Below are 47,879 nucleotides of genomic sequence, written 5' to 3'. Positions count from 1 at the left end.
TCCTCCGCCCCGGGCTGCCCCCCCCCCTGGCTCACCACAAAAAAAACCCCCCCCCCCCCCCCCCCGCGGGGGGGGGGGGGGGGGGGGCGCGGGCCGCCGCCCCCCACCACCAGTGACGCACACCTGGGAAGATGTCGTGGAGACTTCACTTCACGCGCCACAGGGCGAACTGCGGGTGGCCGGACTGATGCGGGAGCCCTCACCCGAACTCCGGACTCCTATTCGGATGGAGAGCACGCTGTGCCGCGTCCGGGTGCACGCCAGCGGACGCGATACAGCTTTCGATCTCGCCGTCTCGGATGCCGTGGAGGACTATCTCCTGCAGCTGTGGGAAACCGAGACCGACGAGCCCGCTGTCGCTCTTGGAAGTGACCGGTAAGGCCGGGAGCTGTTGCGCCGATCCCACCCGCTGTTACGGAGTTCCTTCCCTGCCGACGAGCACACACACCCGATCCCGCGCACGCCTCAGCCTGCACATCGCCGCGACCGGCCTGCTCATCAACCTCGCCGGAGTCCATCTCCCCCGCACGATCTCCACCGCCAGCCGCCTGTTCCTCGGAGTGGACCCGATACCCGCCACCGCCACCTGGACCACCCCGGTCCTTGCCGTCGGCATCACCACGTTCTTCCTCGGCATCGGCTACCCCGGAGCACGCACCGCCCTGATCAAAATCCACCTCTGGTTCGAAGCCCGCCGCACCTACCGCCGACTCCGCCCCCTCTGGGAAGCCCTCGTCGAACGATTCCCCACCATCGCCCTGTTCCCCATGGCCACACCCCGGCGCGAACGCCTCCACCTCCGCGCGATGCGCCTGCGGACCTACCGCCGCATCGTCGAAATCCGCGACGGCCTCGTCTGTCTCAGCCCATACCTGCCGGAGCCCACCGACACCGCGCACACCGCCGCCGAGCAAGCCAAGCTGATCCACAGCGCACTCCACGGCAGCACCAGCTCCGCCATACCCCGACGCGCACCCAGCATCATCGCGCCACCCACATCCACCGAAGCAGCCGCCGATACTCGGCAACTTCTCTCCATCGCCGACGCATTCGTCGAGCTGAGATCAAAGACCGGTTCACGCTCTTAGCCAGCATCCCGCTCCAACGGGAGAAACAGGAATTGATCAGGCGGGGCCGCCACAACCAGACAGAAAGCGAGAATCACCATGTAAAACGCTCATAAACCCGCGATGGTCTTCATCGAGCGCCCAGGACCGGTATTCTCGCCCGACTCATCCTTCACCGCTGCGAACTTCCAGTACGCGCGATCCTCATCGGCCCTGGCAGGCCGATGCCACAGTCCATTCTGTGTGAAAGCGTCGGTTGTAACGCCGTTGCGATCCTCATCGGCCCTGGCGGGCCGATGCCACCGATGACCTGTCCGCGCTGGTCCCGTCCGAGCTGGCGTTGCGATCCTCATCGGCCCTGGCGGGCCGATGCCACCCTGCTTACGCAGGACAATCCATCTTCCATTGAGGTTGCTGTTCTCCGGCCGTCATCGACACGCCCGGGAATCGCTTCGGAACCAAACGGTGTGTCCCAGGACGCTACCCACTCCGAAGCTTCGATCAGAAGATGAGCGGGGTGTCGTAGCCTGCCGGCGGTGAATGGCCGAGATGTTGAGCTTCGTTGAAGGCCCGGCCGGGGAGGCGGTAGACCCGGATGCTGTCGAGTTCCGGATCGATGATGTCGAGCAGGCGTTGGCGCAAGAGCAACAGCTGCACTTCGCTCATGACGATCTCGAACACGGACTTTTGCACCCTGACTCCGTACGCTTCGCAAGCTTTCGCGACTCGCCGGAGCCTGCGACGTCCGGCTGATGTAGTGGTGTCGACGTCGTACGTGATCAGAAGTTCCACGTCAGCTCGCGATCCACGGTTCGTAGGCGGGCTGATCCCCGCGGAGGTGCCGCGCGAGCAGCGCGCCTGCACGTTCGGAAGGAGGCCTGCGGGCATCTCACGCTTGAGGGCGGAGTGCCGCCACGTTCGTTCGCGTGCTTTCGACCATCGGTCTAGCACAAACGCCCTACCATCCTCGGTGAGCGCGACACCACCGGCTGGATCTTGGGTGGTGTGCTTGGCGGTGATCTCCTTCCGGTTGAACAACGACAAGACGAACCGATCGACCAGCAGCGGCCGGAACTCCTCCATCAGATCGAGCGCCAGCGAAGGCTTTCCCGAACGAACTCCGTGCAAGTACCCGATGTAGGGATCCAACCCGACTTGTTCGAGGGCACCGGTCAACGCCACGCGGAGCATGCCGTAGCCGACGGACAGCACGCAGCCGAGATCACACTCGAGTACGGCAACATTTCGCTTGCCTGGCGCACTTTACTCCCGACGAGAGCTGCAGCACGCGTCCGCTGAAGAGCGCTCGAACGGCGGTACCGAGGCCACTCCGGGCGCGGTCGAATAGCGTTTGATCAACGGGATCGGCAGGGGGAGATATCTGCATGCCCGGCTGGGGCGAGCACGAGCATGCCGACGGAACGACCAATGCCGTGGCAGGTCGCGCCGGTATGGTGATCCAGGCGGGCCGCATCGACGGTGCCGTTCACGTGCACCAGATCGCGTTGGACCCTCATACCCCGAGGCAGCTCCCCTCCGCCCCGCACTCCTTCATGGGCCGCGATGCGCAACTCGGCACGCTGCACGCAGGTCTTCGTGCTGAAGAAGCCCAGGACGGCTCGCCGCCGATCGTCCTCTTGTGCGGAACTGCGGGCGTCGGCAAGACAGCCCTGGCAGTGCAGTGGGGCCACCAGGTTCGGGACCGATTCCCGGACGGGCAGTTGTACGCGAACCTGCAAGGGTTCGGCCCGGTCGAGCCGGTCGAACCAGCCGAGATCTTGGGAAGGTTCCTACGCGCGCTGGGCATTCCTGCCGGGAACGTTCCAGGAGATCCCGACGAACGGGCGGCGCTGTACCGAACCACGCTCTCCCCGCTCCGGGTGCTCGTCGTGCTGGACAACGCCGCATCGGAACGACAGGTCCGCCCGCTGGTCCCGGGCTCCTCCCGATCCCACGTGGTCGTGACCAGCCGGCGAGTTCTGTCCGGGCTCATCAGCACGGATGGCGCCGAACTTCTGCAACTCGACGCGCTGAGCGGAGAGAGCAGTACCGCCTTGTTGCGGATGTTGGTGGGCAACCGCGTCGACGACGAGTCGGGGGCGGCCGGTGAGCTCGTGCGGTTCTGCTGCGGCCTACCGCTCGCGCTGCGCGTCGTGGGGCAGCTCGCGAGCACCCGACCGTTGACGCCGTTGGCCGAGCTCGCGGCAGAGCTCGCTGACGAGCGCAGCCAGTTGGACGTGCTGGAAGCCGAGGACGACCCTGCGACCGATGCACGAGCGGTCTTCTCCTGGTCCTACGACAAGTTGTCCGACGAGGCCGCACGGGCCTTCCGGATGTTCGGCGTGCATCCGGGGCGCGAACTGGATCGCTACGCCGCGGCCGCGTTGCTCGACACGAGCCCCAGGGACGCCAACCGGGCGCTGGATGCTCTCGTACGCGCGCATCTCCTCACCCAGCCGATCTCCGGGCGCTTCAGCATGCACGACCTGCTCCGGGTGTACGCCATGGAAAAGGCCCAGGAGCACGACACGGGGCCTGCACGCGAGGCCGCGCTGCGGCGCATGTTCGAGTACTACCTGCACGCCGCCGAGCGCGCCGACAAGATCCTCACGCCAGGCCGATACCGCATTTCCCTGGCAGGCGAGACACGGGAATCGCCCGAGCTACCGGACCACGAATCAGCACTCCGGTGGTTCGAATCCGAGTTGCCCAACGTGTCGGCGCTCCTGCCCACCGAACGCATCGCGCGGGACCCTGACCTGTGGCAGATGGCGTACACGCTGCGCGGGTACTTCTTCATCTCCAAGCACTGGGAGGAATGGGTTCGCACCCACGAACTCGCGCTCGCGGCCGCCCAACAGGCTTCGGACCGGCACGCGGAAGCCCACACCCGAAACAACCTCGGGCTGGCGCTGTTGGAACAAGGACTGCTGCGCGAGGCATCCGAGCACTACGAGGTGGCCCGGGAGCTGTTCAGGAACGTCGGGGACGAACACGGCGTCAGCAACGCGATGGCCAACCTCGCAACGGTGCTGCACCACCGGAACGTGCTCGAAGCAGCACTGCGGGAGAACGAGGAGGTTCTCGCCCGCTACGAGGATGTGGGCAACGACCGCAACGTGGCGATCACGTTGCGGAGCGCGGCGCTCGTCGAGATCGACCTCGGACGCTTCGGCGCCGCGATCAGCCGCCTCCGCCGAGCGCTTTCCATCTTCCAAGACCGAGAATTGCACGTCGACGCCGCGATGGCGCTCAACGGGCTCGGCGAGGCCCACCTCCCCGCCGGCAACCCGGACGAAGCACGACGAGCCCACGAGCAGGCCCTGACCCTCGGAGCGGAGTGCGGCAGCGGCTTCGAGCAAGCACGAGCTCTCGAAGGACTCGGTCGCGTGGCGCTGGGCGAGGGTGACGGCGCCTCGGCTCGCGAGTTCTGGGAAGACGCGCTCGGCCGCTATCGGCGGCTCGGTGCGCCCGAGGCGCAGCAGCTCGTCCACGAGCTGGAGCAGCTCCAGCGCGGGGCGGAATCTGCGGCGACACAAGCCCCCGAGCAGTCCGGCGCTGATCCGCCCGAGAACCGCGGAACCAACGACCACTGCTGATCCACGAGCACGGGCACAAATGCCGACCTGGGGGCAACCATGGCCGCACGTCCGGAGGGGGACGACTCCGCCCTCGTCGTCTTCATCTCCTACTTGCACGAGTCAGACGAGCACAAATCGGCCGTCCGACAGCTCGCAGACCTCCTTATCGACGAGGGATTTGATGTCCGAATAGACGCCTACACTTTGATCGATAGAGTGAACCTTCAGAATTGGATGCAGCAAGAGATCGAGAAAGCCGACTACACTCTCGTCATCGTCTCACCAAACTACGAGAAGGTAGCTCTTGGCGAAGTGAACTGGAACCAGAGCAGAGGCCTCCGTGCAGAAGTAGAGATCATGCAGTCTAAACTCAACTTCGATCGCACCACCTGGACCCCGAGGTTCCTACCGGTGCTCATTCCCGGACACACCGTTGACGAAATCCCAGAGTTCCTCGGTCGCTCAGTATGCACTCACTACGAAATCGACGGCTTCACGGCAGACGAAGCAGGAGACCTACTCGACGTACTATACAAATTTCCAAGTTCTATTCCACCCAAGCGGGGAAACCTGCAAGAAAATAGACAGCGCCACCTGGAACGCAAGAAGTCCCGAGCACGAGGTGGACACCAAGCTTCAACGATTCCTCCCGCCAAGAGCGCAACGAAACCAGCGGAGCCACCACACCCGCTCATCGCCGCCCACAGCCCGAACGAACGCGGCGACTGGCACTCGCTCGGTGACCACAGCCGTTCCACCGCCACCCTCGCTCGGGGCTTCGCGGAACACTGGGGCGCGGGACCACTGGCCGAGGCGTTCGGACTGTTCCACGACGCGGGCAAAGCTTCCTCGACCTGGCAGCGCCGCCTTCGCGAGGTACAGGGGTCACGAAGCAGTGTGGGTAGGCACGACGAGCTCGGGACCCGCATGGTGAAGGACGTGGCGCACCTCGGCGCGATGGCAGTGCTGGGACACCACAGCGGGCTCAGCGGTGTCAGCGAACTCAAGCGAGTGCTGCGTGCCTCCGCTCCGGAAGGGGAAGCCGAGGCGAAGGCACGGTTCCTCGCGGAAGTGCCCGAGGCCCAGGAGATACTCGATGGTGGTTCCTTGATCCCGCAAACGTGGATCGAGGACCCGCTGCTGTACGAGATGGGCCTCCGGATGACCTTCTCCGCCTTGGTCGACGCGGACCGACTCGACACCATCGCGCACAAGAACGGCACCCGGCCGACCGGTGAATCCGCTGCGGACATGGACGTCTTGGTCAAGCGTTTCGAGGATCGCCGCGCCGAAATGCTGAAGGAACTCCCCCCGCGACCGATGGACGCCGTACGCCAAGACGTCTACGACAGCGTCCTCGCGAAGGCGACGCTGCCACCGGGGATCTACCGCCTACCCGCGCCGACCGGAGCCGGCAAGACCCTGGCACAAGGCGGTTTCGCGCTGCACCACGCGAAGAAGTGGGGCAAGCGGCGGATCGTGGTCACGATGCCGCTGATCACCGTGACCGAGCAGAACGCCCAGATCTACCGGCGTCTGCTCGACCAGACCGGCGCACCCGTCGTCCTCGAACACCACTCCCAGGTGCACATCGACGAGTCGAACGAGCGTGAACGCGCCGAGTGGGTGAAGGCCGCCTCGGAGAACTGGGATGCGGCGTTCGTGGTGACCACCACGGTCCAGCTGTTCGAGTCGATGTTCGGCAGGCACCCGTCGCAGGTGCGCAAGCTGCACCGGTTGGCGAACTCGGTGCTGGTGCTCGACGAGGTGCAATCGCTGCCGCCTCGACTGCTGCTGCCGATCCTGGATTCGCTGCGCCTGCTGGTCCAGCACTTCGGCACGACGGTGCTGTTGACCTCGGCGACCCAGCCCGAGTTCCAGAGCCTGTCGGTGTGGCGCGAGATCCAGCTCGAACCGACGAGCCTGATCGACGACGTGGCCGACCTGTTCGAGCGGGCCCGACGCGTGGAGTACGAGTGGCGACTCGATCCTCGCCCGACCTTCATCGAGGTGGCGGAAGAGCTGGTCGAGCAGGAACAAGCCTTGGTGATGGTGAACAGCACCAAGGACTCCCGGCGGCTGTACCGGTTGCTGAAGGAGCAGCGCGACGACGTCTGGCACCTGTCGAGCAGGATGTACCCGCGCCACCGAAGTCGTGTGCTCGAAGAGGTCAATCGGCGGTTGCAGGAAGCGCAGCCCGTCATCCTCGTCGCGACCCAGCTCGTGGAAGCCGGGGTGGACATCAGCTTCCCCCTCCTCTGGCGTGCCATCGCTCCCGCTGACTCGCTCCAGCAGTCAGCCGGACGAGCCGGCAGGCATGGCGAATCCACCGCTCGTGTCGTGATTTTCGACCCCTCGGACGGACATGCCCCTCCGGAGTACAAGACGCGCATCGCGGTGACACGTTCACACTTCGGTCCGGGCAAGGCGGATCCGGACGACCCGACGGCCTTGCGCGAGTACTACCTGGAGCTGTACCGCAAGCTCGGGCTGGAGGGCTCCAACATGCGCAACGCTCGCCACCTCAATGCAGGGCGCACGATCCAGGAGAGCCGCAAGAGGCTGGAGTATCGGGACGTGGTCGACGGGCCTTCGCGTGACGCCGGCTTCGAAGGAGGCCGACGCGATCGCGACAAAGCGTTCCGCATGATCAGCCAGAACTCGGTCCCGGTGGTGATCCACGACGGATCTCCCGAACAGCAGGCACATCTCACCGCGTTGACCGAGGACAAAGCCGACGCCGCGGCCGCCGTTCGTGCATTGCAGGGGTGGATGGTCCAGCTGCCGATCTGGACGGTGGACAAGCTCCGCGACGGGCACCTGGAGCACGTCGTCGGCGATCTCAACATCTGGCGCGGGCCCTATGACGAGGGAGTCGGCATCGACGAGGAGCCGCTGGTCGCGGAGAGCACCGGCTGAACGCTGCCACCACGTGCTCTATCCGGGTGAAGATCGGCGAAAGCGGAGACCATGACCGGACAACTCCCCGAACATCGTTGTGTGGCAACGACATCGAGTCCGGACGTGCAACGCGGCAAGGTCACTCCCGTGTCCGTCGAGGTCTGGGGGGATGGGGCGCTGTTCACCAATCCCGCGTTGAAGGCCGAGCGGGTCACTTATCCCGTCATGACGCCATCAGCAGCCGTGGGCGTGCTGGAGTCGATCTTCTGGAAGCCGGAGATGCATTGGCGCATCGAGGCCATCGAGGTGCTCGAACCGATCCAGCAGTTCACCATGCGCCGCAACGAAACCGACGACCTGGCCTCGCTCACCGACGCGGCCTACGGCAACCGCCGAGTCGACACCGCCGGCAACCGCGTGCAGCGCAACGCCGTCTGCCTGCGCAAGGTCCGATACCGGATCCACGCCCAGGTCGATCTCGCAGCAAGGGCGAACAAGAGCGCTGCAGCGTACCGCGACCAGTTCCGCCGACGGGTCGAGAAGGGACGCTGCTTCACGCAGCCCTACCTGGGGACGCGCGAGTTCACCGCGTACTTCAGCGAAGTCACCGAACGCCCACCGCTCCAGTTCTCCTCATACCTCGGATGGATGCTGCACACCGTGCACCACGGTGATAACGGCGAGCCGCTGAGCTTCTCCTGGTTCGAAGCCGAACTGCGCCATGGTGTCCTGCACGTTCCCCGGTCGGGCACCAGCGGTCGGGACGGGGCACCGAGCTGATGCTGCATCACATCGTGGAATACGCCCGCGAGCACTGCGACCTCGACCGTCCTTTCCACCGCGTCCGCGAATGCCAGTGGGAACTGGACATCCGCACCGACCGGGGCGAGATCACCGAGGCTCGCCTGACGCCGTTGGCCGACGAGACGGACGAGGGCAAAGGACCCGGGTACCCAGTGCCGACCTTGTACCGATCCAGCAAGGTCGACCCGCTGCTCGCAGCCGACACGGTGCAGTACGTCCTCGGCTGGGCCGACGAGAAGGCCAACGTCGCGCGCACCGCGCAGTATCACAGCGCCTTCGCGGACCTCATCCAGCGTTGGAGCGAAAGCTCCCACGCCACGGACGACCCCATCGCGCAGGCTCTCGGCCGCTTCTACCGCGAGCACCGAGTGGCCACAGTCGAACGACCCGACGAGTTCACGTCGAACCAACGGGTTCTGCTAGCGGTCGACGGCCAAGCCGCGCACGAGGCGGACTCGGTCCCGCCGTTCTGGTTCGACGAGGTGCTGCGCAGAAAGGGCACCGGCACATCCGGGACGTGCCTCGTGTGCGGGCAGATCAGCCCGCTGCTGAGCAGGATCCCGCTGCCGATCTCCGGAAAGCTCGTCCCGGGCGCGTCCAATGAAGCGGTCCTGGTCAGCATCAACGAGCGTGTGTTCGGCTACGACCTGAGCGAGGCGCTCCACCACGTACCCGTGTGCGCGACCTGTGGTGACGCGCTCTCCGCCGGGCTCGAAGACCTCCTCGAGCGGGACTCCATCACGTTGCGCGGCCAGGACAGCAGGACCGCGTGGTGGCTCGTGAATCCGAAGATCCCCACCCATATCGACGCACTCGACAAGCCCGACCAAGAGCAGATCCGCCATCTGCTGTACAGCGTGTGGAAGCCCGATGAAACCGACGGCGCGGGCCGCCTCGACGAGGAATCCCTAGGAATGTTCTATGCCTTGTCCGTCGGCGGCAACCGGTCCCGGATCATGATCCGGGACTGGATCGAGATGCCCCTGATCCAGCTCGAATCCAACATCCGCAACTGGTTCCTCGATCACGAGACCGAACCCGCCTGGCCGGACGGGCACCGCATGCACGGCATCAAGGATCTGGCTCGCTGCCTCGGGAGATGGGAAGCACGGCGGGGCCGGTACGTCGACTTCACCGACCGCAGCTCCGATCGGCCTCGCTACATCATGCGGGAACTGCACCGCTGCGCGCTGCGCAAGAAGCCACTACCACCCGCGTTGCGCGCCCACCTCGTGCACCGGATCTCGTCCGACGGTCACGTCGACGATCGCCGTGCCGCGCTCATCCGGCTGGCACTGAACCGCAGCGCGTCCACCAAGGAGAACCGCTCCATGCCACCAGGACTCGACCCGGACCACCGGGACCCCGCCTACCTCGCCGGCAGGCTCTTCGCCGTTCTCGCCCAGCTGCAAGCGGCCGCGAACAACAACCGGGAAGCGAACCAGGACGATTCCGACGCCGAACAGCAGCAAGAGCTCAACACCACCTACACCGACCGCTTCTTCGCCGGAGCGGCGCGCAACCCGCGTACCGCCCTCGTCACCGGGCGCCTCGATGCGAAGGCGTGGTTCAGCAAGCTCCGCCGCACCGGCCGAGGCGGACTGTCCACCCACTTCGAGAAGCAGCTCCACGCCATCTACGGCCTGATCGACGCGACCGACGGTCTCCCCGCCACGAACAACCTCCAGCAGCAGGAGCAGTTCATCCTCGGCTACCACCACGAACGCGCCGCCCGCCCCACGAAAACAGAGCCAGGCGCCGAGGAAGAGCACACCGACCAGCCCACCGATGACTGAGGAGCACGAATCCATGACCACCGCGGTACACCTCGATCCTGCCGTGCGGCACGACATCGTGCTCCTCTTCGACATCACCGACGGCAACCCGAATGGTGATCCGGACGCCGGCAACCGGCCTCGCATGGACAGCGAGACCGGGCACGGACTGATGACCGACGTCGCGATCAAGCGGAAGATCCGCGACACGCTCCCCCTCGCGTGCGGCGACGACATCGAGCGGTACGGAATCTTCGTCGAAGCCGGGTACGCCCTCAACACCCGCCTGGAAGAGGCCTACGAGACCCACGGCTGGGAACTCGAAGAGCAGGGCAAGAAGCGCCAACGCACGATCACGCCGGAGCAGGCCGAGCAGGCCCGCGCATGGCTGTGCCACCGCTACGCCGACATCCGCCTGTTCGGCGCCGTGCTCTCAGTGGGCAAGACCAACGCACTCGGACAGATCCGCGGCCCGTTCCAGGTGACCATGGCCCGCAGCATGGAACCGATCGTGCCGATGGACCACGCCATCACCCGGGTCACGCAGACGAGGCAAGCGGACATCGACAGGGGCGAGAGCACGGAGATGGGCGGCAAGTGGACCGTGCCCTACGGCCTCTACCGAGCCGAGATCTCCTACTCCGCCGCACGCGGTACCAAGACCGGCGTCGACACCCGGGACTTCGAACTGCTCTACCGAACCCTCGAGATGATGTTCGACCACGACCGCACCGCCAGCAGGGGCGCGATGTGCACCCGCGGCCTCTACGCCTTCAGCCACGACAACGCCTTCGGCAACGCGCCGGCCCACACACTCACGGAACGCATCCAGGTCACCCGGGCCACGGATCAAGCAGAGCCAGCACGGCGCTTCGGGGACTACACCGTTGCTGTGAACGATGCCGAGCTCCCCCACGGCGTCGCGCTCACCAAGTTGGTCAGCTGATCGACGCGATCTCATCACAGGAGTAGCACCGCGATCCGCCGAATCGCTGCTCGCCGGCGAGCGGGAATTCGCCACGACACCAGAAGTGACAACACCGGAAAACCCAAGGCGTGCACGAAGAGCGGACGCGGTGCGCCATAATTTCAACGTGGAGAACACCTACGACTACGACGTCGCCGTCACCTTCGCAGGCGAAGATCGTCAGTTCGTGCAGCAAGTGGTCCGGGAAGTCACCGGCGCCGGTTACAAGGTCTTCTACGACCAGGACGAACAGGTCATGCTCTGGGGCGAGGACCTCACCGAGTACCTCCCGAAGGTCTACGAGGAACGCGCTCGTTACGCCGTCATGTTCGTATCGTGCCACTACGCGGCGAAAGCGTGGACCAGGTTCGAACGACGAAGTGTTCTGCTCCGCGCATTAGAACAACCCACGCCCTACCTGCTGCCGGTGAGCCTCGACGGCACCCCGCTCCCGGGCGTGAGGTCATCCATCAGCTTCCTCGACGGGGCGACGATGGGTGCCAGCGGCATCGCCGAGGCGATCCTGCAGAAGCTCAGCGGCGCGACGGCGGATCGAGGCGGCAGCTTCAACGGTTGCGTCCCTCGCGATGAACACCAGGCTACGATCCTGGTCGGCGAGCGCCCTGCGGGCTGGGAGTACCTGTTGTTCGCCTACTCGCTGGTGCGCGGTGTAGCCGAACTTCACGAACGATACCTCGACCATCGCATGGGCTACGCTCCGACGTCCGACTTCGTTCCTGAACACGAGGTCCAGCGCTTGGTGCAGCGCGAACTGGCGACCGTGCACAGCATCTCCAGAAATTTCAGGACCGTCCTCGACGCTGCCGCACAGCGATCCGCATTCGGCGAACCGGGCGAACCGGGCAACGTCGACGAGATCGTCCACTTGGCGAGCCGTTACGTGTCGGTCTATCAGTCGTTCATCGATTGGGCTTCCCATCTGCGGAGCTACGCGACGGTGTCCGATGAAGCCCATGACGTACTGCACGCACTCGCCCGGTATGCCGGGCAGCCTGTGGAACGGCTCCGGGACTTCGTCTACGAGTTCCGCGCCGAAGTCGACACGATGCACGCAAAACTCATCGCCGGTGAGGACGTCACCCTCGAAATAACCCTCCCCCTCGAGATTTCACCGGAAGACTCGGCGAACTTCGACCAGGCCCTAGAACGCTTCGAGCAAGCCCGTTCAGGATGAAGTCCGCCTGTTCGTCGAGGAAGGCGCGAAGGTCGTGATCGCCGACATCCTCGATGAGGAGGGCAAGGCGCTCGCCGACGAGCTCGGTGAGGCCGCGCTCTACGTGCGTCACGACGTCACCAGTGAGAGCGACTGGGCGGCCCTGGTGCCGGCCACCGTCCTTCGGTTTCTTTGGTACGGGCCTGGCCCCGGAAACCCAGTCCGGACTTCTTTCCGCCGTGTGGCGGGGATCAGACATCCGCGGTGTACCTCGCGGAGACGGTGCGGCCGGCGAGTATCACGACCCCGGAGACGAAGCAGGCACCGGCACCGACGAAGAGCGCGGCCGAGCCGTAGCCCCAGCCGAGCCCGGTGCAGACCGACATCAGCAGGCCACCGAGGATCGCGCCGGGCTGGCTCATCGCGAAGGCGAACGCACCACCGGTGGCGCGGCACTCGGTCGGGTAGCACTCCGATTGGAAGACCAGGATGGTCGCGTACGGCCCGAGCAGGAAGAACAACCCGATCATGTAAGTGACGAGCACGAACGCGACGCGGTTGGGGCCGAGCAGCATCAACGCGAACATGACCGCGGCCACGAGCCAGCCGAACGAGATCACCCGGTGCCGCGGGAAGCGGTCACCGAGCCAACCGTGGGCGAGATACCCGAGCGCGGCGACCACGTTCGACGCGACGACCAGGAGCAGGCTGTCGGAGGCGCTGAAGCCCTTCCCCACCTCGAGAACGGTCGTACCGAGCACGCTGAACGTCTGGATCGCCATCCAGTTGGTGAGCCAGCCGATCGCCAGCACGAGGGTGTTGCGCAGCTGGGCACGACGGAAGATCATCGACAACGGCGCAGCGGAGCGCTGTTCCTCCACCGCTCCCTGACCCTTCTGAGCCAGGAACTGCGGGCTCTCCCGCAGCTGACGGCACCACACGGCGACGATCAACGCCGGGATCGTGGCGAGCACGAAGACCCAGCGCCACTGGCTCGGGGCGAGGAACAGGGAGACGAGGGCGACGAATCCGGCCGCGGCGAGGGCGCCCAGCGGCCAGGCAGTCTGGACCATCGAGAACACGAATCCGCGGTGGCGGGTGATCCGTTCGTCCTCGGCGGCGGTGTAGAGCTCGTTGAGGTACCTCGCGTTGACGGACTGCTCTGACAGGCTCAGCCCGCTGATCGACCGGACTCCGACCAGACTGGCCGCCCCGCTCGCCGCAGCGCTGGCCGCGGACGCCAGAGCGGTGCCGGTGACCGTGGCGATCATGCCGCGACGGCGGCCGATGCGGTCCACGACCGGGCCGATCGCGAACATCACCACCGCTGTGCCCACGCTGACCAGCGTGGCGACGAGCAGAGCGAAGGACTCGGACCAGCCGAAGGACTCCGAGACGCGCGGCAGCAGCGTGCCGAAGAGGATGAAGTCGTAGACGGCGACGATCCCGGCCACCCAGCAGATGACCGTCGAACGGCGGATGTCCCGGAACGGGACCCGCTCGCCTTCCGATCCGTCCGGTTCCGTGCGTGCGTGGTCATCGGCGGGATCACGCGCGAGGCTTTCGGAATGCGTGGTCATGGAGCTCCTTGGCGTCGGGCCACCGAACCGGCGCGTGGAAACGGCGCGTTCGACGATGTCGAATAGCTCGGTGCAGGAAGACGCAGGCAGGGGCGGCTCCCGGCCGCGGCGCCTGCCAGCCTCGGTCACGCAGGCTTGTGGCCCGGCCGTCGACTGTTGACACAGTGGACCAGCGCACCGGGTACCGGCGTGGGCAAAGATGCGCGGCTCTGGGAACGGTCGGTCACTGCCCGAAAGGACAGTGCTCCACTACCCGAGCGAGGCAAAGACATTCCCGCAGTTCACTTTTATCCGCGTCAGTTGTTTTACTGGGTGCGGACAGTGGCGTCGCCAGGGAGGAGAGCAATGCCGAGCCTTCCCATGGGGGTACGCACCGAGTACCTGCTCGACGCGGGCCGGTCGGACACCATCGACGCGGCCCTGCGGCCGGTGCTCAGCGAAGTCCGCGGTCTGGTCGGCGCCTCCGTCGGTCTGGTGGGCTACCGGCCGCGCACGCCGCGCTCGGACCTGCTGATGCTGGCCGTCGACGCGCCAGATCTGGCCGATCCGCCACTGCCGAACGAATCGTTCCAGCTCAGCTCGCTGCCCTCTCGGCGACAGCCGGCCGTGCTCGCCGACCTGCTGCTGCGCTCCAATCTGCGCCCGCACCAGCTGCTGCTGCGCTCAGCGCTCGTGGTCCCCTGGGCCGACGAGCACGGCGACGGCATGGTGGTCGTCGGCCATACCAACACCACACCAGCCCTCCCCCGGACAACTGCGGACGTCGTTCGCCGCCTGAGCGCCAGCGTGCGCAAAACCGTCTCCACCGGCCGCCGGCAAGGTGCGGTGGAGATCAACCGCGACCTGCAGCAGGCCATGAAGGAGGTGGCCGCTGCAGCGGTGGACTGCGCCGACGTCGGCGGGACGCTGACCACGCTGCTGAGGTCCGCACAGCACCTGTTCAACTCCGACGTCGCCTACCTCTCGCTGCCCGAGCACGACGTCGACACGTTCACCTTCGACCAGGTGCTCGGCATCCACACCCCGGACTTCCGGCACCTGCGGATCCGCGAAGGCCAGGGGCTCGGTGGCTTGGCCCGCTCCGAACGCCACACAGTTCGGTCCCTCAACTACGCCCGCGACTCCCGGCTGCAGGCCGCCCCGGTCGCCGAGACCGCTCGCGAGGGCATCGTGTCCGCGATGGCCACACCGATCGTCGTCGACGAGCAGGTGCAGGCCGTCCTCTACGTCGGCGACCGCAAGCTGCGCCCGTACAGCGAGACCGACGAAGATGTGTTGGGCGAGTTCGCCGGCTACGCGACCCTCGGTCTCAAGCGCCGGGCGACGGACGCCTACCGGAGAGACGTCTTGCGTCGTCAGGAGCAGGAACGCCTCGCCTACGACCTGCACGACACCGCTGTTCGAGGGCTGCTGGAGATCGGCTTCGCCGCCGAGCGAGGCCACGAGGAGCACGGCGCCGACCCGGACGTCCGAGCCAACCTGGCGTCGATCGCAGCCGCCGCCGAGCGCTGCATGGACGCCTTGCGCGGCCAGCTGGACACGTTGATCGGCAGTTCTTCCGAACGCACTGCCGATCAGGTGGTGGAGGAGATCGCCGAGGCCTCGCTACGTCCTGATGCCGGACACCGCTTCACGACGAACCGACCCGACTCCACGCTCCCCTCCGCGGTGGCCGAAGCGTTGATCCGCATCGGCCAGGAGGCGCTGGTGAACGTAGACCTGCACGCCGAACGCCCTGCCGAGATCAGCCTGGAAACGACAGCCGAACGCTGGGTGCTCTCGATCGCCGACGCCGGTCCCGGGCCTCGCTCGACCTCCGGACACAGCGAGGAGCGCGCAGCCCGCAGCCACCTCGGCGTGCGTGCCATGCAGCGCGCGGCGGAGCAGGTCAGCGGCCAGGTCGAGCGCCTGTCACCACCCGACGTGGAAGGTTACGTAGTCCGCGCCACGGTACCCACGAGGAACAACTCATGATCAGGTTCTGCGTCGTCGACGACCACGAGATCGTGCACGACGGACTCCGCGCCATGGCCGACCGGGAGCCCGACCTGGAGTTCGTCGGCGCGGTTGCCTCAGCTTCCGAGGCGCAGGAGCTGGTCGAGGGCGAACGCCCGGACGTTCTGCTGCTGGACATGCGGCTGGGTTCCGGCAACAGCATCGACACCTGCGCCGTGCTGAGCGCGGCGTTTCCCGACCTCAAGATCGCCGTGTTCAGCGCCTACGGCAACGCGGAACTGCTCGAACGCGCGATCCGGGCGGGTGCGGCCGGTTACGTCCTGAAGGAGACGACGACCGCTCGTCTGCCCGGCATCATCCGCGAGCTGTCCACCAGCGGCAGTTACTTCGAGCCCCGCCTGGCCAGCGGTCTGCTCAAGCGGTCAGCGGGCCCGGAGCAACCGGCGTTCAACGATCGCGAGCTGGAGATCGTCCGGATGATCGCTCGCGGGATGGACAACCACCGCATCGGTGAAGAGGTCTGCATCAGTCCGCACACCGTGAAGTTCCACGTCACCGCGATGCTGCGGCGCCACAAGGTGCGCAGGCGCACCGAACTCGTGCGGGTCGCCATGGATCTGCACCTCATCGACGACAGCTGACCCCGGCCGCAGGAGAGGCCGGGGTCAGCGCCGTTCACGTCCCGGTCAGCCGCGGGCCCAGCTGGAATCCGCAGGTGCCTGCTCGACGCCCCGGACGTCGGGCAGCGCCATCTTGCGCTCGTCCTCCTCGTCGTCCACCCACGCCTGCGCGATCTCGTCGCACGTCGCGAACCAGACGCCGTCGTGCCCGGCGATGTGCTCGATCAGCCGCTCATACCAGAGGATGTTCTGCGCCTGCCCGATGATCTGCGGGTGCACGCAGGAAGCGAAGACCGGGTTCTCGACCCGCTCGTAGGCGTAGTCGAAGATGTCCCGCCACCGGCGGAAGATCGTCTCGGTGTCCTGCATCCCGGCCTGCGCACCGGTGTAGGCCAGCGGCGGAAAGTCGTCGAGGTACCAGTTCACCGGGATCTCGATCACCGAGCTGGCCGGGCCGGCCACGTTGGCGGACTCCCAGTTGATCTGCCAGCGCTGCGGCCGGTACGGCACCAGGTCCCGAGCCATCAGGCTGGTGTCGTAGCGGAAACCCGACTCCTCGATGATGTCCAGCGTGCTCTCGCTGTAGTCCCAGTACGGCGACCGGTACCCGGTGGGCCGGATGCCGAGCACGTTCTTGTACGAGTCGAAGGCCAGGTCGACCAACCGGCGCTCGGTATCGCGGTCGATCCCGGGCGGGATCTCGTGGTAGTAGCCGTGGTGACCGAACTCGTGGCCGGCTTCCAGCACCTTGCGGCACTGCTCCGGGAAGGTGTCCACCGAGTGGCCCGGCGTGAACCAGGTCGTGGTGATGTCGAAGCGCTCGTAGAGCTCGAGCAGGCGGGGCACACCCACCTCGGCACCGAACTGGCCTCGCGACATGGCCGACGGGGTTGGGCGGTTGAAGCCGCCCAGCCACAGCGCCTGAGCGTCGAAATCGGTGCCCAGGTTGACGGCGATCTTCTTGCCAGGCGGCAACTGCAGGTGACCCATGAGTCCTCTCCTTTGAAAACGGGGGTGCGGGGTGTTCGAGGCGTGCGTCAGGCGGACGGGTCGAGGCGGATGACCTGCTCGGCCGCTTCGTCCACGCGCTCGCGGCTGTAGAGCAGCGGGAAGGCCTCGTCACGGCTCCACGGCCCGAAGAGATCGGTGGCGTGCGGGTCGTCCAGGCGCCCGGATTGCCCGGGGGCGTTCATCGCCAGCGACGAGTCCCACTCGCCGACGTCGACGACGAGCCGGAAGGTCGCTCCGGCGCTCTGCACGAAGTTCGGTCCGTACGCCGTGTTTCCGACGGTGTCACCGCTACCGCCGCGCGGTGCCGGGCCGGCGACCAACCGGTCCTCGGGCACGCCGGTGAGCCGCGCCGCGAGCGGGTGCTTGGCCTGGGCGACGTGGAGACGTCCCCAACTCCACTGCGCGCGATCCGGACCGAGCAGCCCCACGAGGTCGGCCACAGCCGCGGGCAGGGTCGACGCGAACGTTGCGGCCAGGAACTTCGACGGCTCCGGTCCCAGGCGGTCGCCCGGTTCCTCGACCAGTTCCAAGTCGATCCTCGCGTCGGCGAGCAGGTCCTCCGCCGGCGAGATCCGCTGCGCCGTCTTCGACGCGGCTTCGGTCCCGACGTGGGCCTCCACAGCACGCGAGAGCAATGCGGGGCGCAGGTGCCGCCGATACCAGACCTCGAACAGCGCAGCCGCAGACGAATCCGCTGCGAGTTCACCGTCCCAGTCCAGCAGCATCGCGAGGCCGTCGGTGTCGGCGGGCACGTCGAGCTCGCGCAACCGGTTCACGATCCTCCGTGCGGGCACGCTGAGGTAGTCGCTCTGCAACGCGACCATGCTCTGCGGGGTCGCGTCGGTGGTCTTCGCCAGCACCTCGTCCAGGCGGTGCCGCCGGGACGGCGCGTACCAGTCGTAGGTGATGTGCCGGTCAGCCGGGAAGTCCTCGGGCAGGTTGCACTCGTTGGCCGTGGCGAGGAAGCCCCGTTCCGGGTCCACCGCACCGGGAAGCTGGTCTGCGTCGTAGAAACCGGCCCACTCGTAGCGCCCGTCGCCGGGCACCGGCAACGTCCCGTCCCAGTTCGGCCGGATCGGCGTGAGACCGCCGGTCTTCCACGCGATCGTGCCGGCCGGGTCGGCGTAGACCTGGTTCTCCGGCGGTGCGCCCCACCGGTTCATCGCGGCCAGGAACTCGTCGTAGTTCTGGGAGCGCATGTAGTCCATGCTGCCCAGGTACGGGGCCATTCCCGGTTCCAGCCAGGCGGCCCGGACCGCGAAAGCGGTGTGGCGCGCGTCGTCCTGGTAGATCACCGGGCCGTGCCTGGTGAACAGCAGCTCGGCTTCGACCGCTTCGCCGTCGCGCACCTCGATCGTCTCCGTCAGCCGCTGCATCGGCTCCCAACGACCCTGGTACCAGTACGAATGGGGGTCGTCCGGGTTGGTCTCGTAGACGTAGAGGTCTTCCTGGTCGATCGCGAAGATCGTCAGACCGAACGCGATGCGCCCGTTGTGCCCGATCGAGATGCCCGGCAGCGCGGGCTCGCCCCCACCGATCACGTCGAAGCCCGGTGCCGAGAGGTGCGCGATGTAGCGCAGCCCGGGCAGTGCCGCGGCAGCGCGGTGCGGATCGTTGGCCAGCAGCGGACGACCGGACCGGGTGCGCGAACCGGCGAGCACCCAGTTGTTGCTCCCCTCCGGAAGCACGTCACCTTGCGGGTCCAGCGGGGTGGACGGCCCGAAGGCCGGTGCTGAGGTGGCCAGGTCGTAGACCGACAGCACATCGTCCGGGATGACGTCGAGATCCAGCCCGTCCGGGATCGTCAGGTTCCGCTCCGGCTCGCGACGGCGACGCAGTTCTTCGACCTCACGTGGCAGGTCTCGCAGGGTCCGGGCGCGGGTGACCTCATCGCGCAGGTTGTAGAACAAACCGTGGCTGCGAATCCGCGCCACGTCCTCCGGTTCCCACAGGGCGGGCTCGTAACCCAGCTCCCGGAATTCGACGGGCAGCAGATCCGGGTCGCGGCGGGTCAGCTCGACGAAGGCGTTGATGCCCTCCACGAAGGCGACGCTCGCCCGCTTGGTGTCAGAACCGTAGGACAGCCACTCGCGGCGCATGTCGCCGCGGTAGAGGAACAGCCTCGCCGCGCGGTCCCGCTCGACGTGCTCGGCACCGAAGACCTCCGAGAGCCGCCCCAACCCCCGCCGGCGCCAGAAGTCGATCTGCCACAACCGGTCGCGAGCGGCGTTGAACCCTTGCGCCCGGAACGCGTCGTAGGTGTCCGTCGCATAGATGTGCGGGACGCCCCAGCTGTCGATCACGATCTCGACCGGTCCCTCCAGGCCCGGCACCGTGAACGACGTCCGATTCGGCTCTCGCCGCTGCACTTCCACGCCGATACCTCCAGCCTCACTGCCTTTGCTCAGCCGAGTGAAACAGCTCAAGCGCTCGTCACGTCGGCAAACACCAAGCGTCCAACGGGCACCGCCCCACTGCCCGTTCAGGTAGTGCGAACTCGCCCGAACGCGCGAAGCCGCGGGAAGAACGCGTAGAACCTAGGTGTCCGACGGGCTCACCGAAGCGCCGATCGGTCGATGCAGAACGAGACGAGCCGCGGCGAGACCGGCGAGGGTGGTGGCCGCGTGATGGCCGTGGTCCCCAGGCGGCGTAGAGACGGATCGAATGGGCCGTCGGAGCCTTCAGTGCCCAGCGGTACGAGGCCGAAACGGGGCGTCGGAGACGACTGCGACGCCCCGATCAGCAGCCGCCAACGCTTGAGCGGCGAGGCTCCGAAACGGCGGCCGGGCATGCACCGCAGCGAACCGGCTCTACGTCCGCCGACGTGGTCGCCGAGTTCACCGCCTTGGGAAGGGGCTGGAGCGCTCGCCGCGCGGCGGAGCCCATCACGGCGAGCAGCGACGTGCCGAGCCGACCTTGTTCTGGATGGCGCTCGCGGCGCTGGACATCGCTCCGCGAGACACCTCGTGTCGGGGCGGAGTTCTCAGTCGCGCCGCAGAACGGTACGGAGTGCGTCGAGCGCGGCCGCGTCCTCGATGGTCGAGGGCACCGGTTCGTCGGCGCCGTCGGCGATTCCTCTCATCGTTTTCCGCAAGATCTTGCCGGAGCGGGTCTTGGGCAGGGCGGGCACGATCGAGATGTCTTTGAGCGCTGCCACTGCTCCGATTCGGTCGCGAACCAGCGTGATGAGGTCAGCGATGACCGTGACCTCGTTGTGCTGGTCGCCGGCTTTCAGCACGACGAATCCCCGGGGTAGCTGCCCCTTGAGCGGATCGGCCACGCCGATCACAGCGCATTCGGCGACTGCCGGGTGCGCGGCGAGGGCCTCCTCCATGGTTCCGGTCGAGAGCCGGTGGCCGGCCACGTTGATGACGTCGTCGGTGCGTCCCATGATGAACACGTAGCCGTCGTCGTCGATGTGTCCGCCGTCGCCGGTGGCGTAGTAGCCCGGGTGTTCGGACAGGTATGAGGAGACGTAGCGTTCGTCGTCGTTCCAGAGCGTGGTCAGCGCGCCTGGGGGTAGCGGCAGTTTCAGCAGGATCGTGCCATCGGTGCCGCGCGGAACAGGCCGGCCAGCGGCGTCGACGACCGTGATGTTCCAGCCGGGGACTGCGACGGTCGCAGAGCCAGGTTTGACGGTCATGGGCTCCTGTCCCATGAGGTTCGCCGCGACCGGCCAGCCGGTCTCGGTCTGCCACCAGTGGTCGATGACCGGGATGCCGAGGCGATCCTGGGCCCAGCGGAGAGTCTCCGGGTCCAGGCGCTCGCCGGCCAGGAACACGGTGCGCAGGCTGGAGAGGTCGTAGTCGTAGAGGAAGGAACCTTCCGGGTCTTCCTTCTTGATCGCGCGCAACGAGGTGGGCGCGGTGAACAGGGCCTTCACCTGGTTCTCGGCGATGACGCGCCAGAATTGGCCCGGGTCCGGTGTCCCGACGGGTTTGCCTTCGTAGAACACCGTGGTGGCGCCGGCGAGCAAGGGCGCGTAGACGATGTAGGAGTGCCCGACGACCCAACCGACGTCGGAGGCGCTGAACATCGTCTCGCCAGGGCCGACGTCGTAGATGTTGCGCATGGACCACGTCAGGGCCACGGCGTAGCCGCCGGTGTCGCGGACGACGCCCTTGGGTTTGCCCGTCGTGCCCGAGGTGTAGAGGATGTAGAGCGGATCAGTGCTACCCACCGGGACACAGTCAGCAGGCTTGGCGGTGGCGATCACCTCGTGCCAGTCGAGATCGCGGCCGCCTAGCTCGGCGACCGCCTGCGGGCGTTGCAGCACGATGCAGTGATCCGGGCTGTGATCGGCCAGTTCGAGTGCGCGCTCGAGCAGCGGTTTGTATTCGATGATGCGCTTGCCTTCGATCCCGCACGAAGCTGTGACGACGGCCTTGGGGGCAGCGTCGTCGATCCTGATCGCCAGCTCGTTCGGGGCGAATCCTCCGAAGACGACTGAGTGGACCGCGCCGATGCGGGCGCAGGCCAGCATCGCGATCGCGGCTTCGGGAACCATGGGCATGTAGATCACGACCCGGTCGCCGTGGCCAATTCCGAGCTCGGTCAGTGCACCGGCGAACCGCGCCACTTCATCAAGCAGCTGGTCGTAGGTGTAGGTCTTCTTGGTCCCGGTGACGGGACTGTCGTAGATCAGCGCGGCGCGGTCACCGTGGCCGGCTTGCACGTGGCGGTCCAGGGCGTTGTGGCAGGCGTTGAGCTGCCCGTCCGGGTACCAGCGGGAGAAGGGTGCAGCGGTGTCGTCCAGGACGCGTTCCGGTGCGCGGTGCCAGTCGAGCGCCGTCGCGGCCTCGCGCCAAAACGTCTCGGGCTCCTCGACGCTGGCGCGGAAGGTCTCCTGATATCCAATCATGCTGCTCCGATCCCCGTGACTGCTTTGTCACGGGCTTCCGGTCTGAAATGTGTGGTGCTGGGGCCACTCCGGCGCCTCGAGGGTGGCCGGGTGTCGGAGTGGCGGGACCTGGAGTCGGGTTGGCCACCCAGGTCAGCTTCGGCCGGTCATGACGTCTTCGGTGACCGGCATCGGTCGTGGTGTATCGGCGAGTGCGATCACCGGGTGGGTGGTGATGCGGTGGCCGAGGAAGACCGGCCGGTTGGCCTGCCCCAACAGCAGGGGCAGCAATTCCTCGGCTCGGACGTTGCCCCACCACCCGTCACGGGCAGGCAGTTCTCCCCATTCGGTCACGGTGTCGGGCCTTACCGTCGGGCCGGCCACGAGCAAAGGTGTGGGGTCGGCTGTGTGCATCACCCCGTGGGTGGAGGGCGTGGCGTGATCCCCGGTCACTGCGACGATCGCCCTGTCGGCGAGGCTGGCCAGGCCGGTCAGGCCCCGGTCGAGTGCTTCGAGGACGTCGCGTTTGGCGTGGGGTTGCTTGGTGTGGCCGGCTTCGTCGGTGGCCTTGGTGTGGACGTGCACGAAACGGGCACCGGAGGCGATGAGGTCCTCTGCGGCCTCGAGTCGTGCTGCGATGTCACGAACCGGGTCGTCGACCGGGGGCAGGTGCACCGAGGCCATGTCCAGGGCTGTGGCGATCCCGCGGTACAGGCGGGTGCTGGTGACCGCGGCGCCGGCGACGCCGACCTGCTCGACGAATGAGGGAATGTCGCCATAGCGGCCGGACCACTTGGTGGTGAGCACGTCCAGCGCGGGCAGCCCGCGGAGTTGCCGGGCGGTGTTGATGTCGCTGGCGCGCAGGTAGCGGTGTGCTGCTTGCAGTGCCGCGGTGAGTGCTTCGGCGAAGGCCGAACCGGTCACGCTGGTCGGGATTGGCTGCATCCAGGGGTGGAAGTTCTCGAACAGCGGATCCGAGTCGGTCACCTGCGCACACCCGTGAGCGGGGGCGGTCAGCAGCGCTTCGCCGGTCGTACCGTGGCGTTGCAGGCTCATCCCGTGCTCGGCGAGCACCGGCCCGAGGCCGGTCAACAGGGCGGCGATGTCGGCGTCGTCGTCGACGCGGGCCCGTCCGGCGATCCACAGGCGGTCGCCGTCGCGGCGCGAGGTGCGCAGCGCCGCGTGCGTGGCCGCGCAGTCGCGGGCGACGTCGAGTCCGGCGCCGAGCGCTTCCAGCACGGCGCGACCGGGGAAGGGCACCGTGGAGTAGCCGAACATCGCCCAGTGGGCCAGTTCGGAGGCTGGTGCTCGTCCCCATCCGAAAGGCAGGTGCCAGCCGGAAGCGCCGTCACGGGCCAGGGCATCGAGATGCGGGGTGTGGGCCGCCTCGGCGGGAGTGCGGCCACCGAGTTCGGGGATGGGACGATCGCCCAGCCCGTCGAAGATGACCAGCACGATCGGCAACCGGTCGTCCTCCAGCCGGGGCTGGGTTTCGCCGTATCCAGGCGGCGTCATCATCGACCTCCAGTACGTGCTGCTGACCGGTCTTTCAGCAGCTCGGTCAGGGGCAGAACGATGGAGGCGGGCACCAAGCCCGTCCACGTCGCCGTCTTGTCCTCCAGGTGTGCGCGGATGTCGGTGGCGGAGATCTTGGCGGTCGGATCGCCGTCAAGCACCGTGAGCCAATACCCGGCGTCAGCCAGCAGCCCCGCCTTGTGGCGCTCCCAGTCGCTGTAGGCGCGCACCACCTGCCGGGCACGCAGCGGGACGTAGTGCGGCCAGCACTCCGGCCGGGTGAGATCGAACGGCACGATGGTCGTCCTCTCCACCCAGCCCCGGTCTGCTAACGCCGCGTGCAGGAGCCGGGCGCGCTCGAAGTAGGTGAAGGGGTTGGCCTCGGCCAGGTGCCGGTGTGCCGACGTCGATTCCTCCTGCCGCGCAACAGGATCAGGGTTGGTGATCGCGATGATGAGATGGTCGGCATCACGCAGCGCGATCTCGAAAAGATCCAAGTGCTGTTCATGCACCGGTTGGAACCGGCCGGTCACGCAACTCAAACGGTCCATCGGCACTCCCCTCCCCCAGTGCCTGGTTGCGTCTCGATCGCAACGTGGCCATGGCGTCCGGCGACGAGTTCACCGACCACGGCTGCCTCCGCATCACCGCGCCCGTGCAAGGCCGCAATCGTCGAGCTCGCGGCAGCCGGGGGGACGCACAGCAGCAGACCGCCGGATGTTTGGGCATCCGCCAGCAGCAGCTGCGTGGTTTCATCGGCGGTGGCGGGGTCGAACCAGCCCGCGGCGAGCGCGTCGGTGAGAGTGCGACGGCTGCCATCCGGCGCGCACCCCTGCCGCACGAGCTCAGCCACCGAGGGCAGCAGCGGGACGGTCTCCGGCCGGATTCGGGCCTCGAGGCCGGCCGCGAGCGCCATCTCATGCAGGTGGCCGATGAGGCCGTAGCCCGTGACATCGGTGCCGCCGCGCAGTCCCGCGGTCGTGGCCACCCCGGCCGCGGAGGCGTTGGAGCGGCTCATCGTGGCGACCGCTTGGCTGACGGCCGCGTCCGGTGCCTGTCCCCGTTTCACCGCCGTCCCGATGACCCCGGCGCCGAGCCGCTTGGTCAACACGAGCAGGTCGCCAGCATGACCCCCGCCCTTGCGCAGGATGGAGTTCTCGTCGACCTCGCCCACGACGGCCAGCCCGTACTTGGGGGCCGGGTCAACGATGCTGTGCCCGCCGGCCAGCACCGCGCCAGCCTCAGCGACCGCGCCCGCACCTCCCCGCAAGACCTCCGCGAGCAGTGCGCGGTCGAGGTTCTCCGGCCACGCGAGCAGGTTCAGCGCCAACAGCGGGCGCCCACCCATCGCGTAGACGTCCGACAGGGCATTGGTGGCCGCGATGCGTCCCCAATCGTAGGGATCATCCACCATCGGAGTCAGGAAATCGGTGGTCACCACCAAGGAACGGCCTTCAAGCCCAGGCACGTCAAAAACGGCCGCGTCATCCGCCGGCGACAACCCGACCCTCAGGGCCGCACCAGCAGGACTGGCGCGGCCACTGCCCGCGCAGTCGCCCGCATTCAGCGACGCGAGCACGTCGTTGAGCAGGCTCTGCGGCATCTTGCAGGCACACCCCCCGCCCGGCGAGTACTGCGTGAGCGGGGTCGTCACGGTCGTCATGCAGCTCGCCTCTTCAACAGGCCTCGCGCAATCCCGTTGCGCTGGATCTCAGACGTTCCGGCCGGGATGCGGAGGTTGCGCGCGACCCGGAACAGCTTTTCCTCCGGCGAGTCCTGCATGAGACCCATCGCGCCGCGCACCTGCACCGCGGTGTCGGCGACGCGGAAGAACGCCTCGTCGTTGATCACCTTGACCAGGCTGATCAACCGGGGAGCATCGGAGTGCATCGGCATGGCGAACGGGCCCAGCTCATCGAGCTCGGCCTGCGCCACCAGAGACGTGGCGCGGGCCTGGTAGATATCGGCATCCATGTTCGCCAACATGTGCTGCACCGCCTGCTGCGCGGCGATCGGCTCGCCACCCGAGGTGCGCTCCTGGGTGTAGTCCAGGGCCCGTTCGAGCAACCAGGCACCCCAGCCGGCGCACATGCCACCGCGGCAGAGCCGGCGCCAGTTGATCCACGACATCGCCAGTGCGAAACCGTCGCCGATCTCGCCGACGACGTTCTCGGCCGGAACCCGCACGTCGCTGAACTCCAGCGTGCCGGTCAACCCGTCCGCCATCATCGTCGGCAGATCACGCCCCCGGGTCACCCCAGGCGCGTTGGCGTCGACCAGGAACATCGACAGCGACCGAGTCCGAGCACCGGGCTCAGTGACGGCCACGACCTGCAGGACGTCGGCGAAGTGCGAGTTGGTGATCCACGCCTTCTTGCCGTTGATGATCCAGTCGTCACCGTCGCGGGTCGCGTGGGTCGACATCGCCAGAACATCGGAGCCGACGCTGGGCTCGGTGTTGCAGAACGCCGCCGTGATCTCCCCCTCGATCAGCGGCTGCAGATACTGCTCCCGCATGGTCGGCGAGCAGTGTTCGATCGCCGGGTTCGGCCCCTCGGTCCAGGCCAGCGCGGCCAGGCCGAGCCCGAGACCGGATCGGTGGTAGACGAACTCCTCGACGTGGTGCATCTCAACCCGGGTGAAACCCCTGCCACCAGCAGAGACCGAGTTGTGCGGCGTGTAGAGGCCGAGCGCACCCGCGCGGCGCTGGACTTGCCGCCGCGCCTCCCACACCGCCGGATGCATCCGTCCCTGCTCGTCGAACTGTGGCTGGCTGGCCGTGCCAGCGCCCTGCTGTGCCAGCTCCTTTTCGATCGGGGCGACCTCCTGGTCGAGGAAGGTCTGGAAGCGGTCGTGGTAGTCAGCGACTCGCTCGCTGGCACCGATGGCGGTGACGGCAGTCATGAGTTGGCTCTCCCTCTCGGCGACTAAACGCTGTTCATTCGATTGAACGATGTTCAGAGTGTAGCGTCACCGTCAACACGAAGGAAGGGCGAAGGACATGGCTGAGGGTGCCCGCGCGGAGCGACTCGATGCGGTGAGCGAGACCAAGCGAGCGCTGATACTCGAGGGAGCGCTGCGCGTTTTCGCTCGTGACGGGCTGCGTGAAGCCAGCATGCGAGCGATCGCCAAAGAGGCCGGCTACACCCCGGGGGCGATCTACGGTTACTTCCCGAGCAAGGAGCACATTTACGCAGCGGCGCTGAACGAATCACTCAGGCGGCTGCAGAGCGCGACCGAAACCGCAGCGTCCCATGTCGCCACCGCAGCGTCCCGCTACGTCGCCGCCGCGTTGGCCTTCTTCGACTTCTACGACGAGAACCCCCGCGACCTCGACATGGGGTTCTACCTGTTCTCCGGTGGCATGGCACCACACGGACTCTCCGACGAGGAGACCAATCGCGAGCTCAACGCGGCGCTGCTCGCCACCCTCGAACCGGCCCGCAGCGCCGCAGCAGAGCTGTTCGGAACAGAGGTGGCCACCCGCCTGACTGCAGAAGCGTTCGCACACGCGTCCGGCCTGCTGCTGCTGCGCCACACCCGCCGTCTCAACCTCTTCCGGCTCGACGCCCGCGAACTGATGCAGAGCTATCTCACCGAACAGGTCGACCAGGACACGGTCTCCAGAACCGAGTAAGGCTCCCGACACAGGCGAACACGGTCACCCCTCTGGTGCGATGACCCGCACGCAGGGCCGCTTCTCCACACAGCGCTACCGAGAATCGCGGCACGCTGGCGAGATCCTCATCCGAGCCGGGCGAAGTCGATGATGGACTCGAAGTCGACACCGCGCAGCGTTCCGTAACCAGGGCCCCAACCGGTGCCCAATCTGGAATTGACGCCTTCTGCTTCAACCTTTCTCGGGAAGCAGGAGCCGTGTGGTTAGTGCACAAGTCCCCCTCGGACACGCACCAATGCCCCAACGAGTCCGGGTCGAGAGTCATCTCGACCCGGACTTCGTCGTTGTGGGGATGTTAGGTGAGGCGGAGGCCGAGGTTGCCGTAGAGGTCGGTCTTGTCGTCGTTGTCCGCGTTGCGGAGCAGTTCGTGTGGATCACCGATCCGGGTGCCGAGTTGGTGGATCCCGTCTCGGGTGAGCTGCCGTTGACCCTCGTGGCGGATGCGCCGCAACCCAGCGGTGGCCTCGGCTCGTGTCGTGCGCTCTCTGCGTCTCCGAAGATTCCCGCACCGCGTCGAGCACGGTTCCGGCACGTCGTAACGGGACAAGACAGGGCAGGTCATTTTTTCTGGTTGCGCATTTTTGCGTGACGCGCAAGTTGGCGGTAGGGTGGGTGGCGTGGACGGTGAGCGGATCGGACTGCGCGAGCGCAAGAAGCAGGAGACGCGGCTCGCGCTGAACTGGGCGGCCATCCGGCTCGCGGTGGAGCGCGGGCTGGAGAACGTGCGGGTGGAGGACATCGCCGCCGAGGTCGGTGTCTCCCCGCGCACCTTCAACAACTACTTCGCCGGCAAGGGCGAGGCGATCGCCGCGCGGCACCTGGAGCGGGCCCGCCAGATCGCGGTGGAGCTGCGGGCGCGGCCCGCGTCCGAGCCGTTGTGGACGGCCATCACCAACGCCGCGTTGGCCCGGTTCGCGCTGGGGCAGGGCGCCGGCGAGCGCGAACCGGAGCAGCAGTGGCTCGACGGCGTGCGCTTGATGGTCTCGGAACCAGCGCTGCAGGGCGAGTTCATGAAGGCCAACGCCGCGGCTGAGGCCGAGCTCGCCGCCGCCGTCGCCGAGCGCACCGGCACCGATCCGGCCCGCGACCTGCATCCGCGGCTGGTGGCCGGAGCGGTGGGGGCTGCGATCGCGGTCGCCACCGAGCACTGGCTGAGGGCCGCCGAGCCCACTCCGATGGCACCGGTGCTGCGCGACGCGCTGCGGCAGCTCGCCGCGGGATTGCCCGTGCCGTAGTCCCGACCACCACCGGACGACGCGGTCCCACGCGTCGTTCTCCTCCGGAAGCAAGGAGAAATCCGTGACCACCGATGTCGTCATCGCAGGCGCCGGGCCGAACGGGTTGATGCTGGCCTGCGAGTTGAGCTTGGCCGGGATCCGGCCGCTGGTGCTCGAACGCCTGCCGGGGCGGACGGCGGAACACCGCGCCAACGGACTGGTCGGCCAGGTGGTGCGGATGCTCGACCGCCGGGGCCTGTACGAGCGTCTCAACGGGAATTCCGGTCCGCCGCAACCGATCCCCGCCTTCGCGTTCGGCGCGATGCGGCTCGAACTGGAGGTTCTCGACGACAACCCGATGTACGCGCTGGGCGTGCCGCAACGCCGGATCGAGCAGGTGCTGGAGGAGCGCGCCCTCGAACTCGGCGCGGAGATCCGTCGCGGGCACGAACTCGTCGGGCTGGCCCAGGACACCGATTTCGTCGCCGTCGACGTCGTCGGACCGGACGGACCGCACCGGTTGCGCGCCCGCTACCTGGTCGGCGCGGACGGTGGGCGCAGCCAGACGCGCAAGCTCTCCGGCATCGGATTCCCCGGAGCCACCAAGGACGACGTGGTCTCCCGCCTGGCACACGTCACCGTCCCGCCGTCGCTGGTGGACCCGACGACGCTCGGCCTGAACGTGCCCGGGCACGGCTTCGTACCACCGTTCATCCACCACCGCACCGAGCGCGGCGTGCTCGCCTACGCCCCGTTCCCCGGGGGAGCACCGCTGGTGTCCACGATGGAATGGTCGGCGGGCCCCACCGACCAGCCGATGACGGTGGACGAGCTGCACGCGAGCGCGAGCCGCGTGCTCGGTGCCGACCTGCCGCTCGGCCCGCCCGAGGGCGACGGCCCGCACCAGCTGCGCCGGTTGGCCAGCGGCAACACCCGGCTGGCCGACCGGTTCCGGGACCGCCGGGTGCTGCTGGTCGGCGACGCGGCCCACGTGCACTCGGCGATCGGCGGCCCCGGGCTGAACCTCGGGCTGCAGGACGCCGTGAACCTCGGCTGGAAGCTCACCGCCGAACTGCACGGCTGGGCCCCGCCCGGGTTGCTGGACAGCTACGAGACCGAACGGCGAACGGTGGCCCGGCGGGTCGTCATGCACACCCTGGCCCAGTCCGCGCTGCTCTCCCCCGGCGACGAGATCGGCGCGCTGCGGGAGCTGTTCGGCGAACTCCTCCACGAGCCGCGCAACGTGCAGCACATCGCGGACCTGATGTCCGGCGCGGACGTCCGCTACGAGATGGGCATTGACGCCGAGCACCCGCTGGTCGGCCGGTGGGCGCCGGACCTGCGGCTCGACACCGCCGGCGGATCCGTCCGGCTGGCGGAGCTGACCGCGGATGCCCGGCCGCTCCTGCTGGACACGACCGGCTCGCTCGTCGACGCGCTGTCCGGCTGGCGGGACCGGGTGCAGGTCGTCACCGGTCGCGCCGACACCTCGACCACCGCGATGCTCCTCCGCCCGGACGGCTACACGGCCTGGGCGTCGAACGACGCCCGACCGGACGCCCGATCCCTCCGCGAGGCCCTGACCAAGTGGTTCGGCCCCGCCACAGCAGGTGCGTGACCACGCTCCGGGAGGAATTCCTCGGACCCGGCCCCCTCCTCGTCCGTGCGGGATCTTCCAGCGCGACGCCGGGTGGGCGGGCAGCGGATTCGGGTCTCACCCAGCTGATTCAGGGCCTGGGGACGCCGCGACCGACCCGGAGGGGGTCCGGGTGGCGCACGAGCCACCCGGCCACCGCACATCGGCCGGGCGGCTGCTGGACGGAATCGCGCGGGGAAGACAGCCTTGGGGACGCAGGAGGTCCACGAGGACGAGGAGCCACGGGTGCGATTCGGCGTCAACGTGCTGAACTTCGGGCCGGGCACGGATCCGTCGACGCTGCTGGGCTGGACCCGGTACGCGGAGGATCGCGGGTTCGGCTTCGCGATGATCTCCGACCACGTCGCGGTCACGCCGGACGCGGCCGGACCGTACCCGGCGCCGTTCTACGACCCGTTCACCACGCTCGCCTGGCTCGCCGGGCAGACCGAGCGGATCGAGCTCGGCACGACGGTCGCGATCGTGCCGTACCGCCACCCGCTGCACACCGCCCGCGTCACCGCCAACATCGACCGGTTCAGCGGCGGGCGGTTCCTGTTCGGGGCCGGGATCGGCTGGGCGCGCCAGGAGTTCGAGGCGCTGGGGCTGCCCTTCGAGCGCCGCGGCCGGATGACCGACGAGTACCTGGAGGTCCTGACGCGGGCGTGGACCGAGGAGACGCTGTCGTTCCACGGTGAGTTCGCGTCCTTCGACGAGGTGTCCACCGGCCCGCTCCCGACCCGCCGTCCCCCGTTGTGGGTGGGCGGCAACGGGCACGCGGCGATCCGCCGGGCGGTGCGGTTCGGCGACGCGTGGCACCCGTTCAACCAGCGGGTCGCGTGGCTGCGCGACGAGGGCGTGCCCGCGCTGCTGCGCGCCGCCGAGGACGCCGGTCGCGCGGCGCCCGGCTTCGCGCCGCGGCTTCCCCTGCTGCTCACCGATTCCGCGCTGGACGACGACACGCGCCTGGCCGGGCAGGGCACGCTGGACCAGGTTCGCCGGGACCTCGGCGGGCTCGCGGAGCTCGGCGCGACGCACGTCCTGTTCGACACCTACCCCGGCACCCCGGACGAGATGCGCTCGCAGGAGGCGGACCACCGGATGCTCGACGCGCTCGCCGCGCACATCCTCGACTGACCACGCCCGGGTCGGCGAGTGGGTCCCGGGCCGCGGACTTGGGCCCACGCCGGACGACTCGCGGGGCCGGGCCGCCGTCGGTCGTGCACCGGGTTCGCTCGGCAGGCCACGCTCGTCACGGCGGGTGATCAACGGCGATCTCCGCTGCCTTGCGGTGCGCACCCGGGCTGGGCGAGGAACATCCTGCACCGGGCATCGCCGGAGGCGGTGCCGCGTTCTTCGGCGGGTCCCGGAGGCCGGCCCGCCGAAGAACGCGGTGCTAGGCCAGCGCGTCCCGCAGGGCGCGGGCGCTCTTCACCAGCTGGGTGGACCCCTTGCGGGCGGCGACCTCCGCGACGGCCGGGATCTCGCCCGTGGCGCCGCAGCGCGCGGCGCATTCGGTGGCGAGCGCGAGCAGGCGTGCCGAATCGCGGGGGATGTCGCCGCCGAGCAGGCCGGGCAGCGCCGCGGCGAGCACGCACCAGGTGGTGCGGTAGGCACCGGTGTCGGCCGCGGCCTGGAGCGTGGCGTGCACGTCGCTCACCTTCATCCTGCCTCCGCTCAACATCGCCCCGAGCTGCTCGCCGAGCAGTCCGGTGTCCAGCTGCCCGCGGGCGGCCAGCACCAGGAACGAGTCGAGCACGAGGTCGCGCAGGGCAGGACGGCAGCTGCCGATCTCGCCGGCCAGCAGGCGGTGCACGGCGAAGCCCGCCGGGCCGCCCGCGGCGGCGAGGTGCGGCAGGAACCGCTCGTTGCCCCACCCCCGCACGAACGCGGTGTTGATGTCGCGGGCCACGACCTCGTCGCGGTGGTGCGGCAGCTGTGCGAGCCAGAAGGGGTCCAGCCCGCAGCGCACCCGCTCCCGCTGCGCGTCGCCGACCAGGTCTGCGGCCGCGGGCGGCAGCGGCAGCTCGATCCCCGGGCCGGGGTGCGCCGGGCGGCACAACGCGTCGCGGTGCGCGGCCGGTTCCGCCCAGCCGGCGGGGGTGGAGTCCTGGTGCGGCAGGCCGCCGCCGCGCAGCCACCGCGCGAGTCGCCGCCCCGGTTCGGAGCGCAACGCCTCGGCGGTGCGCACGACCCGCTCGCCGGGGGCCGGGTCGACCCGCAGCAGCGCTTGGGCGAAGTCGTGCTCGGCCGCCACCACCCCGAGCTCCTCGAACGCCGCGATCCGCTCCACCAGCACGTCCGCGTCGAGGGCGCCCGTGGACCACGTGGGCGTGGCGAGCAGGAACGGCTGCGAGCCGGACTCGACGATGCGCAGCACCTCCAGCATCCGCGCGTCCAACATGGACTCCGGCGGGGACAGCACGGCCTCGTCCCTCCGGTATCGGTTCCAGATCGCACCGGTGAGGGCGAACTCCCGCGGCTCGTCACCGCGCAGCGTCCGCACGACGTCGAACAGGTACGGCCCCTGCCCGAAGAGCCCACGCGGTTCCTTGCGGGCGACCGGGCGCAGCGCCTCGGTGAGTCCGGCCCGGTCGAGGGCGGCGTGGCGGACCACGCCGTCGAGGGCGCGCTCGAAACCGATCGGTTCCCAGTCGTCGGCGATGGCCACCGCCACCTCCTGCGCGACTTCGACCACCGTCTCGATCGGTCCCGGTACCGGTTCCGGTCGCGGGGCGGGCGGAAGCGCCTCGACGCAGGTGCCGCCCGCTTCCTCGCTGCCGAGGACTTCCGCGGCACGCGGTGCGAGGCTCGCGTGCAGCCGCGCGGCCGAGGTGCGCAGCCGGGGCAGCACGTCGTCCCCCGCGGACCGCAGGTGCCGGGCGATCACGTGGAGCGCGCGCTCCTGCAGCACCACGTCCCGGTTGTCGAAGGCGAGCGCGGCGTCGAGCACCACGCGGTGCGCGCGGGCGGGATCGCCCTTCGCCAGCCGGTCGAGCCAGGACAGCTGGGTGCGGACCAGCTTCTTCTCCTCCCGCAGCAGGATCCGCGCGGACGCGTCGGAGACGAGCTCCGGTTCCAGCGGTTCCACCCGGTCGACCTCGACCAGCTGTTCCTGGGCGAGCGCGGCCACCGGCAACGACTTGTCCAGCAACGCGAGGTGGTCCCGGACGTACCGGACGTTGTCCGCGGGATCGGCGAGCAGCACGCGCAGGTAGTCCCGCGTCGGCTCGGTGGTCTTCCGGGTGCCGTCCTGGTGCAGGCGGGTCAGCTGGGCCTCGACGATCGCGGCGAGGTCGTCGGCCAGTTCGGCCCGCTCCTCCCGGGTGGGGGCGAGCAGCTCCCACTCCTGCGCGTGGCCGAAGGGAACCTCGCCGTCCTGCCGCACCTCCGCCACGACCCGCCGCAGCAGCGCCCGCCGCTCCAGCAGTCCGTCCTCGGCGAGCTGGACGAACGGCAGCAGCCAGGACCGCACCGGCACTCCGGGCCGTTCCAGGGCCAGGGGCAGGAACACCGGGGTGAGCGGGTCCGCGCGCAGCCGCTCGACGTCCGCCGGGTCGAAGCGGGAGCTGCCGACGTGCCGGTAGTGCCCGAAGTGGTTGAACAGCCACGCGCGGAGGAACACGTCGCGGTCCGGCATCGGCGCCCCGGTTCCGCGGGCGATGTGCTCGACGAGCCGGAAACAGCACGAGTACCCCTCGTCGGGCACGGCGTCCCGGATCCGTGCCACCAGTTCGATCCGCCAGGCGACCGGGTGCACGTCGACGGCACCGCTGAGCTGCCCGCTCCGGTCGGTTGCGGTGCCGCGGAACCTGATGAGCTGCTCCGCGGCCTCCGCCGGGCTGATCGCGCAGCCCAGCGTCGCCGCGAGCCAGGCCCACTCCTGCGCGAACGTCCACTCGTCCGACCGCGCGCGTCGCGCCGCGAACAGCCGTTCGCCGCATTCGGCGTCGCGCTCCTCGGGCGGCAGCCCGGGCAGGGCCTCGATCACCCCGTCGCAGTCGGCCGCCTCCACCAGTTCGAGCAACGTCACTTCGCGACCTCCTGGAACATGCGGGTGGCGAGCACGTGCGCGCACGGCCCCCGTCCGCCGCGGTACCTCGCCCACCACGGGCAGGTGCAGCTCAGCGCCCCCGCGCCGTCCGCTCGGACCAGCTGGGCCCGGGCGGGCGTGCCCACCTGGAAGATCTCGCGGTCGCGCCGGACCAAGCCCTCGGCGATCAGCGCCCGCGCCCGCCGCAGCCGGGGGTTGCGGGTCTCGACGGCACCCGCCGAGAACGGCAGGCAGCGGTGGAAGTACGCCTGCTCGGCGAGGTCGTAGCCGACCTGCCCGGAGGTGCCGAGCACGGTCAGCGCGGCGCGCACCCGTTCCGGCGGCAGGTCCGCCTGCCGGGCCAGTTCGGGCACGTCGATCGTCGGCTCCCACGCCAGCAGCGCGGAGATCAGGTCGGCGTCGGCCTCGGCGCTGCCCGTCGCGAGATCGTCGAGCACGCCGCCTTCGCCGGAGAACCCGCGCCCGGGTTCCGGCGAGAGCATCAGGGTGAGCCGCAGGTGCGGCAGCTCCACCTCCCAGGCCACCGCGGTGCTCTCCTCGGCCGCCGGGGAGTACGCGCGCAACGCGACGGCGTGCGGCAGCACGTGCCGCACCGCGTGCAACCGCTCCGGACCGGGCAGCGGGATCGCGCCCGGCGCCGGCCGGGTGACGGGCCGCAGCGCGCCGCCCACCGGCAGCACCCACCGCGTGCCGCGGACGCCGGCGGACGGGTTCGGCCGGGGCAGCATCCGCAGCAGGGCCGCCGCTTCCGCCGCGGGCACCTCGGCACGCAGCTCGAAACCCGCGCCGAGCACCTGGGCTTCGGCGAAACCGCGCAACCAGCGCTCGGGCAGCGGGACCCGCTTCTCCACGAACCGGCCGTCGAAGGTGCGCACCGCCAGCTCGTCCGGGCCGATCGCCAGGTGCAGCGGGTCCAGACCGCCGAGCGTGGCGAGCGCCCGCTGCAACGGCGGGTTGACGTCGACGTTCGTGGTGCCGTGCCCGATCTCGTCGCCGTCGAGCCCCGGAGCCAGCACGTCGAGGCGCGCGTACACGCCGCCGCAGCCGGAGAAGGACTCCACCCGCAACCGGTCCCCGTTCGCGGTCACCACCGGGTCCCGGGACCGCGCGGCGTCCTGCCGGACGTAGCGGGCCTGCGCCACCTCCGCGACCGCCAGCACGCCTGCCGCGGCGGCGAGCGGCGCCGTCAGGAAACCGCGGAAGAACACCGGGTTGGCGACGTCCCCGCTCGGCGTGGAACCGCCGGAGGTCTCCAGCGCGAGCGCCCGGCCGGAACCGGATCCGCGCACGGCCGACGGCCGCACGTAGGAATACGTCTGGACTGCTGTCATGCGCGAACCCTACGAAGGGTCTACGACGATTCCCCCGCGGAACGCAGAACCGTGACCGACGCCTTCGAACGAGCATCCGCGCTGCTCGAACCGCAGGTCGAACGGGTGCGCACCAGTTCGTGTGCCGACGATTCCGGCGAAAGTCGCGGTGGCGCTGAGCCGATCAGCGCAATGCGCGATCGTCCCGTTCCGACCGCCCGGCATGCGGTCCTCCCGCGAATCGGCACGATCGGGCACGGGCATTTCCCCTTCGCCCGCCGAGAACGTTCTGCCCCGGTGATCCACCCGGGCGCTGATCCGCGGGAGGAACCGGAGCGGGCGGTGCTCGCGGCGCCGGGTCGCCGGACGGCCGAGGGGGCGGGGTTTGCCCGCCCTGGTGGGCGGGGCACCCGCACGGTGAGGCCAGGCCTCGGGGGGAAGACCGCCCGAGGTGCTCGCCGGGGAGGCGGACGGGCTCCGGCCCGCACCGCGAGGAGGCACGAGCGGCGTCCGCAGCCCGCGACGGTGTCGGCGAGCCTGGTCCTCCACCGGAGATCCGCGCGGGGGAAAGAGGAACCGCCATGGCGCACTCGTACGACTCGCACGACGTGGAACGGCAGACCGACCCGCGGCAGGTGCGGCAGACCGGCACCTCGGAGGCCGAGGCGCAGCACCCCGGGGCGAGCCAGGTCGACCCGCGGCAGACCGACACCGGGCAGCAGCCCGAGCAGGGAACTTCGTGGACGACGGGCGCCCCCACCGAGATGCCCAGGGCCAAGACCAGTCCGATGGCCGTGTTCGGCCTCGTGCTCGGGTTGCTGGCCCTGCTCTGCGGGCTGACCGGAGTGCTGGCGCCGCTGGCGATCGTGTTCGGGATCGTCGGCATCGTGCTCGGCATCCTCGGGCGCAAGGACGGCATGCAGCGCGAGCGCACCGGCAAGGGCGTGGCCACCGCGGGGCTCATCATGGCCATCATCGGACTGGTCCTGGGCGTGCTGGCCGGGATCGCGTTCGTGCTGGGCGCGATGAACCCGGACCTGTTCATCCCGGCGCAGCAGCAGGTCGGTGACCTGATGACGCAGGTGCCGCGCTGATCCGCGGGGCGGGCTCCCCGGGCCACCGGGGAGAATCCCGCGGGTGGCGTGCGATCTGACGTTGTCGGTGCTGGACACCTCGCCGATCGTCGAGGGTTCTTCGGCGGCGGAGGCGCTGCACCGGACGCTGGACCTGGCCCGCCTCGCCGATCGGACCGGGTTCCACCGCTACTGGGTTCCCGAGCACCACGGGATGCGCGGCGTGGCGTGCGCGGAGCCCGCGGTGCTGGCGGGAGCCATCGCGTCCGCCACGAGCGGGCTGCGCGTCGGCGCGGGCGGAGTGCTGCTGCCGAACCATCCGCCGCTGCTGGTGGCCGAGCGGTGGGGCATGCTCGCCGCCCTGCACCCGGGCCGAATCGACCTGGGGATCGGCCGGGCGCCCGGCGGCACGCCCGCGATGGCCGCGGCGCTGCGGCGGCCCCCGGAGGCGACGACGGCACCGGCCCACGCCACCGCGCTCGGCGAACTGCTGGCCTGCTTCGAACCGGAGTCGCGGGCGGTACCCGCGCGCGGGAACCGCCCGGAGATCTGGCTGCTGGGGTCGTCCGGCACCGGGGCGCGGTTGGCCGCCGAGCACGGGTTGCCGTGCGCGCACGCCCACCACCTCGATCCGGAGGGCGTGCCGGAAGCCGCGCGGGTCTACCGGGAGTCGTTCCGGCCGTCGGCGCAGCTGGCGGAGCCCGTGACGCTGGTCAGCGTGGCGGTGATCTGCGCGGAGAGCGACGCCGAGGCCGAGCGGCTCGCCGGGTCGACGCGCTGGAAGACGCTCAGCCGCCGGCGCGGTCGGCGCATCCTACTACCGAGCCCGGAGCGGGCCGCCGCGGAGCTGGCCGGGCTGGACCGGGCGGAGGTCGAGTCCTGCTCCCCCGGCCTCGTCGCCGGATCTCCAGGAACAGTCCGGCGGGAACTGCTCGCCATCGCGGCGCGGACCGGCAGCACCGAGCTGATGATCACCACGCCGGTGCACGACCACGCGCGGCGGCGGCGCTCCTACGAACTCCTCGCCGACGCGGTGCACCCGGCCCGGCCGCGGTGACCGAGCCGGTTCCCCGCCTCGTCAGCCCACCGCCCGCCGCATCCGCCCGGCGAACTCCCGGGCCGCGGCCAGGTCCCGCTCGTCCGGCCGCCGCCGGTGCAGGCCGCCGACGAGCCCGAACGGCCCCCAGGTATCCCACGCCCGGCAGGTGAAGGTGCCGCGCACCGCGAACCCCGCGCCGGCGAGCGACCGGGCCAGCGGCCGGGTGAACGGCAGCAGCGGGAACTCGGGGAACCCGCTGGTGGCGAACGCGAAAGCGCTCCCCCGCCCGCGCGGCAGCGCCCGCGCGAGACCGAGCAGGTCCGTGTGCATCCGCCCGTGGAAGACACCGGAGCCGAAGCCGACCAGGTCGGCGCGGGCGAGCAAGTCCGGATCGGCCCGCTGCGGCGGGACGACCTCGGCGTCCAGCACCCCGGCCATGGCCTCGGCGATCCGGCGGGTGCCGCCGTGCGACACCGACGTGCACACGATGACGTTCTTCGACTCCATCCGGTCCCTCCTCGTTCCAAGAGGGGGACGTGGTGGCCGCGGGAAGTGTGACGGCGTGCGTCGCACCACGGCGGGTCGGGCGCCGGTGCCGGGCTGCGGCACCGGCGGCCCGCGTCACCAGCGGACGGCGCGGAGGTAGTCGAAGCCGACGCCCGCGGTGCGCAGCGGATCGGTCGGCTGGTCGTGCTCGACGATGTACTCGCAGGCGGACCGGGCGTGCGCGAAGATCGCCGGGAAGTCCAGCGTGCCGGTGCCCGGGTCGGCCATCTCGCCGTCGGGGGCGCGGTCCTTGACGTGCAGCTGGCGGATGCGGTCGCGTTCGGCGTCGATCAGCGCGAGCACGTCCTGGCCCGCGTGCACCGCCCAGTACAGGTCGAGTTCGAAGTGGACGAACCTGCGATCGGTGCGCTCCCGCAAGACGTCGTACGGGAGGACGCCGTCCACCGGCGCGAATTCGTGGTCGTGGTTGTGGTAGCCGAACCGCAACCCGGCGGCGCGGCACTTCCGGCCCGCTTCGTTGAGCTCGTCGGCGAACGCGCGCCAGCCGTCGGCCGTGTCGAACACGGCGTGCGGGACGACGACCTGCCGGTTTCCCAGCGCGCGGGCGTCCTCGATCAGCGCGTCCACCCCGCCGTCGAGGTCGGCGTGCCCGGAGGTGGCGCGCAGCCCGAGGTCGTCGAGGACGGTGCGGAACTCGGCGGCGGTGCGGCCGTGCGTGCCCGCCGTCTCGACGCTGCGGTAGCCGAGCTCGGCCACCTGGCGCAGCGTGCCCGGCACGTCCTCGTCGAGCAGGGTGCACCCGCAGGTCCACCCCGTCCAGGGCGCGCACGCCCGGGAACACCTTGACGATGCCGGACATCACCAGCACGTCGTCCGTCCGCGGTCGGGTCATCTGCCGCCTCCGACCGGTGTCCACCTGCTGTGGTCGGCGGCGCTGCGCTGCACCGCGTCGAGCACCCGCTGCACCCGCAGCCCGGCGGCGAAGTCCGGGCTGGGGCTGGTGCGCTCGCCGATGGCGGTCACGAAGTCCCGCAGCTGGTGGGTGAACGTGTGCTCGTAGCCGAGCACGTGCCCCGGCGGGTACCAGGCGCGCAGGTACGGGTGGTCGGCCTCGGTGGCCAGGATGCGGCGGAACCCCGCGGTGGCCGCGTCCTCGGTCGCGTCGTAGAAGGACAACTCGTTCATCGACTCGAAGTCGAACGCGAGGCTGCCCGCGCTGCCGTTGATCTCGACGCGCAACCCGTTCTTGCGCCCCGCGGCGTAGCGGGTCGCCTCGAAAGTGCCGAGCGCGCCGCCGCCGAAGCGGGCGGTGAACATCGTCGCGTCGTCCACCGTCACCGGACCGGTGCGGTCGGTGCCCGCGCCCAGCGGCCGTTCGGCCACGAAGGTGTCGACCAGGCCGCAGACGCTGGTGATCTCGTCGTCCAGCAGGAACTGGGCGAGGTCGACCAGGTGCGCGCCCAGATCGCCGAGCGCCCCGGATCCGGCGCGTTCGGCCTGCAACCGCCAGGTCAGCGGGGCCTGCGGGTCGAGCAGCCAGTCCTGCAGGTACTGGGCGCGCACGTGCCTGATCCGACCCAGCCTGCCCTGCGCGACCAGCGTCCTCGCCAGCGACAGCGCGGGAACCCGGCGGTAGTTGAACCCGACCATCGACCGGATCCCCCGCTGCCGCGCGCGTTCCGCGGCGTCGGCCATCGCGACCGCTTCGGCGACCGAGTTCGCCAGCGGCTTCTCGCACAGCACGTGCTTGCCGGCTTCCAGGGCGCTCATCGCGATCTCGGCGTGGCTGTCGCCGGGGGTGCAGATGTCGACGACGTGCACGTCGTCGCGCAGCAGCGCGGACTTCCAGTCGTCGCTGTCCTCCCGCCAGCCGAGCCGGGCGGCGGCATGGTGCACGGCGTCCTTGCGGCGTCCGCACAGCACCACCATCTCCGGCCGGACCGGGAGGTCGAAGACCCGTCCCACGGTCCGCCACGCCTGCGAGTGGACCACTCCCATGAAGGCGTGGCCCACCAGGGCGACACCGAGTGCGTTCATCCCGTCCTCCTGTCGTGCGGAGCGCGTCCAGGGTGGTGCTGCGGGAGCTCGGGCGGCTCCTCGCCGATCGGTGTGCCGGGGTCCCCCGGTCACGGCGCGGCTGCGCCGCCGAGCACGTGGTCGCTGATCAGTCCGGCGGCGCCGACGACTCCGGCGGTCCCGCCCAGTTCGGAGAGCGCGATCGGCAGGCTGCTGGTGGCCAGCGGCGTGGATCGCCGGTAGAGCTCGCTGCGCACTTCCGCCAGCAGCGGGTGGCCGAGCCCGGCCACTCCCCCGCCGACCACGATCATCGCGGGGTTCGCGAAGTTCACCAGCCCGGCCAGCACCGTGCCCAGCCGCCGCGCGCCCTCGCGCACCAGGCCGAGCGCCAGCGGATCGCCGTGGCGCATCGCGGTTCCCACATCGTGCGCGGTGAGCACGTCGCGACCGGCGAGCAGTTCCCGCAGCTCCGGTGATTCGCCGCTGCGCGCCAGCGCGGTGGCGTCGCGGGACAGGGAGGCGCCGCTGAACCACGCCTCCAGGCACCCGGTCCGCCCGCAGCCGCACACCGGCCCGGTGTCGTGCACCGCGATGTGCCCGATGTCCCCGGCGCTGCCGTTGCTGCCGCGCAGCACCCGGTTCCCGGTGATGATGCCGCAGCCGATCCCGGTGCCGATCTTGACGAACAGGAAGTCCGGCACCGAACGGCCCAGCCCGCGGTACATCTCGCCGAGCGCCATCAGGTTCACGTCGTTGTCCACCAGCGCCGGCACGCCCAGCCGCTGCGCGAAGTACTCCCGCACCGGGTAGCGGTCCCACCCGGGCATGATCGGCGGGGAGACGGTGAACCCGTCCCGGAAGCTCACCGGGCCGGGCACCCCGACGCCCACGCCGTGCAGGCCAGGCAGGTGCCCGGCGGCGCGCATCTCCTCGACCACGTCGACGGCGCGGCCGAGCACGGCGTCCGGGCCGTCCTTGATCTCGATGCCTTCGCTGGTGTGCGCGACCAGGTCCAGCAGTCCGTCGGTGACCCCGACGTCGAGCGAGGTGGCGCCGATGTCGATGCCGACGAAGCGCAGCCGCCGGGACAGCTGCACCAGGCCGGAGCGCCGCCCGCCCCGCGAGGCGGCCTTGCCTGCGCGTTCCACGAATCCGAGTTCCTGCAACCGGGCCAGCTCCTGACCGATCTTGGAGCGGGACAGCGACACCTGCGCGGCCAGTTCCGCCGCCGCTTGGGCGCCGCCGAACCGCAACGAGGTCAGCAGGCGAGCTTGGTGTGCGTTCTCCGGTTGCACCGACTACCCCACTTCTTGCGCGGAGCGTACGAAGTTCGTCACAGAGTAGGCGAACGTTTTCTCCTGCGGTCAAGGAGAAATCGGCGATGTCCCCCGGATGTTCGCTGCCCGGACGGGCGCATCCGACCGCGTCCGTTCGGGCGCTGCCCGGGGAATCCGGAATGCGGGGGGAAGAACGCGCCATCTCTCCCGGAACTCCTCGCCGAGTCCACAGTGGAACAGCAAGGGCGCTGCGGGAACACCGGTCCGGACCGCCGATCGCCGACCAGCGGGCCACCCGCCATCGCGCCGAGCCGCCGCAGCGCCGAAGGATCCCTCGCCGACTGGGCCGAACGCGCCATTCCGCGCAAAACGGACGCGAGTTCCGCGGGGCCCCAGGAGCGGAGAACGGCGCCGCCGGCGAGGTGACGGCGACGCCGGAGTTCCGCGGACGCGCCTACGCCTCGGTGCTGAACGCCGCGTCGAAGGCGACCGCGGGCGGCTCGATCGCCGCCAGCTTCCGGACGAACGCGAGCGCGTCCGGGGCCCCCAGCATCCGGTCCATGCCCGCGTCCTCCCACTCCACCGAGATCGGCCCGGAGTAGCCGATCGCGTTGAGCCCCCGGAAGATCGGCTCCCACGGCACGTCCCCGTGCCCGGTGGAGACGAAGTCCCAGCCGCGCCGCGGATCCGCCCACGGCAGGTGCGAGCCGAGCCGGCCGTTGCGGCCGTTGAACTGCTTCACCGACTCCTTGCAGTCCACGTGGTAGATCCGGTCCTGGAAGTCCCACAGGAACGTCACCGGGTCCAGGTCCTGCCACAGGAAGTGACTCGGGTCGAAGTTCAGCCCGAACGCGGGGCGGTGCCCGATCGCCTCCAGCGCGCGCCGCGTCGTCCAGTAGTCGTAGGCGATCTCGCTCGGGTGGACCTCGTGCGCGAACCGCACCCCCTCCTCGTCGAACACGTCCAGGATCGGGTTCCACCGCTCGGCGAAGTCGGCGTAGCCGCGCTCCACCATCTCCGCCGGGACCGGCGGGAACATCGCCACGGTGTGCCAGATGGAGGAGCCGGTGAACCCGACCACGGTGGACACGCCGAGCTTCGCCGCCGCCCGCGCGGTGTCCTTCAACTCCTCCGCCGCACGGGTCCGCACGCCCTCCGGTGCACCGTCGCCCCAGATCCGGGACGGCAGGATGCCGCGGTGCCGCTCGTCGATCGGGTGGTCGCACACCGCCTGGCCCACCAGGTGGTTCGACAGCGTCCACACCTCCAACCCGTGCGCGGCAAGCAGGTCCAGCCTCCCCTGCACGTAGTCGTCCTCGGCCAACGCCCGGTCCACCTCGAAGTGGTCCCCGGAACAGGCGATCTCCAGCCCGTCGTAGCCCCATCCGGCGGCCAGCCGGCACACCTCCTCGAACGGCAGGTCGGCCCACTGGCCGGTGAACAGCGTGACCGGTCTCGGCATCGTGATCTCCCTTGCTCGACGGCGGGGAAGGAGCACTCACTGGGGCGTCGAACACCGCGACGCGACAGTCCACATCGGACCGCCGGGGGCGCACGGCGCCCCACCTCCCGGGACACGCCCATCTTGGAGCAGGCGCCGCACGAACACCAGGGTCGTTGCGGCCCGCGCCACCAGGAGCCCCGCGCAGCGGCGACGCCGGGCGAGACTGGTCGCGCCTCGACGACGTCCCGGACCCGGCGCCTGACGTCCCAGCACCGCCCCATCGGCGCTTCGCCGGCTGTGCACAGCCGAACACGTGTGGTGAGCGGGTGAACCGGGCGCCGCACCGGTGCCGGACCGCCGAAAGGGATCGTCGAGAATCCGATCTCGCAGCAGAACTTCCGATCCGCACCCGCCGGTGCGGTGCGGCGAATACGATCTCCGACCGCAGGGTGGGAGCGAAGGACGGGAACGGGACATGTGGCTGGTGGGATTGGTCGTGGTGGCCCTGGCGGTCGCCGGGTTCTTCTGGATGCGCCGCACCCGCAGCGAGCTCCACGCGATGATCGGCACCGAGACCTCCACGATCGACGAGCTGGAGGAGCTGCGCCGCATCTCCGACGAGCTCGGCGCGCGGGGCGGGTTCCGCAGGACCGCCGAGGTCGTCGGCGCCGCCCACCCCCGCCCCGAAGGCCTGCTCACCGCCGCGCTCAGCGAAGCGCCCTGCGTCTGGTACCGCTACCAGGTGGAACGGATCTACGAGCAGGTCGAGCAGCGCGACGGCCGGACCAGGCGGGTCCGCAAGACCGAAACGGTCTCCGAGCACACCTCGGAGGAGGGCTACGCGCTGATCGACGAGCAGGGCCGGACCATCGGGATCGCCCCGGCGGGGACGAAGCCCGAGGGCGTCGAGCAGTCGGTCGAGCGGTTCGAACCGCACAACGGAGGCGGTGGCGGATTCGGGTTCCAGCTGGGCGGGTTCAGCTTCGGGAATCGGAGCTCCACGATCGGCATGCGCTACAAGGAATGGCTGATCCGCCCGGGCACCCGGCTCTACGCGCTCGGCGAGGTGCACGACGCCATCGGCCCGCTGGTCCTCGGGAAGCCGCAGGAGAAGGGGCACTTCATCATCGCCGCGAAGACCGAGCAGCAGCTGCGGGAGGAGCGCACGAAGCGCCACCGGCTGCTCGCCATCGGGGTGCCCGTCGCGTTCGTCGCGGGCGCCGCCCTCACGATCTTCGACCTGGTCCGCTGATCCGCACAGGTCGCGGCGCCGGCGGCTGCGCACCGCAGAGCAAGGCATACTGCTGTCGTCGAACCTGCTCGGTGGGTTCTTCGGCTGTTTCCTGTCAGCGGCGAAGCCGATGAGCAGCGACCACCCGATCAACCGGACCACCCGCGGGTCCTCAGCGGTTCCCTCGCGAGGACAGCGATTTCTCCTGTGGCGGAGCCACCGGTGACATCGATCCCGCAGCGGGGGAACCGCTGAGGTTCCGCCACCCGAGTGCTACGCAACACGAGTTCGGAAGGCAGGCAGTTCACATGACATCGACCGTTGAGAAGGCCGCACGGCTGCAAGAACTGCACGCGGCACCCGAACTGCTGCTCGTCGTCAACGCGTGGGACGCGATCACCGCGAAGGTGGTCGCCGAGACCCCGGGCACGAAGGCGCTGGCCACCCCGAGCCACGGCATCGCGGCCTCCCGCGGCTACCCCGACGGGGAGCGGATCCCGCGCGACGAGATGATCGCCGAGGTCGGACTGATCGTGCGCGTCGCCGGGGACCTGCCGGTGACCGCGGACCTGGAGGCCGGCTACGGCGACCCGGGCGGCACCATCGCCCGCGCCATCGACGTCGGCGCCGTCGGCGCGAACCTCGAAGACCAGATGAAACCGCTGGACGAGGCGGTGCGGGCCGTGGAGGCCGCGGTGTCCGCCGCGCGCTCGGCCGGGGTGGACTTCGTGCTCAACGCGCGCACCGACGCGTTCCTCAAGGCGGGCGACCGGGACCCGGAGGCGGTGCTCGACGAGGCGATCACCCGGGGCCGGGCCTACCTGGACGCGGGCGCGTCGAACTTCTTCGCGCCCGGCAAGCTCACCGAGGACCAGATCTCCCGGCTCGTCGCGGAACTGGGCGAGCGGAAGGTGAACATCATCGGCGTGCCCGGCTCGGTGCCGCTGGAGACCGCGCAGCGGCTCGGGGTGTCCCGGGTGTCCTACGGGCCGTGGAGCCAGAACGTGGCGCTCACCGCACTCGCCGAGCTGGCCGAGGATGTCTACGCCGGCGGCGGCCTCCCCGAGGGGACCCGCAAGCTCAACTGACGCCTCGGGTGCGCGGCCCTTTCCCGTGTCCGCGCGGTCGGCACCCGCACCGCCTGCCAGCCCGGAGCGTGCCCGGCCGCCGGGTGCGCGGTGATGCCGGGCTGAGCGCACCGCTCCGCCGCACCGCCGGACGTCACGCTCGCGGCGGATGCTCCGCGGTGCTCGAGCTGCCTACGCTGGCGGTGCTGTGGGGCTTCGCGGTCGGCGGCGGGAGGGCCGGTGTCCACTTCCGGGGGGTTCGAAGCGCTGGTCGTGCTCCGCGCGAAGCAGGGCGAGTTCGCCGCGCTCCACGCCGTGGACGAGCGGGCGCACGTCGAGCGCGTGCAGCCGCTGCTCGAATTCATCCCGAACGGATCGACACCGGCGGGTCAGCTGGACGGGGCGGAGGCGGTGGCGCGGGGGCTGCGCGGGCTCGGCCGCACGATCATGGTCGACGCCGCCGAAGTGACCGGCGCACCCGGGTTCGGGGCAGGCCCGGTGGGCGCGCTCGGGGAACTGGCCGACCGGCTGGCGCATCCGGTGGACCTCTTCGACGAGCAGGTGCCGGTTCCGTTCCTCCCGGTCGTCCGCGGCACCGCGACCGCTGCCGAGCTCCCCGTGCTCGGACGCCTCTGCCAGGAGCTCGGGGCGGGCGGGGCGCTGCGGATCGGGACGGCCGCGGCGGATCGGGACGTGGTCGAGCGGCTGCACGACGGGCTGCGGGTCGTCCCCGCCGACCTCGATCTCATCGTCGATCTCGGTTATCTGCCGGAGCTGCCCGCGCGGGTCGTCGATCGGGCCGCCGCCGCGGTCGGTGCCGCGACCGGGTGCGGGCCGTTCCGATCGGTCAGCGTGCTGAGCGGTTCCATCCCCCGGTCGCTCGACCGCACCTCGCTCTGGGAGCAGCCGCGCGTCGAGGAGCGGCTGTGGCGCTGGCTGGTCGAGGACGGGCGCACCGACCTCCGGCTCGGTGACTACGGCATCGCGCACCCGGTGATCGGCGAGGGGTATCGCAGCAAGCACGTCGCCCTCCGGTACTCCTGCCCGGACCACTGGCTGTACTCGCGCGAGCGGGAACCGGTCGCGGACGGCGCGGTGGAGGCGGAGAGCGGGCGGGCGCGCACCGTCCGGTCGGTGTGCCGGAACCTCGTCGAGTCCGACGGGTACGCGGGGCCCGAATTCTCCTGGGGCGACCGGGAAATTCTCGACGCGGCGGAGGGCCGGGGCAGCGGGCTCGGCGCGACGAGCAAGCCGCCCGCGCTCGCCACATCGCACCACCTCGCCTACCTCGCCGCCCACGCCGCGTAGCGGGAGCCCGGGGGTCCGCACGGGACCGACGTGTCCGATGTGGACTCCATCGGACACCGCCGCACCACCGCGCCCGAACCGGGGGGTGGCTTTGCGCGCCGCCGATCTTGCCGGTACCTTGCGTGGCATGGTTCTAGACGAGAGCGGCGTGCTCACCCACTTGCGCCGCGGAGTGCTGGAGTACTGCATCCTCGCGATGGTCGACGTCGAACCGCTGTACGGCCTGGAGATCGCGCGCAGGCTCGGCGAGCACGACATCCTGCTGCAGAGCGAGGGAACGCTGTACCCGCTGCTCGCACGCCTCCGGCGGCAGGGACTCGTGGAGACCAGCCAGGTGAAGTCCACCTCCGGCCCGCCGCGCCGCTACTACGCGCTCACCGCGGAGGGCAGGACGGCGCTGGCCACCTTCCGCAGCACCTGGTCCACCTTCCGCAACGCCGTCGATTCCGCCATGACAGGAGAACAACGATCGTGACCAAGACCCACGCCCGCGTGCACAGCTACCTGGAAGAGCTCAACGACCTGTTGCGCGACGCACCCGCCTCCGTCCGCCGCGACGTGATCGCCGGCGTGCACGAGCACTTCGACGCCAGCGTCGGCCCGGACGCGGACGCGGCCACCGTCGACGACGCCATCGAGCGGATGGGCACCCCCGAGCAGGTCGCCGCGGAGGCGGGTGTCGAGCCCGGCCGCGCGCAATCCGCCCGGCAGGGTTCCGTGCTCGCCGCAGCGCTGGCCTGCCTCGCCCTGGCAGGCGCCTGCTCGCTCACCTACCTCATCGGCGGCCTCATGGCGCTGTCCGCGGGCTTCGACGCCGACCCCGACTGGGAGATCAACGGCGCCACCGCGGCCGCCGCCATCGTGCTCTCGTTCGCGGCCTGGCTCTGCGGCACGGTGCTCGTGGCCGTGAACCGCTCCTGGTCGCGGCGGCAGAAGGCGCTGCTGATCGCCTCCTGGCCCGCGGCCCTGGTCCTCTCCGAACTCTGCAACCTGCCCACCGGACCGCTGTTCGCGGTCAACGTGATCAGCTTCGTCGTGCAGGGCGTCATCGGGGTCCTCGTCGTCGTCGCCCTCGCCAAGCTCTGGTTCGCGACACGGAGCTGACGGGAATGCCTGCCGCCCCGGGGGCGGGCCCCCCCCCCCCGGGGGGGGGGCGCCCCGCACCGATGGGTCAGTTCTCGCAGCCGATGCCGTCGCCGTCCCGGTCGAGCTTCGGGCGGTAGCCCGGGT

38 protein-coding genes are annotated in these 47,879 nt (G+C 69.8%); 20 read left to right on the top strand and 18 right to left on the bottom strand.

Annotation, left to right across the window (positions count from 1 at the left end; genetic code table 11):
- Nucleotides 1-368 precede the first annotated feature (368 nt).
- Complete coding sequence (locus LCD33_RS01085) at nucleotides 369-1,088, top strand: MAB_1171c family putative transporter (RefSeq protein ID WP_224966706.1); 720 nt, start codon at nucleotides 369-371, stop codon at nucleotides 1,086-1,088.
- Nucleotides 1,089-1,568: 480 nt separating this feature from the next.
- Here the strand turns inward: LCD33_RS01085 and cas1 are convergent, their stop codons facing one another.
- Nucleotides 1,569-2,279, bottom strand: a complete 711-nt coding sequence (gene cas1 / locus LCD33_RS01080; RefSeq protein ID WP_224966707.1) for a CRISPR-associated endonuclease Cas1 — start codon at nucleotides 2,277-2,279, stop codon at nucleotides 1,569-1,571.
- Nucleotides 2,280-2,452: 173 nt separating this feature from the next.
- On the opposite strand from cas1, the gene LCD33_RS01075 reads away from it, so the two are divergent.
- From LCD33_RS01075 to LCD33_RS01050, 6 genes are all read left to right on the top strand, one after another.
- Nucleotides 2,453-4,666: a tetratricopeptide repeat protein gene (locus tag LCD33_RS01075; RefSeq protein WP_224966708.1), complete on the top strand. Its 2,214-nt coding sequence runs from the start codon at nucleotides 2,453-2,455 to the stop codon at nucleotides 4,664-4,666.
- Between the two features lie 39 nt (nucleotides 4,667-4,705).
- Nucleotides 4,706-7,567, top strand: coding sequence for a CRISPR-associated helicase Cas3' (gene cas3 / locus LCD33_RS01070; RefSeq protein WP_224966709.1), 2,862 nt, complete (start codon nucleotides 4,706-4,708; stop codon nucleotides 7,565-7,567).
- 129 nt (nucleotides 7,568-7,696) lie between these two features.
- Nucleotides 7,697-8,329, top strand: coding sequence for a type I-C CRISPR-associated protein Cas5c (cas5c, locus tag LCD33_RS01065; protein ID WP_224966710.1), 633 nt, complete (start codon nucleotides 7,697-7,699; stop codon nucleotides 8,327-8,329).
- Nucleotides 8,329-10,149 carry a type I-C CRISPR-associated protein Cas8c/Csd1 gene (gene cas8c / locus LCD33_RS01060; protein WP_224966711.1) on the top strand — a complete coding sequence of 607 codons (1,821 nt, stop codon included), beginning with the start codon at nucleotides 8,329-8,331 and terminating at the stop codon, nucleotides 10,147-10,149. Before cas5c ends, cas8c begins: the two co-directional genes overlap by 1 nt.
- Nucleotides 10,150-10,162: 13 nt before the next feature.
- On the top strand, nucleotides 10,163-11,074 hold the full coding sequence (cas7c, locus tag LCD33_RS01055; RefSeq protein WP_224966712.1) for a type I-C CRISPR-associated protein Cas7/Csd2: 912 nt from the start codon (nucleotides 10,163-10,165) through the stop codon (nucleotides 11,072-11,074).
- 148 nt (nucleotides 11,075-11,222) lie between these two features.
- Entirely contained in the window at nucleotides 11,223-12,290 is a 1,068-nt protein-coding gene (locus tag LCD33_RS01050; RefSeq protein WP_224966713.1) for a TIR domain-containing protein, read from the top strand.
- Between the two features lie 230 nt (nucleotides 12,291-12,520).
- Here LCD33_RS01050 and LCD33_RS01040 read toward each other — a convergent pair whose 3' ends face one another.
- Complete coding sequence (locus LCD33_RS01040) at nucleotides 12,521-13,978, bottom strand: MFS transporter (protein WP_224966714.1); 1,458 nt, start codon at nucleotides 13,976-13,978, stop codon at nucleotides 12,521-12,523.
- 216 nt (nucleotides 13,979-14,194) lie between these two features.
- Here LCD33_RS01040 and LCD33_RS01035 point away from each other — a divergent pair, with 216 nt between their 5' ends.
- Together LCD33_RS01035 and LCD33_RS01030 are read left to right on the top strand one after the other, a co-directional pair.
- Entirely contained in the window at nucleotides 14,195-15,823 is a 1,629-nt protein-coding gene (locus LCD33_RS01035; protein ID WP_224966715.1) for a GAF domain-containing protein, read from the top strand.
- On the top strand, nucleotides 15,820-16,446 hold the full coding sequence (locus LCD33_RS01030) for a response regulator transcription factor (RefSeq protein WP_224957821.1): 627 nt from the start codon (nucleotides 15,820-15,822) through the stop codon (nucleotides 16,444-16,446). The genes LCD33_RS01035 and LCD33_RS01030 overlap by 4 nt, the downstream gene beginning before the upstream one ends.
- A gap of 45 nt (nucleotides 16,447-16,491) precedes the next feature.
- Here the strand turns inward: LCD33_RS01030 and LCD33_RS01025 are convergent, their stop codons facing one another.
- The 7 genes from LCD33_RS01025 to LCD33_RS00995 form a co-directional block, all read right to left on the bottom strand.
- Nucleotides 16,492-17,415, bottom strand: a complete 924-nt coding sequence (locus tag LCD33_RS01025) for a polysaccharide deacetylase (RefSeq protein ID WP_224957820.1) — start codon at nucleotides 17,413-17,415, stop codon at nucleotides 16,492-16,494.
- Between the two features lie 47 nt (nucleotides 17,416-17,462).
- Entirely contained in the window at nucleotides 17,463-19,811 is a 2,349-nt protein-coding gene (locus LCD33_RS01020) for a penicillin acylase family protein (protein ID WP_224966716.1), read from the bottom strand.
- A gap of 608 nt (nucleotides 19,812-20,419) precedes the next feature.
- Nucleotides 20,420-22,297 carry a propionyl-CoA synthetase gene (locus LCD33_RS01015; RefSeq protein ID WP_255615295.1) on the bottom strand — a complete coding sequence of 626 codons (1,878 nt, stop codon included), beginning with the start codon at nucleotides 22,295-22,297 and terminating at the stop codon, nucleotides 20,420-20,422.
- Between the two features lie 132 nt (nucleotides 22,298-22,429).
- Nucleotides 22,430-23,794, bottom strand: a complete 1,365-nt coding sequence (locus LCD33_RS01010) for an alkaline phosphatase family protein (RefSeq protein ID WP_224977423.1) — start codon at nucleotides 23,792-23,794, stop codon at nucleotides 22,430-22,432.
- A complete protein-coding gene (locus tag LCD33_RS01005; RefSeq protein WP_224957817.1) occupies nucleotides 23,791-24,342 on the bottom strand; it encodes an adenylyltransferase/cytidyltransferase family protein in 552 nt (183 codons plus the stop codon). The genes LCD33_RS01010 and LCD33_RS01005 overlap by 4 nt, the downstream gene beginning before the upstream one ends.
- Nucleotides 24,330-25,454 carry a selenide, water dikinase SelD gene (gene selD / locus LCD33_RS01000; protein WP_224957816.1) on the bottom strand — a complete coding sequence of 375 codons (1,125 nt, stop codon included), beginning with the start codon at nucleotides 25,452-25,454 and terminating at the stop codon, nucleotides 24,330-24,332. Before selD ends, LCD33_RS01005 begins: the two co-directional genes overlap by 13 nt.
- A complete protein-coding gene (locus tag LCD33_RS00995) occupies nucleotides 25,451-26,695 on the bottom strand; it encodes an acyl-CoA dehydrogenase family protein (protein ID WP_224977422.1) in 1,245 nt (414 codons plus the stop codon). Before LCD33_RS00995 ends, selD begins: the two co-directional genes overlap by 4 nt.
- A 133-nt stretch (nucleotides 26,696-26,828) precedes the next feature.
- Between LCD33_RS00995 and LCD33_RS00990 the strand changes: the two genes are divergently transcribed.
- Nucleotides 26,829-27,428 (top strand): TetR/AcrR family transcriptional regulator, encoded by a 600-nt coding sequence (locus tag LCD33_RS00990; protein WP_224977421.1) that lies wholly within the window; start codon nucleotides 26,829-26,831, stop codon nucleotides 27,426-27,428.
- Nucleotides 27,429-27,765: 337 nt separating this feature from the next.
- Here LCD33_RS00990 and LCD33_RS00985 read toward each other — a convergent pair whose 3' ends face one another.
- Nucleotides 27,766-27,921, bottom strand: a complete 156-nt coding sequence (locus tag LCD33_RS00985) for a hypothetical protein (RefSeq protein ID WP_224977420.1) — start codon at nucleotides 27,919-27,921, stop codon at nucleotides 27,766-27,768.
- Nucleotides 27,922-28,087: 166 nt separating this feature from the next.
- Between LCD33_RS00985 and LCD33_RS00980 the strand changes: the two genes are divergently transcribed.
- The 3 genes from LCD33_RS00980 to LCD33_RS00970 all read left to right on the top strand — a co-directional run bounded on the left by LCD33_RS00980 (nucleotide 28,088) and on the right by LCD33_RS00970 (nucleotide 31,460).
- Nucleotides 28,088-28,705 carry a TetR family transcriptional regulator gene (locus tag LCD33_RS00980; protein WP_224977419.1) on the top strand — a complete coding sequence of 206 codons (618 nt, stop codon included), beginning with the start codon at nucleotides 28,088-28,090 and terminating at the stop codon, nucleotides 28,703-28,705.
- A gap of 64 nt (nucleotides 28,706-28,769) precedes the next feature.
- Nucleotides 28,770-30,305 (top strand): FAD-dependent monooxygenase, encoded by a 1,536-nt coding sequence (locus LCD33_RS00975; RefSeq protein ID WP_224977418.1) that lies wholly within the window; start codon nucleotides 28,770-28,772, stop codon nucleotides 30,303-30,305.
- Between the two features lie 264 nt (nucleotides 30,306-30,569).
- Nucleotides 30,570-31,460: a TIGR03619 family F420-dependent LLM class oxidoreductase gene (locus LCD33_RS00970; protein WP_224957802.1), complete on the top strand. Its 891-nt coding sequence runs from the start codon at nucleotides 30,570-30,572 to the stop codon at nucleotides 31,458-31,460.
- A 259-nt stretch (nucleotides 31,461-31,719) separates the two neighbouring features.
- On the opposite strand, the gene LCD33_RS00965 is transcribed toward LCD33_RS00970, so the two are convergent.
- Both LCD33_RS00965 and LCD33_RS00960 read right to left on the bottom strand, forming a co-directional pair.
- On the bottom strand, nucleotides 31,720-34,356 hold the full coding sequence (locus tag LCD33_RS00965; RefSeq protein ID WP_224977417.1) for a DUF6493 family protein: 2,637 nt from the start codon (nucleotides 34,354-34,356) through the stop codon (nucleotides 31,720-31,722).
- Entirely contained in the window at nucleotides 34,353-35,708 is a 1,356-nt protein-coding gene (locus LCD33_RS00960; protein ID WP_224957798.1) for an SWIM zinc finger family protein, read from the bottom strand. Before LCD33_RS00960 ends, LCD33_RS00965 begins: the two co-directional genes overlap by 4 nt.
- Nucleotides 35,709-36,268: 560 nt before the next feature.
- Here LCD33_RS00960 and LCD33_RS00955 point away from each other — a divergent pair.
- On the top strand, nucleotides 36,269-36,781 hold the full coding sequence (locus tag LCD33_RS00955; RefSeq protein WP_224957796.1) for a DUF4190 domain-containing protein: 513 nt from the start codon (nucleotides 36,269-36,271) through the stop codon (nucleotides 36,779-36,781).
- A gap of 43 nt (nucleotides 36,782-36,824) precedes the next feature.
- Nucleotides 36,825-37,817: an LLM class flavin-dependent oxidoreductase gene (locus LCD33_RS00950; RefSeq protein ID WP_224957794.1), complete on the top strand. Its 993-nt coding sequence runs from the start codon at nucleotides 36,825-36,827 to the stop codon at nucleotides 37,815-37,817.
- A gap of 21 nt (nucleotides 37,818-37,838) precedes the next feature.
- Here LCD33_RS00950 and LCD33_RS00945 read toward each other — a convergent pair whose 3' ends face one another.
- From LCD33_RS00945 to LCD33_RS00925, 5 genes are all read right to left on the bottom strand, one after another.
- Nucleotides 37,839-38,306: a flavodoxin family protein gene (locus LCD33_RS00945; RefSeq protein ID WP_224977416.1), complete on the bottom strand. Its 468-nt coding sequence runs from the start codon at nucleotides 38,304-38,306 to the stop codon at nucleotides 37,839-37,841.
- Nucleotides 38,307-38,420: 114 nt separating this feature from the next.
- Complete coding sequence (locus tag LCD33_RS00940) at nucleotides 38,421-39,083, bottom strand: sugar phosphate isomerase/epimerase (protein ID WP_224977415.1); 663 nt, start codon at nucleotides 39,081-39,083, stop codon at nucleotides 38,421-38,423.
- A gap of 111 nt (nucleotides 39,084-39,194) precedes the next feature.
- Nucleotides 39,195-40,343: a Gfo/Idh/MocA family protein gene (locus LCD33_RS00935; RefSeq protein WP_224977414.1), complete on the bottom strand. Its 1,149-nt coding sequence runs from the start codon at nucleotides 40,341-40,343 to the stop codon at nucleotides 39,195-39,197.
- Between the two features lie 89 nt (nucleotides 40,344-40,432).
- On the bottom strand, nucleotides 40,433-41,617 hold the full coding sequence (locus LCD33_RS00930; protein ID WP_224977413.1) for an ROK family protein: 1,185 nt from the start codon (nucleotides 41,615-41,617) through the stop codon (nucleotides 40,433-40,435).
- A gap of 436 nt (nucleotides 41,618-42,053) precedes the next feature.
- Nucleotides 42,054-43,061, bottom strand: a complete 1,008-nt coding sequence (locus LCD33_RS00925; RefSeq protein WP_224977412.1) for a sugar phosphate isomerase/epimerase — start codon at nucleotides 43,059-43,061, stop codon at nucleotides 42,054-42,056.
- A gap of 457 nt (nucleotides 43,062-43,518) precedes the next feature.
- Here LCD33_RS00925 and LCD33_RS00920 point away from each other — a divergent pair, with 457 nt between their 5' ends.
- The 5 genes from LCD33_RS00920 (at nucleotide 43,519) to LCD33_RS00900 (ending at nucleotide 47,753) form a co-directional block, all read left to right on the top strand.
- Entirely contained in the window at nucleotides 43,519-44,295 is a 777-nt protein-coding gene (locus LCD33_RS00920) for an E3 ubiquitin ligase family protein (protein ID WP_224977411.1), read from the top strand.
- 287 nt (nucleotides 44,296-44,582) lie between these two features.
- On the top strand, nucleotides 44,583-45,362 hold the full coding sequence (locus LCD33_RS00915; RefSeq protein ID WP_224957784.1) for an isocitrate lyase/phosphoenolpyruvate mutase family protein: 780 nt from the start codon (nucleotides 44,583-44,585) through the stop codon (nucleotides 45,360-45,362).
- 219 nt (nucleotides 45,363-45,581) lie between these two features.
- Complete coding sequence (locus tag LCD33_RS00910; RefSeq protein ID WP_224977410.1) at nucleotides 45,582-46,649, top strand: beta family protein; 1,068 nt, start codon at nucleotides 45,582-45,584, stop codon at nucleotides 46,647-46,649.
- A 127-nt stretch (nucleotides 46,650-46,776) separates the two neighbouring features.
- A complete protein-coding gene (locus LCD33_RS00905; RefSeq protein WP_224957780.1) occupies nucleotides 46,777-47,124 on the top strand; it encodes a PadR family transcriptional regulator in 348 nt (115 codons plus the stop codon).
- Nucleotides 47,121-47,753, top strand: a complete 633-nt coding sequence (locus LCD33_RS00900; RefSeq protein ID WP_224966718.1) for a hypothetical protein — start codon at nucleotides 47,121-47,123, stop codon at nucleotides 47,751-47,753. The genes LCD33_RS00905 and LCD33_RS00900 overlap by 4 nt, the downstream gene beginning before the upstream one ends.
- 67 nt (nucleotides 47,754-47,820) lie before the next feature.
- Here the strand turns inward: LCD33_RS00900 and LCD33_RS29545 are convergent.
- A partial coding sequence (locus LCD33_RS29545) for an excalibur calcium-binding domain-containing protein (RefSeq protein WP_224977424.1) occupies nucleotides 47,821-47,879 on the bottom strand: 59 nt, incomplete at its 5' end.

This window comes from Saccharopolyspora sp. 7B (assembly GCF_020177435.1).
Classification (GTDB): domain Bacteria; phylum Actinomycetota; class Actinomycetes; order Mycobacteriales; family Pseudonocardiaceae; genus Saccharopolyspora_C; species Saccharopolyspora_C gregorii.
Note: the sequence above shows the minus strand (reverse complement) of the source record. Positions and strands in the feature narration are given on the sequence as shown.

Coding starts and splice junctions, on each gene's coding strand:
- LCD33_RS01075 (WP_224966708.1), top strand. CDS start 2,453: ATGCCCGGCTGGGGCGAGCACGAGCATGCCGACGGAACGACCAATGCC.
- cas3 (WP_224966709.1), top strand. CDS start 4,706: ATGGCCGCACGTCCGGAGGGGGACGACTCCGCCCTCGTCGTCTTCATC.
- cas8c (WP_224966711.1), top strand. CDS start 8,329: ATGCTGCATCACATCGTGGAATACGCCCGCGAGCACTGCGACCTCGAC.
- cas7c (WP_224966712.1), top strand. CDS start 10,163: ATGACCACCGCGGTACACCTCGATCCTGCCGTGCGGCACGACATCGTG.
- LCD33_RS01035 (WP_224966715.1), top strand. CDS start 14,195: ATGCCGAGCCTTCCCATGGGGGTACGCACCGAGTACCTGCTCGACGCG.
- LCD33_RS01030 (WP_224957821.1), top strand. CDS start 15,820: ATGATCAGGTTCTGCGTCGTCGACGACCACGAGATCGTGCACGACGGA.
- LCD33_RS01025 (WP_224957820.1), bottom strand. CDS start 17,415: ATGGGTCACCTGCAGTTGCCGCCTGGCAAGAAGATCGCCGTCAACCTG.
- LCD33_RS01015 (WP_255615295.1), bottom strand. CDS start 22,297: ATGATTGGATATCAGGAGACCTTCCGCGCCAGCGTCGAGGAGCCCGAG.
- LCD33_RS01010 (WP_224977423.1), bottom strand. CDS start 23,794: ATGATGACGCCGCCTGGATACGGCGAAACCCAGCCCCGGCTGGAGGAC.
- LCD33_RS01005 (WP_224957817.1), bottom strand. CDS start 24,342: ATGGACCGTTTGAGTTGCGTGACCGGCCGGTTCCAACCGGTGCATGAA.
- selD (WP_224957816.1), bottom strand. CDS start 25,454: ATGACGACCGTGACGACCCCGCTCACGCAGTACTCGCCGGGCGGGGGG.
- LCD33_RS00995 (WP_224977422.1), bottom strand. CDS start 26,695: ATGACTGCCGTCACCGCCATCGGTGCCAGCGAGCGAGTCGCTGACTAC.
- LCD33_RS00960 (WP_224957798.1), bottom strand. CDS start 35,708: ATGACAGCAGTCCAGACGTATTCCTACGTGCGGCCGTCGGCCGTGCGC.
- LCD33_RS00955 (WP_224957796.1), top strand. CDS start 36,269: ATGGCGCACTCGTACGACTCGCACGACGTGGAACGGCAGACCGACCCG.
- LCD33_RS00945 (WP_224977416.1), bottom strand. CDS start 38,306: ATGGAGTCGAAGAACGTCATCGTGTGCACGTCGGTGTCGCACGGCGGC.
- LCD33_RS00935 (WP_224977414.1), bottom strand. CDS start 40,343: ATGAACGCACTCGGTGTCGCCCTGGTGGGCCACGCCTTCATGGGAGTG.
- LCD33_RS00925 (WP_224977412.1), bottom strand. CDS start 43,061: ATGCCGAGACCGGTCACGCTGTTCACCGGCCAGTGGGCCGACCTGCCG.
- LCD33_RS00920 (WP_224977411.1), top strand. CDS start 43,519: ATGTGGCTGGTGGGATTGGTCGTGGTGGCCCTGGCGGTCGCCGGGTTC.
- LCD33_RS00915 (WP_224957784.1), top strand. CDS start 44,583: ATGACATCGACCGTTGAGAAGGCCGCACGGCTGCAAGAACTGCACGCG.
- LCD33_RS00905 (WP_224957780.1), top strand. CDS start 46,777: ATGGTTCTAGACGAGAGCGGCGTGCTCACCCACTTGCGCCGCGGAGTG.